Origin of the sequence: Corynebacterium sp. KPL1824 (genome assembly GCF_000478095.1) — a bacterium.
Classification (GTDB): Bacteria; Actinomycetota; Actinomycetes; order Mycobacteriales; family Mycobacteriaceae; genus Corynebacterium; species Corynebacterium accolens.
The window spans coordinates 534,090-591,760 of the sequence record NZ_KI515750.1; the positions used below are offsets into that span (position 1 = coordinate 534,090).

The following is a 57,671-nucleotide window of genomic DNA, read 5'->3' on the forward strand; positions in this document are numbered from 1 at the left end:
CTCGAGGTCTCCACCGACAAGGTCGACACTGAAATTCCTTCCCCGGTTGCCGGCACCCTGGTAGAAATCCTCGCAGAAGAAGACGAAACCATCGAGGTCGGCGAAGCAATCGCCCGCGTCGGCGACGAAAACGCCGCACCATCCTCCGACGACTCTGACGACTCTGACGACTCTGACGACTCCGACTCCGACTCCGACAAGTCCGAAGACAAGGAAGAAACCAAGTCCGAGGACAAGAAGGAAGACAAGTCCGAGCCTGCCAAGGAGGAGAAGAAGGAAGAGCCGAAGCAGGATTCTTCCCTGAACACCTCCGCCAAGGTCAACAACGGCGATAACGTTCCATACGTCACCCCGTTGGTGCGCAAGCTGGCTGATAAGCACGGCGTGGACCTCAACTCCATTGAGGGCACCGGCGTAGGCGGACGCATCCGCAAGCAAGACGTCCTGGCCGCTGCTGGCGAGGGCGATGCGAAGGCATCGGCAGGCGACGATAAGAAGACTGCTGACTCCCCACGCGCACGCTGGTCCACCAAGTCCGTGGATCCGGAAAAGCAGGAGCTTATCGGCACCACCAAGAAGGTCAACCGTATCCGCGAAATCACCGCTACCAAGATGGTGGAAGCGCTGCAGATTTCCGCACAGCTTACCCACGTGCAGGAAGTCGACATGACTCCTATCTGGGATATGCGCAAGAAGAGCAAGCAGGCGTTCATTGATAAGTACGGCGCCAACCTGTCCTTCCTGCCGTTCATTGTGAAGGCCACCACGGAGGCTCTGGTTTCCCACCCGAACGTGAACGCCTCCTATGACCCAGAGACCAAGGAGATGACCTACCACGAGGATGTCAACGTCGCCATTGCCGTAGACACCCCGAAGGGTCTGCTCACCCCGGTCATCCACAAGGCACAGGACCTGTCCTTGCCGGAAATCGCGCAGCAGATTGCAGAGCTGGCTGATAAGGCCCGCAATAACAAGCTGAAGCCGAATGACCTGACCGGTGCGACCTTCACCGTGACCAATATCGGTTCCGAGGGCGCCCTGCTCGATACCCCGATCCTGGTTCCGCCACAGGCCGGAATCCTGGGTACCGCGGCTATCCAGAAGCGCGCCGTCGTGGTCAACGAGAACGGCCAGGACGCCATCGCCATCCGCCAGATGTGCTTCCTGCCATTCACCTACGACCACCAGGTCATCGATGGTGCAGACGCTGGTCGCTTCATCACCACCATCAAGGACCGCCTGGAGACTGCAGACTTCGAGGCTGACCTCGATATCTAAAAGCAGTTAACTAACTGGCATACCTCCCACTCCTTCAACGCGAAGGGGGCGGGAGGTTTTGTCATGCCTGGGGTACTCCGCGGGGGTGTAGCGGGAGAACTTCCGGCACAAATATCAGAGGAGTTTTATCCCGGCACTACAGGACATATTTCACTAAGTGGGAGGTAAGCGGGCTACAACACATTTTCATCGGTGAGTTACTGCATAAAAGTTTGTCAAGGGCGCTGTTTTTACCGGTTATTAAACATATACTTAGGGGCGGTTAAGACCATTGCACCCGATGAAGGAGACCTCACAGATGGATTACATCTCCCGCCACCTAGGGCCGGATTCTGCCGAGCAGTCCGCCATGCTCGGGACGGTGGGCTACGACAGCGTGCAAGCGCTTGTCGATGCCGCCATTCCACCCAAGATCCGCGCTAAGGAACTTCCCCACCTGCCAGAAGCGCTCTCTGAAGACGGGACACAGGCCGCTTTGCGGGAGTTCGCCAATCAAAACACGGTGCTGAAGCCCTTCTATGGCCAGGGCTACTCGGATACCCTGACCCCGGCCGTCATCCGCCGCGGCCTGCTTGAGGATGCCGGCTGGTATACCGCGTACACCCCGTACCAGCCCGAGATTTCCCAGGGCCGCTTGGAGGCCTTGCTCAACTTCCAGACCATGATCGAGTCTTTGACGGGGCTGCCCATCGCGAATGCTTCCTTGTTGGATGAGGCTTCCGCCACCGCCGAGGCGGTCGGCTTGATGTCGCGCGCGGTAAAGAAGGGCCGCCGCGTCGTGCTGGACTCCCGCCTCCACCCGCAGGTGCTTACCGTTGCCGCTGAGCGCGCCCGCGCCATTGACCTCGAGGTAGAGATCGTGGACGTGCGCGAGGGCTTGGTGGGTGAAGACCTCATCGGTGCCGTCATCGCCTACACCGGCACCGAAGGTGAAATTTTCGATCCCTCTGCCCTGATTGAAGAGCTGCACACCCGCGGCGCGTTGGCCTCCGTGGTCACTGACCCACTGTCCCTGCTGCTTCTGGAAGGCCCCGGCAACTTGGGTGCCGATATCGTCTTGGGCTCGTCCCAGCGCTTTGGCGTTCCCCTCTTCTTCGGCGGCCCGCACGCTGCCTACATGGCGGTAACGGATAAGCTCAAGCGCCAGATGCCGGGCCGCATCGTCGGCGTCTCCAAGGATGCCGATGGCCGCCCGGCCTACCGCTTGGCGCTGCAGACCCGCGAGCAGCACATCCGCCGCGAGCGCGCGACCTCCAATATCTGTACCGCTCAGGCCCTTTTGGCCAATGTGGCCTCGATGTACGCCGTCTACCACGGGCCGAAGGGCCTGAAGGACATCGCCGAGCGTGTGCACGGCTTGGCCTCCTCCTTCGCTCAGTCCATCGTGGATGCCGGACTGGAGATTACGACACGGGACTTCTTCGATACCGTCACCGTCGCCGGTGTCGACGCGCAGAAGATTAAGGCCGACCTGCAGGATGCGGGCTACTTGGTGCGCGCAATTGGCACCGACAAGGTATCCGTATCCTTCGGTGAATCCGCTACGGCCCGCGATGTCGCGCACCTAGCAGAGGCCTTTGGCGCCAGCCCGGCTGAGGCGAACTTTGAGCTGCCGGAGAACCTGCAGCGCGCCGAGGAGCCGCTGGAGCACGAGATTTTCCACTCCATTCATTCTGAGACCCAGATGCTGCGCTACCTGCGCAAGCTCGCGGACAAGGACTTGGCGCTGGACCGCTCCATGATTCCGCTGGGTTCGTGCACCATGAAGCTCAACCCCACCGCGGCCATGGAGCCCATTTCCTGGCCAGAATTCGCCGGCATCCACCCGTATGCCCCGGAAGAGACCACGACGGGCTGGCGCGCATTGGTGGAAGAGATCGAAGGCTGGCTCGCCGAGCTTACCGGCTATGCCAAGGTCTCCATCCAGCCCAACGCCGGCTCCCAGGGCGAGTTGGCGGGCTTGCTGGCCATCCGCCGCTACCACGTGGCCAATGGCGATAATGAGCGCGATGTTGTGCTCATCCCGGCCTCCGCACACGGCACCAACGCCGCCTCTGCCACCCTGGCAAACCTGCGCGTCGCCGTGGTCAAGACCGCCGAGGACGGCTCCATTGACGTCGCGGACTTGGAAGAAAAGATCGAAAAGCACGGCAACCACATCGCCGGCATCATGGTCACCTACCCCTCCACCCACGGCGTCTTCGACCCCGAGGTACGCGATGTCTGCGATAAGGTGCATGCGGTCGGCGGCCAGGTCTACATCGATGGCGCCAACATGAACGCGCTGACCGGCTGGGCTCGCCCAGGCGATTTCGGCGGCGATGTCTCCCACCTCAACCTGCACAAGACCTTCACCATTCCCCACGGTGGCGGCGGCCCGGGCGTTGGCCCGGTAGCGGTGGCAGAGCACCTCATCCCGTTCCTGCCCAGCGATGCCGCATCTCCTGAGCTGGACGCCACCGCGGAAACCCCTGTTGGCCAGGGCGTTCCCATTACCGGCAGCAAGTACGGCTCCGCCGGCGTCCTGCCCATTTCGTGGGCTTACCTGGCCATGACCGGCGCCGAGGGCCTTGCCGCCGCATCCGGCCACGCCGTATTGGGCGCAAACTACCTGGCGGCCTCGCTCAACGAGTACTTCCCTGTGCTCTACACCGGTAACGAGGGCTTGGTGGCGCACGAGTGCATCATCGATTTGCGCGAGCTTACCGATGCCTCCGGGGTCACCGCCGCCGATGTGGCCAAGCGCCTCATCGACTTCGGCTTCCACGCCCCCACCCTGGCCTTCCCCGTGGCCGGCACCTTGATGATTGAGCCCACCGAGTCTGAAGACAAGGGCGAGCTGGATCGCTTCATCGAAGCCATGCGCACCATCCGTGCCGAAATCCAGGAGATCATCGACGGTGAGGTGGCCTACGAGGACTCCGTTATCCACCACGCACCGTTTACGGCTGAGTCGGTGGCTACCGATAACTGGGAGTACTCCTTCGGCCGCGACAAGGCCGCGTGGCCGGTCAAATCCCTATTGCATAGCTACAAGTATTTCCCACCGGTTCGCCGCCTCGATGAGGCTTACGGCGACCGCAACCTGGTGTGCAGCTGCCCGCCGCCAGAAGCATTCGAGATCGACGATTCCGAGGAGTAACAATGTCCGAACTTCTAACCTCCCCGCTCAATGCCAAGCATGAGGAACTCGGCGCTACCTTCACGGCCTTTGGGCCGTGGAATATGCCGCTGAAGTACAACAGCGAGCTGGAAGAACACCGCGCCGTTCGTACCAGCGCCGGCCTGTTTGATCTCTCCCACATGGGAGAAATCTGGGTCAATGGACCCGACGCCGGCAAGTTCTTGTCCTACTCCTTCATCTCGAACCTGGATTCGCTGAAGGTGGGCAAGGCCAAGTACTCCATGATCACCGCTGAAGACGGCGGCATCATCGATGACCTGATTTCCTATCGCTTCGAGGAAGAAAAGTTCCTCGTTGTGCCCAATGCTGGCAATGCCGATACCGTCTGGGACGAGCTCAATAAGCGCTCCGAGGGTTTTGACGTTGAGCTCAAGAACGAGTCCCGCGACGTCGCCATGATCGCCGTGCAGGGCCCCAAAGCCGCGGAGATCCTCGTCCCGCTGGTAGAGGACAATAAGCAAGAGGCCGTCTACGAGCTGGGCTACTACGCCGCCACGATGGGCAAGGTGGCGCGCACCTTCGCCATCATCGCGCGCACCGGTTATACCGGTGAGGATGGCTTCGAGCTCATCGTTTATAACTCCGATGCCCCGCAGTTGTGGGATGAATTGCTCAAGGCGGGCGCGGAATATGACATCAAGCCGTGTGGCCTAGCCGCGCGCGACTCGCTGCGCCTGGAGGCCGGCATGCCGCTCTACGGCAACGAGCTCTCCCGCGATATCACCCCGGTAGAGGCGGGCATGTCGCGCGCCTTTGCCAAGAAGGAAGCGGACTTCGTCGGTGCAGAGGTCATCCGCAAGCGCGCCGAGGAAGGCCCTCAGGTCGTTATCTCCGGGCTCACCTCGGATCAGCGCCGCGCCGCGCGCGCCGGCGCCGAGGTTTTCCTCAATGACACCAAGGTCGGCACCGTCACCTCTGGCCAGCCCTCCCCCACGCTCGGCCACCCAGTGGCCATTGCGCTGCTCGATACCAGCGCGGAGCTCGAACCGGGCACCGCGGTCGAAGTAGAAATCCGCGGCAAGCGTTATCCTTTTGAGGTAACCGCGTTGCCGTTCTACAAGCGCGATAAGTAAGCCACCCGCATACCCTAAATATTCAGCCCGAAAGGACTCCATATCATGTCTAACCTGCCCCAAGACTTTTCCTACTCCGAAGACCACGAATGGGTAAACGCCGCCAAGGACGCCGTGGAAGGCAAGACCGTTCGCATCGGTATCACCTCCGTGGCCGCAGACCGCCTGGGTGAGGTCGTCTTCGCAGAGCTGCCTGAGGTTGGCGATACCGTCACCGCCGGCGATTCCTGTGGCGAGGTCGAATCCACCAAGTCCGTATCTGACCTGTTCTCCCCGGTCACCGGCACCGTGAAGGCCGTCAACGATGCCGTGCACGATGACTACGCCGTCATCAACAACGACCCCTTCGGTGAGGGCTGGCTCTTCGAGGTCGAGGTGGATGAAGCAGGCGAGCTGATGGAGGCTGACGAATACGCCTCCGCGAACGGCCTCGACTAAAAGGCGGTTCGTTCGACCCACTCGAACATAAAATAAGGCGGGAGGATGCCATGGCATTCTCCCGCTTTGCTTTTCCCTACCAAAGAAGACGACACTAGAGAGTATGACTGCACCACGCGATCCTTTCTTTCCCGCTGAACGCTCCATTCGCGCCTCGGACAACCCCCTTGAAATACGCCACTTGGGCCGCATGGATTACCAAGAGGCATGGGATTATCAGGCGGAGGTGGCAGCGGCGCGCGCGCAGGGCACGCAAGACGATGTGGTCTTAGTGGTCGAACACCCCAATATTTACACCGCGGGCAAGCGCACCCAGCCTGAGGATATGCCGGATAACGGTTTGCCGGTTATCACCGTGGACCGCGGCGGGCGCATTACCTGGCATGGCGAGGGGCAGTTGGTGCTCTACCCCATCATCAAGCTGGCGGAGCCTGTCGATGTTGTCGATTATGTCCGCCGCCTCGAGGAGGCCACCATCCAGGCGGTGCGCGAGCTGGGCGTGACTACCGCAGGCCGCATCGACGGCCGCTCTGGGGTGTGGGTTCCCTCTACCACCCAGGCTAAAGATCCATCCGCCTCGCAGCGCGATCGCAAGATTGCGGCGCTGGGAATCCGCATTACCCGCGGGGTGACCATGCACGGCCTCGCACTTAACTGCAGCAATACGCTGGAGTATTACGATCACATCGTGGCCTGTGGCATCGATGATGCAGATATCACCACGCTGTCGCTAGAACTCGGCCGCGAGGTCACGATGGAGGAAGCCGCTAAACCGCTTTTGCGGGCGCTTGATGATGCCCTCTCGGGCCGCCTCACCGTCGCCGACCACAGTTTCGGTTCCGCGCCCGATCCCACGAAGCTTGCGAATGAGAAGGCGCGGGAGCGGCGTCGGCAAGCGCAGGCTTAAGCCCCGTGGCCCTAGTTTGGGGCTAGCGTGGAATAGTTGTGCGCCCGCGCGCCTTGAACCTAGAAGAGCTATTAGCCATCACCATCTTTAATCGATAAAGTGAGTATTTGTGACTGTAAAGCCTGAAGGACGCAAGATGCTCCGCATTGAGAAGAAAAATGCGGAGTCGCCCATCGAACAAAAGCCGCGGTGGATCCGCAACCAGGTACGCACCGGACCGGGCTACGAGGACATGAAGTCCCGCGTGGCCGGCGCTTCCCTGCACACCGTCTGCCAAGAAGCCGGTTGTCCGAATATCCACGAATGCTGGGAATCCCGCGAGGCAACCTTCCTCATCGGCGGCGATAAGTGCACCCGCCGTTGCGACTTCTGCGATATCGCTACCGGCAAGCCGGAGCCGCTTGACCGCGACGAGCCGCGCCGCGTGGCCGAAAACATCCAGGAAATGGACCTTAACTACACCACCATTACCGGTGTGACCCGTGATGACCTCCCAGATGAGGGCGCGTGGCTATATGCGGAGATCGTGCGCAAGATCCACGAGCTCAACCCGCACACCGGCGTGGAGAACCTCACCCCGGATTTCTCTGGCAAGCCGGACCTGCTGGAAGAGGTCTTCGAGGCTCAGCCGGAGGTCTTCGCCCACAACCTGGAGACCGTACCGCGCATCTTCAAGCGCATCCGCCCGGCCTTCCGCTACGAGCGCTCCCTCGATGTTATCCGCCAGGCCCACGACTACGGTCTTATTACCAAGTCCAACCTGATTTTGGGCATGGGCGAAACCGAGGAAGAGGTCGAGGAAGCATTGCGCGACCTGCGCGAAGCTGGCTGTGACATCATCACCATCACCCAGTACCTGCGCCCCGGCCCGCGCTTCCACCCCATCGAGCGCTGGGTGCGCCCGGAGGAATTCGTGGCCCACTCCAAGCTGGCCAAGGAGCTGGGCTTCGGCGGCGTCATGTCCGGCCCGCTGGTTCGCTCCTCCTACCGCGCCGGCCGCCTGTACGTGCAGGCCATGGAAAAGCGCGGCCTGGAATTGCCGGAAAACCTCCAGCACCTGAAGGAAACGTCCCAGGGCGCTACCGCCCAGGAGGCATCCACTTTGCTGGATAAGTACGGCCCTTCCAAGGAAACCCCGGTGACCACCCGCATGGCCAAGACTCCGGCCAATGCTAATTCGGTCGCGGCAACCGTGCGCTAAACCGCGGAATATTCTTACTCGGCCCTCGCCATCTGCGGGGGCCGTTTAACATTTATGTCACCTGACCTTTAAAGTAGGAACCATGGCGAAAGATGACAAAGCAGCCCTGAAAGCTGCCAAGAAGCAAGAACGCGCGGCCAAGCGCCAAAAGCGTAAGCAAACCTGGTCACAGTTGTGGCAGGCATTCAATTTGCAGCGCAAGCAGGATAAGGCGCTCATCCCTATCATGCTGGCCGCCTTCCTCGGCGTCGGCCTATTATTCTTCCTCATTGGCACGCTCTTTAATGGCCAGTGGTTCATGCTGATTATCGGCTTGGGTTTGGGCGCGCTTTTGGCGATGTTCCTGTTTACCCGCCGCTTGGAACGCGATATGTACAAGCGCGTCGAAGACCAGCCCGGCGCCGCCGGTTGGGCCTTGGAGCAGCAGCTGCGCAATACCGTCGGCATCGTGTGGTCCGTAAAGTCTGGCATCGCCGCCACCCGCCAGCAGGACCTTATCCACCGGGTCATCGGCAATGCGGGCGTCATCTTCGTGTGCGAGGGCAATAAGAACCGCCTTCGCCCCACCCTTAACCAGCTGAAAAAGCGCGTGGACAAGATTGCCGGCGGCGTACCGATCTATGAGGTCTACGTCGGCACCGGCGAGGACGAGGTGCCGGTATCCAAGCTGCGCAACCACCTCATGAAGCTGCCGCGCAACTACAATAAGAACGCCACCTACGACAATATCCGCCGCATTGAGGCCATGGACTCCATGCCGGGAACGATGCCTGGCATGCCCAAGGGCCCAATGCCGCAGCAGGCGCAGAACATGTCCGGCATGAACCGCCGCATGCGCCGCGCGCAACAGCGCAAGGGCAAGGGCTAAACACTGCTTTAGCCACACGCCTTGGCCGGGCTTTCAGCTCTCGCCTTGTTTCACAACGCAAACAGTCCCTGCAAACACCCGATTGGGAAAGGTTGCAGGGACTGTCGTGGTTTTCGTGGCTACACGGTGCGCGGGACTTATCCCCGCGCAACGCTAAGAGTTGATAACGATGGTGCCCGTCGCCCGGTCGTGCATGCCGCGCCCGTCCGCATCCACCATGGCGGCTGGGAAGATGACGCCGGTCAGCAGCGTGCGCACTGCCGCGCGCCAGAGCCCCACCTGCGCGCCCGGCACGTCCAGGCGAGCCACGCCCATACCGAGGATGAGCATGCCTGGGGTGCGTGCGAACAGCCAGCCACATACGATGCCCATTAATGCCCAGAGCGCATAGCCCAAAAAGGACACGCCGCCAAGCTGCGTGGTGACCATGTGGATGACGTTAGCCAGCAGCATGCAAATGATCCAGTCAATGGCCACAGCGCCTGCGCGGCGGCCTACCGACGCCATGGATCCGGGTCCGGATTCCGGCAGGCCCAGGTTTTCACCGGGCCACCGTCCGGGGGTTCCTGCATCGTCATATTCGCCCGGAATATTGGGCCCATCGAGCCACGTGCGCTTGTCTGCCATGCTCACCAATTTAGTTGCCCCTCACTCAGAAGTGAAACGAGGCTATTGGCCATGCCGGCCGGATAAAACTAGTAGGCTATAGGCAGATAATTCATCGGCCAACAAACAGGAGGCAATCTTGTCTTTCGAGACAGTGCAGGACATCGTCCAATATATTCAGGATGAGGACGTAAAGTTCGTGGATGTCCGCTTTACGGACGTCCCCGGCACCGAGCACCACTTTTCCATCCCTGCCAGCGAATTTACTGAAGAAGATGCCGAAAATGGCTTGGCCTTTGATGGTTCTTCCATTCGTGGGTTTACCACCATTGAGGAATCCGATATGACGCTGCTGCCGGATCCGGCCACCGCGCATATCGATCCCTTCCGTTCGGCGAAGACCCTGAATATCAAGTTCTTCGTCCACGATCCCTTTACCTTTGAGCCTTTTACCCGTGACTCGCGCAATATTGCCCGCAAGGCCGAGGAATACTTGCAGTCCACCGGCATCGCCGATACCTGTAACTTTGGCGCCGAGGCCGAGTTCTACCTCTTCGATTCCGTGCGCTATGGCACCGATATGCAGCACGGCTTCTTTGAGGTGGACTCCGATGAAGGCTGGTGGAACCGCGATAACGAGACCAACTTGGACGGCACTCCCAATACCGGTTACAAGACCCGCGTGAAGGGCGGCTACTTCCCTACCCCGCCGTACGATAAGCACAGCGAGGTCCGCGATGACATCGTGGCCAACCTGCAAGAGGTCGGCTTCCAGATCGAGCGCTTCCACCACGAGGTGGGCGCGGCCCAAAACGAGATCAACTACCGCTTCAACTCGCTGCTGCACGCCGGCGATGACATCCAGACCTTCAAGTACGTGGTCAAGCGCACCGCCCAGGAGTGGGGCAAGACCGCGACCTTCATGCCTAAGCCGCTGGCCGGCGATAATGGTTCCGGCATGCACGCCCACATGTCCCTGTGGAAGGACGGCGAGCCCCTCTTCCACGATGAGGCTGGCTACGCAGGGCTTTCCGATATCGCCCGCTACTTCATCGGCGGCATCCTCCACCACGCCGGCGCCGTGCTCGCCTTTACCAACCCAACGCTGAACTCCTACCACCGCTTGGTTCCTGGCTTCGAGGCGCCGATCAACCTGGTGTACTCCCAGCGCAACCGTTCGGCTGCGATCCGCATCCCGATTACCGGTTCCAACCCGAAGGCTAAGCGCATCGAGTTCCGCGCCCCGGACCCGTCCAGCAACCCATATCTGGCCTTTGCCGCCATGATGATGGCCGGTGTGGATGGCGTGAAGAACCGCATCGAGCCGCACGCCCCGGTGGATAAAGACCTCTACGAGCTGCCTCCAGCAGAGGCCGAGTCCATCCCGCAGGCACCAACCTCCCTGGAGGCCTCCCTAGAGGCTCTGAAGGAAGACATGGACTTCCTGACCGAGGGCGATGTCTTTACCGAGGATCTCCTCGAGACTTACATCAACTACAAGTACGAAAACGAGATCAACCCCGCGCGCCTGCGTCCTACCCCGCAGGAGTTCGAGCTCTACTTCGACTGCTAAATCGTCGCTGCTAGTTCTCAGCTAGCTCCGGATAGAAGGCAGCCACCTAAGCAATAGTTAGGTGGCTGCCTTCTTCTCATGCTTACGGCGCTACCGCTGGGCTTGCCCGAGAGCCTCGTCATAGTCGTAGCCCACTTTGAGGCCGGCCGCTCTCTGCTGCACGCATGAGGGTTTTCACCAGGCAAAAAGCGGCTCGGTCTTAGTATGCGGCTTCGGATGAAATTAGAATCTGGGTAGTGACTGATACTTTCCGCCAACTTCCCCCTCCTGGTCCTGCATGGGCCGGCAGCCTCATGGGCACCTCCATCGTCTCGCGCATGTTGGTCGAAGAAGACATGCTCGTTGCCGCTGGTGTATTTGCAGCACTTGCGTGCGCCATCTTCGTCGTGCTGACTGCCGGTTACGCCCGCTACCGCAGTCCGCGATTTGAGCGGACCACCATGGCGGAATGGTCCATGTTTTTCATCGGCGTCCTCGCGCTGGGAGCGGCACTATCCGGGTTGACGGGCATTGGAGTATTCCGCCTCGTCGGTTTTTGGATCGGCGGCCCCGTCACCGTTATCACGTGGGGCATTCAGCTCACCCGCTTCGATGGAGAGCCGCGCTTTACCTGGGGTCTCCCCTTGGTAGGGCCGATGATTTCGGCATCGGTAGCCGGGTGGCTGGCCCGCGATTACGGGCAGATTTACCACATCATGGGCACCGCGCTCTTCGTCATGTCCTTGCTGACGGCAGTCCCAGTATTTGTCTACGTCTACTGGGCGGCGTGGCACGGCAAAGTGGATTTTAGCGATGGAAAATCCGCCACCGCGTGGGTGCCACTGGGCGTGGTTGGGCAATCTACCACCGCAATGCAGATCCTCTACCCCGGCAGTGTCTCCGTGTACTACGGGCTTATCGCGCTCGCCATCGCCATCCCGTTATCGCTGTATGCGATGGTGAACTTTTATCCGCAAGCAGCCCGCTGGGTTCCCTATTCCCCTGCGTGGTGGGCGTGCACCTTTCCGCCTGGCACCGTGAGCATGGGCGGGCACCAGACCGCATTGGTCAATGGCTCAGAATGGCTTGATGTTGTCGCGCTGAGCATTCCCCTGCTCCTTATCGCTCACTGGTGCCTGTGCTCAGCGCGCTTCTTAGGCTGGCTCTGGGAGGGCCGCACACGCAAAGAACTGACTCACTAGGTGATGTCTTCCCTCGTCTATCATCGGGCCATGAGCTCTTCGCCTATTACGTTCATCGCCTGGGATGCTGCGGACCTTGCCGGGGTGCGGGAGGTGCTCGCCGGCTTGCGGCGCGACGGGGTCTTTTTATTCCGAGCAAGCCTAGCGCTTGAAACCTCCTGGCTTGGCGATGGCGCCCAGGATTTCTATGGCACCGCCTGGGAATGGGGGCCAGACGATAGCGAGCTATTTTTTGAGCTCGCGCGGCGGGGAAAGCTACTGATGACTATCGATGCCACGGTCATATGCTGCGGGTCCGAGGAAGACGTGGTGGAGGCCTGGGAGTGTATCGCCCAAGAGTTGGTCGTGGCGAATAGCGCGGAGGAGCTACGATACTTGCTTATTGGCACGCAGGAGACGCGCTAGAGCCCGGGCTGCTCGCTGCGCTTCATCCAGCCCATGCGGGGAGAAAAACCTTGCGGGTGCTTGAGGTGCGCCACGGCATCCGCGATCATCAGGCGATGGCGCCGCGACACGCTATCCGGGAGGTGGGCCACCGAGAACCACTGCGCTTCGGTATTTTCTTCATCGCTGATGACGGGCTCGGCGCCGTCGGCGACAGATAGGCGCAGCGCGGTGCTCATGAACATGCATTCATCGCCATTGGGATAGGTCACCGGACCGGATTGGCCAACACCGAGGAGTGCTTCCACCTTGGCATCGAGGCCTACCTCTTCCTTGACCTCACGCAAGGCGGTGGTCGTGATCTCCTCGCCCGGCTCACAGATACCTTCAACCGGGGTCCACACGGCATTATCGGCGCGCTTGACTAGCAGTACGGACGGCACCTCCCATAGGGCCGCACCGGTGGGGACATCGCGGAGAATGATGGCGCTGCACGCCGGGACGAAGATCTGATCGTGTCCGATGGATTCGCGCAGCTTCACAATATAATCAGGCGTTGGCATACCACCTAGCGTAGCCAATCTTGGCTGGTCTTATGCCACGGGGCCGAGGACCTTCAGCGCCAGTTCCTGGATATCCGGTGCGGTGGTAAAGGCCACGTCGATGTTTTGTTGCGTGTCTTCACAGCTATGCCCCTCGTCCAAGGGCTCGGTGATTCCAGAAACCAGCCCCACAATGGTCTGCCGGCCATCCACATCGCCGTAAACGGGCCCGCCGGAATCCCCGACCGCGCTGCACATCTCCGCCAAGGCAGCGTTGGAATCGTGTTCTAGGCCCTGGTAGTTGAGCTGCGTGGAATCCACGGCGTTTTTTACGTTCCCACAGGTCACGATGGTGGAACTGCCCAGCTTGCATACCGCATCCGGCAACTTGTTCAGCTGCGTGGCTACGGTGGTGGCTACCTCGCCTGGGGTGAAGTACTGCGCATCGCGGTACAGCTCGATAAAGGCAACGTCTAAGTGATTGGTCTCCTCGGCAAAGAAGTCCGAATAGATCACCTCGCCTACCGGATCGGCTGGGTATACAAAATCGCCCTCTTGGGTTCCGGCCCAGACCTTATCGCCAGGTTTGCCGCAATGGGAGGCTGTCACGGCGATGGTGCGGCCATCGGCAAGCGCGAAGGACCACGCCGCGGTGCAGGACTGGAAGTTAAAGTACTCGCCCGGCTGCGGGTCACTCGTGGTTAAGTTCAGCGCGGCGCCTGGGGGCACCGGCACCACCGCGGGCTCATAAAACTCGTTCGGCGGCGCCGGCGGTGGCGTGTCAGTGGATTGCGCAACCACCCCATCCTGCTGCTGGGTGGCATCGGTGCTACACGATGCCACCGTAAAGAGCCCTACTGCTGCCAGCAGGCTACTGGCTATTCGTACCCGCGTCACCTGCAGAGTCCTTGTCCTGTTCTTCCTTATCCGCCTCTGCTTGTGCTTTTAAGTCGCGGATGAATTTTTCCGGATCGAATTCGGTATAGTGCTCCGGCCCGGCGAAGTTTTCTAATGCCATGTGGTTGCTACACCTCCGTGTTCTTGATGCTCGAGGTAATAAAGTCCTTGACCGCTGCGGCATCGTTGGGCAGATCCGCCACGTGGCGCTCCGCATCTAGGATGTCAGCGAAACGCTCCGGTGGCTGCGGCGCGCTCCCGATGGCCTCGGTAATGGTTTCGCTGAATTTTACCGGCAGTGCCGTTTCCAGGCAGATAATGGGCGTCGTCACGCCCTCTTTTTGGGCCGCACGCGCCACTTTGATGCCATCGGCCGTATGTGGATCCGCCAGGTAACCATAGCGTTCGTTCACATCCTTGATGGTGGCGAGGCGGTCATCGTGGGTAGAGGAACCGGACAAGAAACCGTAGTCTTCACGCGCGGCCGTGATGAGCTCTTCTTCAAGGTTAAACCCGCCTTCTTTGACCTTGGTACCAAAGAGATCTGCAACGCGGGCGGCATCGCGTCCTAAAAGATCGAAAGCGAAGCGCTCGAAATTGGAGGCGCGGGAAATATCCATAGACGGCGATGAAGTGGCCATGGTTTCCGCGGCCGGACGCGGGCGGTAGTTGCCCGTGCGGAAGAACTCATCCAATACGTCATTCTCATTCGTCGCCACGATGAGGCGATCAATGGGAAGACCCATGCTGCGTGCGATATGCCCGGCGCAAATATCGCCGAAGTTACCGGTAGGAACGCTAAAGGATACCTTCTGCTCGTTAGTATCGGTGACCTTGATCCAGCAGGAAATATAGTAAACCACCTGGGCTAACAGGCGGGCCCAGTTAATGGAGTTAACCGCACCAATGCGGTAGTTGGCTTTAAACTCCGCATCGCTGGAGACGGCCTTCACCACGTCCTGGCAATCATCAAAGACACCGTCGAGGGCGATATTGAAGATATTCGGATCATCCAAGCCGAACATCTGCGCCTGTTGGAAGGCGGTCATGCGCCCGGCCGGGGTCAGCATGAAAACGCGGATGCCGTCGCGCCCGCGCATGGCGTACTCAGCAGAAGAGCCAGTATCGCCAGAGGTAGCGCCCAAAATATTCAGCGTCTCCCCGCGGCGGGCAAGCTCGTATTCAAAAAGCTCGCCCAAAAGCTGCATGGCCATATCTTTAAATGCAGCGGTGGGGCCCTCGGACAGGTGGCCGATAAAGAGGGCATCGCCAAGCTCAGTGACCGGCACGATCTCTGGGGAGGCAAACTTCGGGTTGGTATATGCCCGGGCTGCGATTTTATCCAGATCCTCGTCTGGAATATCATCGATAAACAGCTTGATGACCTCGGCCGCAAGGGCGGCATAGCCGTTGGTTTTCACCACATCGCGCCACGCATCCAACGTGGCGGAATCTAGTTGCGGGTAGGTTTCAGGCAGGTAAAGGCCGCCATCGGGCGCGAGCCCTCCTAAAAGGATATCCGTAAAGGATGCGGGCTGGCCGGTGGTATCACGGGTCGAAATATACTTCACAAGATGAATCCTAGTAGTTAACGCGTAAGGTATCAGCCATGTCGCAGCCAAATCCCAGAGAAGTTATCACAACCCAGGCGTTAATGATTTGGATCGCGGCAATGGCGGTCTACCTCGTAGCCATTACCGGGCGGTCTTCCTTCGGCGTCGCCGGCCTTGATGCCATCGAGCGCTTCGACGTCGATGCCGGGCGCATCGCGGTATTTACCTCCGTGCAATTAGGCGTGTATGCCATCGCGCAGATCCCCACCGGCATGCTGATCGATAAATTTGGCCCCCGCATCCTGCTCGTGGTGGGCGCGGTCATTATGGGCGTTGGCCAGGTCATACTCGGCTTTACCAGCAATTACGGGGTAGCTATCTTCGCACGCGTGCTCATCGGCGCCGGCGATGCCACGGGCTTCTTATCGGTGATGCGCATCCTGCCCTACTGGTTCCCGCTGCACCGCACACCGATGTTTACCCAGGTGACCTCCTCCATTGGCCAGATGGGCCAATTCATTTCCGCCGTCCCCTTCCTCTGGTTGCTAGGAACTGCGGGATGGACGGCAGCGTTCGTGACCTTGGGTGCAGTGGGCATCCTCGTCGCGATTGCCGCCGCCGTCGCGGTCGCTGACTCTCCGGAGAAGCTCGGGGTTATCCCTTTGGAGAAGGAACCGCCCAATTCCCAAGGCAGCAGCATCGGTGCCCGCTTAAAGGCGGTCTTTACCTCGCCCATCGCCTGGCAGGCATACTTTATTCACTACAGCGGCATGTTGCCGCTGATTGTCTTTGTCATGCTGTGGGGCATGCCCATGATGACCCAAGGCATGGAGCTGTCCAAGGGCAAGGCCAGCCTTGTGCTCACCCTCTTGGCCGTATTTTTGGTTCTGGTCGGGCCCTTACACGGCCGGATTTCCTCCCGAGCGCAGAATATCCGCCCATGGGTCGCGCTCGGGTTCGTGTGCCTGCACGTGCTGACCTGGGTACTATTCTTCGCCTTCGGCACCGGCGGGGGCCTTGCGGCCATCACTGCGGTCTCCTTTATCCTGGCGCTGTGCACGCCGACGTCGAATTATGGCTTCGACATCATTCGCGAGAACATGGACCGCTCTGTCGTCGCCACCGCTACCGGCTTGGGCAATATGGGCGGGTTTACCTCCGGCATGTTGGGTGCGCAATTATTCGGCATGGTCTTGGACCACTCTGCCGATGCCCCCAAATACTCTATGCCCGATTTCACCTCCGCCTCACTCGCCGTCCTCGCCGTATGGCTGTGCGGCATGGCTGGTGTCGTCATCACCCACATCCTGCGCCGGCGCGGCGGCTACGCGGGGCCATCCGTGCGGATCGTGGAAGTAACCTAGCGGTCTATTCGGGCCTTTCGGCCTCGTCCACCGTGGTGTCGGCCGCCTCTGCATCCTCCGCCTCTGCATCTTCTGCGTCTGGGTCCAAGATAAAGTTGATGGTCCCCTCAGGGTCCTCGAGGAACTCCCTAGTGGCGGCCACGGCTTCGGCCTCATCAAAGGAAATGCGCTGGAAGCCGGTGTCATTTAATTCCACGATATCGGCATTGGGGCAGCCTAATAGGATGGGTGAATGCGTGGCGATAAATACCTGCGCACCGCGGTCAACGGCTTGGGCGATTTCCGCTATCAATGCCAATTGCCGGACCACGGATAAGCCCGATTCTGGTTCATCCAGAATATAGACCCCAGCGCCGTCTACTCGCTCATAGAGCACGTCGAAGACGGACTCGCCGTGCGAGCGGGCCTGCACATCCACCTGGATGGGCAGGGTGGAACGCCCGCCGGTTTCCTCGGGTGATTGTTCGCGCGATAGCAGGTATTCGTGGGTTTCCGCGCGCAAGAAATAGGCGCGCTGGATGAGCTCCGTGCACTCACAAGCCACCGGGCTTACTGGCAAGATTGCTTCCGGATCCCCCATCCGGCCGCCCTTGGGAGAGCACCCAAGATCCGTTGCCATGGCGGCCAAGAGGCTGGATTTTCCTATGCCGTTATCGCCGACGAAAATCGTCACCGGGCGGGTAAAGGAAAAGCGCCTTAAATCCGCTAGGTAATCGAAGGCAGGCAGGCTGCGGCGATAATCCCGCGGCATGGATTTCAGGCGAATGGCATCAACCAACATGCCTGGAACTTTAGCAGCAGCAGCGGTGCACAGTTGGGGTATGCACGCTATCTCTTCGCTAGTGCTGTTGCTACCTCGAGTGCGGACTTGAGGTGCAGGATTAATGGATCCCCGGTTGCGGCTTGGGCAATGGTCTCTGCTGGAACCGTATTTACCGCAAAGGCTATCGCCAATCCCCCGCTAATAGGAAATACTATGGCTGCAGCCACCGCCAAGGTTGTAGATAATCTATTGCTTATTGTCATCGTCTCCTCCAGTCCCTCGGTAACGCACACCTTTATTCGTTACCGTTTCGTTATGGGATAACTCTAGGGAGACGAGCTGTTAAGGCCATGCCGTCAGTCTGCCGGTTTCCTGAAACTTCTTGGGGACCATTCGCAGGCATTCCAGTGCCCATGGCACTGGCCTAATTCGCTGGGGCGCTTTCGGCCACGATGCCATCGCTGGCAGGGATGACAATCCCCTTTTCGAAGGCACCGATGATGGCCTTTTCATCGTCTTCATCCAACTCACCAGAGGCCACGGCGCTCTTTAACTCGCGCTCGAGATACTGCCGGACATCAGACTTTCCGGATTTATTCTGGGTAATATCGCGCGGCACCGATTCCAGGGGAATGCCCAATGCCTTCGCCAGCGACATCACCCGATTGGCCTCCGAAGACGCATCGCCTCCTACTGCACCATTAACCTGGGCGGGCGCTTCTTCCTGCACCACTCCCCCAGCTACGGCATCGCCCACGGTCATCGTCCCTTTAGGCGGCTGATGGCGGCTGGTTGCCCACGTGCCAACGACGACGGCGATAATTGCCGCCACGGCGATACAACCCCAAAGGTAGATGAGCTTTCTGCGGTGGGCTTCCGGTGATTTAGCCATGTTAATCCGAACTTCCCCCGAAGAATCCGTATCCATTACCGCGCGAGGAATTGCCAGGGCCGCGTTCATTCAAGATATCGATGAGCGAGCGGATCGTGGCCTCCCCAATGCCGTCGCCGCGCCCGCGCGAGCGGGAGTCCGCACCGCCCTCGCGTTCGAAGTCGTCTGCGCGCTGCGGCGCATCGACGTTCTGACCGGCGCGGGACGCGCCCGTCTGCGGGGCCGATACCGCGATGGTCAAGGTGGAGCCATCTAATTTTAGGACGTCATCATCGCGGACCCCTGCCGCGCGAGCGGCGGAAAGCAAGGCGGCCAATTCTCCCACGGTGGCGGAGTCCACATCGAGCTGCAGCTGAAATGACATACCAAAGATCCTTTCTCTAACTTGTTCCTACTTTAGAGTCCGATACTTCAAAAGTTAAGGGAATGAGCGCTGTATAGACCAAGTTATGCAGCAACTTTAAGAATGCTCGAAGGATTCCTCCTCTCCCCAGAAGACTTCATCGACCACCTTGCGCGCGTGCCGGGTCAATTTCAGGTACGTATCCAAGAAATCCTGGTTATTCTCCGGCGTCCAACCGGCCGCACCGGCCACCTGTGCCAGTTGTGGGCCGGGCCCAGGCAATTGATCCACCCGCTTGCCGCGCACCAGCACCAATGCGTTGCGGGCATCCGTTGCCATCAACCACGCATCTCGCAGGTCGCTGGTTTGCGCGGCGCTTAAGACGCCGCTTTCTTCCAGCGCATCGAGCACCGGCAGGGTCCCTGGTTGGCGCAGCTCTGGATGCTCGTGCCCGTGCATCATAATCAGCAGCTGCACCGTCCACTCAATATCGGTCAGCGCCCCGCGCCCCAGCTTCGTGTGGGTGGTGCGATCAGCTCCCCGCGGCAGGCGCTCATTATCCACGCGAGCCTTCATGCGCCGGATGGCGCGAATGGTGGATTGGCTCGCGCCGCTATCCGGGTAGCGGTATTCATCGATCATCTCCATAAAGCGCTCGCCCACTTCCTCGTCCCCGGCGATGAAGGCCGCGCGCAGCAGCGCCTGCATTTCCCAGGCCTCGCCCCACTCGCGATAATAGCGCTTGTAGGAGGCAATGCTGCGCACCACAGCACCCGAACGCCCCTCTGGGCGCAGGCCCAAGTCAACGTCCAAGGGCGGATCCCCAGAGGGCTTGGCAAGGCGGCGGCGCAGCTTATCGACGATCCCGATGGCCCACCGGATGGCCTCGCCTTCATCGTCTGCTGCGTCAGGCTCTGCCACGAAAAGGACATCCGCATCGGAGCCGAACCCAAGCTCACGGCCGCCGAGCCGGCCCATGCCAATCACCGCAATGCGCGCCGGCGGTTCCGCATCCTCGTGGTCGTTCCGCCATGCCCGCACCTCCGCGCGGAGGGCGGCTTCCAGAACCGCATTCCAGATAGTCGGCAGCTCTTGGCACACCTGCTCAACGGGGATGATCCCTAAGAGATCGCCACTAGCGATGCGCGCCAGCTCCACCCTGCGCAGCGAGCGCGCGACCGCCACCGCCTTATCCGGTTGCGCATGGCGCTTGCTGGAATTGACCAGCGCCTTCGACACCTGCTCCGGCTTGGTTTCGAGCAGCTTGGGGCCGGTCGCGCCATCGGAAAGCTGCTTTACCGAATCCGGGGCGCTGATGATAAGGTCCGCGGTAAATGGCGAGGTTCCTAGGATATGCATTAAGCGCTGGCCGACGATCCCCTCATCTCTCAAAATCCGCAGGAACCACGACTTATCGCGGGCGGCCTCAGATAGCTTGCGGTAATTGAGCAACCCCATATCTGGGTCCGCGGTGTCTGCCAGCCATTCCATCAAGGTGGGCAGCAAGATGGCTTGAATGCGTGCCTTGCGCGACGTACCGGAGGCCAGGGAGGTCAGGTGCTCGAAGGCGCGCACCGGCGAGCTATAGCCCAATGCCGCAAGCTGTAGCTTGGCCGCCTCGGGCGAAAGTTTGAGCTCATCGGCGGACATGGTCACCACGGAATTGAGCAGTGGGCGATAAAACAGGCGCGAGTGCAGCTCAGAAATGCGCATCCTGATGCGGCGCAAATGCGCGAGCATGCCCTGCACCGCAGACTTTGTGCCCTGCGGGGAGAATCCCGAAATCACCGCGAGCCAGTTCAGGCCCGCTTCATCATCGTCTGCCGGCAGGGTGTGCGTGCGGCGGAAGCGCTCCAATTGCAGGCGGTGTTCTAAAAGGCGTAAGAATTCATAGGCCTCGATGAGCTGCGTGCCGTCTTCGCGGCCCACGTAGCCTGCGGAGATAAGCGCGTCGAGGGCATCCACCGTCGACAAAGCGCGCAGGGACTCATCGGAGCGACCGTGCACCAATTGCAGCAATTGCACCGCGAATTCAATATCGCGCAGCCCGCCGACGCCCAGCTTGAGCTCGCGGTGTTTGAGCTCATCCGGCACATTATCCAATACGCGCCGGCGCATGGCTTGGACGTCTTCCACAAAGGAATCGCGCTGCGAGGCCGTCCACACCATCGGCCGAATCTGTTCCAGATAGTCCTGCCCCAGCGGCAGGTAGCCGGTCATCGCCCGCGCCTTGAGCAGGGCCTGGAATTCCCAGGTTTCTGCCCACCGGCGGTAATAAGTCACGTGCGAATCCAACGTGCGCACCAGCGCCCCAGACTTACCCTCCGGCCGCAGGTTCGCATCGACATCAAAAAATGTCGTGGAACCAATCCGGTTAAACTCCGCAGCTAGCCTGGTGGCTTTGGGCGTTGCCTCGCTGCCGACGAAGATAACGTCCACATCGGAAATGTAATTGAGCTCGCCGGCACCGCACTTGCCCATCGCCATGACGGTAAGCTGCGCATCGAGCGGATCGTCGCCGTAGATCTTGCGCACCGCAACGGCAAGGGAGGCGGTAAGGGCGGCATCGGCAAGCGCAGTCGTCAGCGTGGTAACCTGCCGGAAGCTTACCTCCGGCTGCGGGCGGGATTGCCCCTTGCGGGAGTGGAAGGTACCCGCCACATCGTGCGCGGCAAGCCGCATCATCAGCGTGCGGTACTGGGTCCGCATCTCCTTTTTATGCTCGCCCTCGCTCGCGCGGTACGTACCCGGCGCGCTGAGATCGTCCCTTGCTGGATCGGGAGCATCGAGCTCTGCGGCAAACGTTGCCGGCTGCGCCCCCACCGTTTCAAGCAGGCTAGTCAGCATCTCTTCTGGCTCCGGGAGGGGCTTTTTCAGCTCCTCCCACAGCTCCGGGTGGGCGGCGAGGTGATCCCCGAACGCCGTCGACGCACCCAAGAGCGCGAGAAGGCGCACCCGCACTTGCTCATTGCTGCGGATTTCCGCATCGAGCTCCGGGGCCTGCTCGTAAATGCGCACGAGGTTATTAAGCGCCAAATCTGGATCACCGACCGCAGCCAGCGTCCATAAAAGGTCAACGGACTCCGGGTTATTCCATCCCAGTTGTTCTAAGTCTTGTGCGGCATGGGACCGGCTAAGGCCCAGCGACGCCGGCGAAGGCACCGTAGCAGGACGCATTATTCTCCTAGAAGTTCAGGTTGTTGCGCAGCTCGACTGTCGTAATTTGGCGCTGGTAATCGCGCCATTCTTCCCATTTGGCGCGCAAGAAGAACTCGAAGACGTGCTCGCCCAAGACCTCTGCCATAAATTCGGACTTTTCGAACTCGCGCAGGGCCTGATCCATGCTGGAGGGCAGATCCTTATACCCCATGGCGCGGCGTTCGCGGTGGGTGAGCTGGTGGACATCGTCTTCTGCGGGATCGTCTAATTCGTAGCCCTCCCGGATGCCCCGCAGCCCTGCGGCGAGGATGACCGCATAACCCAAGTATGGGTTCATGGAAGCATCGATGGACCGGATTTCCACCCGGCGCGATTCCTCCTTGGTCAGGCGATACGTTGGTACGCGCACCAGGGCGGAGCGGTTCTGCACGCCCCAGGTGGCCGAACCCGGTGCTTCATTGCCAAACATCAGCCTCTTATAGGAGTTGGGCCACTGATTGATAATGGGGCTCATCTCCGTGGAGTGCTCCAAAATTCCGGCGATGAACTGCTTCGCGGTGCGCGAGAGCGAAAATTCATCGTCCGGATCGTGGAAGGCATTGGACTGGCCTTCAAAAAGGCTAAAGTGCGTGTGCATTCCGGAGCCCGGGAGATCCTCAAAGGGCTTGGGCATAAACGTTGCCCGCACATTGGAATCCGTGGCCACCTGCTTAATCACCCGCCGGAAGGTCATAATATTATCCGCCATGGTCAGCACGTCGGCATGGCGGAGATCGATTTCCTGCTGGCCCGGCGCGGTTTCGTGGTGGCTAAATTCGGTGGCGATGCCGAGCGATTCCAATGCCAACATAGCGCGGCGGCGAAAGAGCGGCGCGGTATCGTGCGTCGCCTGATCGAAGTACCCGCCATTATCGGTGGGGACCAGGTCTGTCAGTTCCTTGCTGTGTTCCAGCAGGTAGAACTCGATTTCTGGCGAGGCCATGCAGGTAAATCCATCATTGGCGGCCTCGGTGACCTGGCGGCGCAGGATATGGCGCGGATCTACCACGGAGGGCTGGCCGTCTGGCTGCGCAATATCGCAGAACATACGCGCCGTTTGTAGGTCCGGCTCGTTGCCATCAAAGGGCAGGATTTGGAAGGTGGAGGGATCCGGCAGCGCAATGGTGTCCGATTCCGAGATGCGGGAAAATCCCTCTACCGAAGAGCCATCAAAGCCAATCCCCTCCTCAAAGGCGGATTCGAGTTCGGAGGGGCTCATCACTACGGATTTGAGGGCGCCCATGATATCTGTAAACCACAAGCGAATAAAGCGGATATCGCGTTCCTCAACGGTGCGTAAGACGAATTCGTGTTGGCTATTCATGCCCTAAACCTTACCGGCTCACCGCTAGGCAGTGTGCAGTTCATTAGTCAATTTCCACATGGTCAGATTCGCAGGTCGACAGAGTATTCAGGGGGTAACGATCGGGGGTTAATGCAGCAGGTACGGCTTCGTACACGTGCTTTGCTAGTGGGGCAAGCGAACACCTGTACAACCTTTCTAAAGGAAGAAACTAGTATGACCTCCCACGTTGATGAACTTTCTGCCAGCGTTATCGATGCCATAGTTACTGCCGCCCAATACGGGTGGTCCCCGGACGATTTACGCCACGTCCTGGGCGCTTATTCCTATCCCCTCATCTACCGCGCTAGCCCGCACGTACCTGCCCGCATCACCTCACCCGCGCTGCGCAAAGCGTGGCTGCAATTAGAAGCACCGCAAGAAAATTTCATTCCCCGCGATAAGCTGCGCGCCATCATGAAAGAGCTGGTGCACCTGCCGCGTTTACGCGATACCGAGCTTCTGGCCGGCGGCGAGCTCAGCCAAGCCGATGGTTCTAGCGACAAGCAGGATAAAATCCGCCACAAGGTCTTGGGGCTATTGCGCAAGGCCGAGTCCACGTCCTTTGCAGAAGAGGCAGAGGTGCTTATTTCTAAGGCCCAGTCGCTGCAGCAGAAATACCGCATCGAAGATCTCTTAACCGTGGACCAGCCCAGCCTCATTTCCCACCGCGTGCACGTTCACCCGCCATATATCAAACACCAGGTCACCTTGTTAGGCACCATCGCCAATGCCAATGGGTGCACCACCCTCCTCATCCACGAAAAGGGCCTTGCCTGCATCATCGGCGCGCCCGAAGACGCCGCCCACTGCGCCGACCTTTTCTCCTCCCTGAACCGCCAATGCGATTGGTACATGCGCAATAGCGAAGGGGCCGAGTTTGCACGCGCAACACAGACCACCGCGTCCTATCGCCGGAGCTTCCGGCTTTCCTATGCCGCCCGGATCGGGGAGCTGCTGGAGCTGGCCAACGAAGACGGCATCGAAGAAAAACTCGATGAATCTCCCTATTGCAGCCACCACGCTGAGCTCATCGCCACCCAGACGCTACCTGCACTGCAGGCCCGCACCGATCATGCCGAGGAAACCCGCGACCGCCTATTTCCCAACCTGACCACATCCTCGCTATCTATGAATAGCCTGCATGGCATCACTGATGGCATCACGGCTGCGGATAAGTCTCACTTGGGTGGGCCTGCCACTGGCATCGATTCTTAATACCGGCGGCCCCCTCACCCCGCGGCTTCTTCTGCCCGCTTTCAGCCCATGGTGCCGGCTGCGCATTTCTACCTGTGCACACAGCAAACGCTGCGAAATTTTTCAGGCGGTCGCTGCGCGTCACGGGTAGGATCACAGGTGAAATTAATTGTTGTAAAAGCTTAAGGGTATGTGAATGTCAGCACAGACTTTCCTAGAAGTAGAAGCGAAATTCGCCGTAGCAGAATCGACTCAACTACCTGAACTCACTCGACTCGAATCCGTTGACCATATTGCAGAAACGCGCCACCACGCTCTGTCCGCCATTTATTACGACACGGAAGATTTGCGCCTAACGCACGCCAAAATCACCTTGCGCCGCCGCACCGGCGGCAATGACGATGGCTGGCACATCAAAATCCCAAGCGAGGGTGGCCGGACCGAGATCCATGCCGAACTGGGAGAACCAGTAGACGGCAAATACGAGGTGCCCCAAGAGCTTGTAAAGCAAGTGCGCTCTATCGTTCGCCACAACGAGTTAAACCCCATTGCGCAGGTGGATAATAACCGCACCGAGATGCTGCTCGCAGACGAGCACAATAATCCGGTCGCGGAATTCTGCGATGACCACGTCACCGCCTTTTCCTTCCTGCCCGGCGGGCAGCAGCAATCCTGGCGAGAATGGGAGGTGGAGCTTGCCGGTGAGCTTCCAGGCACCGAAGAAGGAAGCCACTTCATTCGCCGCGCCACTTCCCTTCTCATCGGCGCTGGGGCGCGCGTTTCTTCGTCCCCGTCTAAGTTGAAGTCAGCCCTGGGAGATTCCTACAACAATGCTCCCCTACCGCCCGCGCTCATTACCCCAGACGTTGATGAGGATTCCCCAGCAGCCGCAGTGATTACAGCGCTGCAGGCCAACCGGGACAAGCTCATTGATTACGATCCGCGCGTTCGCCGCGATGAGTGGGACTCGGTGCACCAGATGCGCGTGGCCACCCGCGAGCTGCGCAGCCACCTGCAGACTTTTCACGGCATTGTCGTCGGCCCACAGATTGAGAAGATCGAAGCCGATCTCAAAGAGCTCGCCAGCATTTTGGGCGTAGCCCGCGATGCAGAGGTTGTGGAAGAGCGCTGGCAAGAGCTCTTGGAGTCCGAGGACTCCGATACCTTGGATGCCGCCACCCGCGAACACATCTCCCGCGATATGGGAACGGCCTACCGGCGGGCGCACCGCAGGGTCATCGCCGCGCTAAATTCTGAGGAATACCTCGAATTGCTCGAGTCCCTTGACCGCCTATTGGCAGATCCCCCTACTGCCGGTTCTCAATCCGCAGAAGATGCCGACGGTGATGACGATTCCGCTGCCGTGGACGCTGACGGGGATGCATCTGAGGATGCAGCCGAAGATTCTGCCGAAGAATCTGCGGAAACGCACCCCGCAGAGCAAGAATCGGACGCTGAAAAGAAGACGGAAGAACCGTCTAACACTGGCGATACGGGGGCCGAGGACGTCGATGCCGTTATGGCACGCCACTTGGAAAAGGCCTACAAAAAGTTGGTCAAGCGCCATAAGAAGGCAGTAGACAACTGGGATAACGCGGAGCTTTCGCTGCACGAGCGCGAGGATTATTTCCACGATATGCGCAAGGCGGCCAAGAAACTGCGTTACGCAGCAGAGGCAGCCGGTTCCGCAACGAAGCTAAAGACCAAGCGTCTGTACAAGGCCTGCAAAAAGATGCAATCGGTCTTGGGGGATTTCCAAGACTCGGTTACCTCGCGGGATAAATTGCTCGAGCTATCCCAGAACGCGCACCGCCGCGGGGAAGATACCTTTAGTTACGGCCTGCTGTACCAGCGCGAACGCGCCATCGGCCTGGCCGCCTTGGATGATTACAACGAGTCTTTCAAGGACATCAAGGCCGCATTTAAGCCGCTGCGCAAGAAGCTGAAGAAGTAGCGGCGGCCGTGGCACCAGTTGTGGCGCGTTAGGCCGCATTGGTAGCTGCCAGGTGATGGTTGGGAATTAAACTAGTCCCAGCCATCATCTTCTTTATCTGCGGCATCGGCGGCTTTGGTGCGAGCGCGCGCGATTTCTATGGCGTGCTCGGCCTCCTCGCGGGTGTCATAGGGGCCCATGCGGTTTTCCCAGCCGGACACTTTACCTTTGCTGACTTCCTTGGTGGAAGGGTCGTAATACCACTTCTCATCTGCTGTAGTCGCCACGATAGTCCCTTTCGTCTATATACTTTGGACAGCACGTGTGCGCCGCCCGCCTGTGGTTGGTGCCCACACTACCCATGCATGAAAACACGCGCCCGCTAGAATATGAGGGCAGTATTTCTTTTCATGCCTCCCTTGCGCCGTCAAGCAGAGCAAGGGAGCCGCTTTATCGGCTACTTTGTCCATGGCGCTAGCCCGCGCCACGTAGCCGCGTGATTTTTATCCGCCGAATTGGAAAAGGAGCTTTTGCCTTCATGCCACTGTGGTCGACGCCTAAGTCCCCTATCGCTGAGCGCGTTGCACAACAACACGCCTCTATCGTGGGAACGGAGCCCACCCATGTCGCCAGCGCGCCCGCGACCTGGCCACTTATTGGTGAGCATATCGATCATTATGGGGGCATCGTCGCCGCAAGCTTGTCGGATCTCCGCGCAGCAGCGGCCGTCAGTTCGCGCACGGATGGCATCGTTTCGGTCCATTACGTGCCGGCCAGTGGGGAGGCTGTACACGATTCCATTGGCCTCCAGGAGGTGGCGGCGCTCGCTGCGGCGCAACAACCCACGACGGACTCAGAGGGGCAACCGGTCATCCCGCCCGCACCAGAAGGTGGGCTGGCCGCGCGCATCGGCGGCATCGTGCACACCATGGTCAACCGCCAGTTACTGTCCAGGGAGACGGCCGGGGCGGATATCACCATCGTGAGCGATATCCCCAACGATATCGGCTTAGGCGCCGCATCGGCGGCGGATGTTGCCGTAGCGCTTGCCTTAATGGGCCCAACCGATAACCTCGACGCACCCTTGCGCGTGCGCGTTGCGGATGTCTGCACCCAGGCGGTGACCACCTTTGCCCATAAGCCCGCCCTTCGCGCGCGCCACACCGCCGCGCTGCGCAGCAGTGGCGACGGTGTGTGCATCATCGACTATGCCGATGGCTCGGTCACCCACGCGCCCCACGTCGTGGACCAAGACGTGGTGGCCTTCGCCGTGGCGGTGCCCGGGAACACTGCGGAAGAACAGTCACAGGCAATTGACGCCATCCGCCAGCGCCAGCAGTTTATCGATGATGCTTGCCATTCCTTCGGCACAGAGTCGCTGCGCTTATTGCCCGATGCTCAACAACGCGTGGTGGAGTGGCTCAAGGCGGTGCACAAGGTCTACGGCGAGGAGGGCCGCCCCAGCATCAATGCGGCTACTGAGTGGATGGCATTTTATGAGGAAGAGACCTCCCGCGTGGAGCACTTCGTGCGCTACCTGCGCTCGCACCGCCGCAACGAGCTTTTCCCCATTGTCTTGCAGTCGCAGGCCTCGTTAACCAATATTTATGGTTTCGATTCCGCAGAAAAGCTCGCGGAGCTGGTCACGGTCCGCGGCGCGGTGGCCGCGCGCTCGGCGCATGCGGGGCTATCTAGCGCTGTTATTGCCTATGTCCCCAGCAACCGCGCGGAAAACTTCGCGGCAGATCTGGCAGATGATGGCTTCCTGCTGGTGAAGCTGGCCGCTGGCGAGCCCGCCAAGGTAGAAGATTAAGGGCGAATGAGCCGGCCTATAAGCCGGATTCTGTCTAACCGCAGCGCCCCATTAAGCGGAACGCCGCGCGGCGAACATCCATCTAGACCAACCGTTGCCAGTTGGTTCCAGCAGCTACCTTCAGGCTCGGGCGAGCAGCCTTAAAACGCCTGATCGGGCCCTGCAACGTGGCAGGGCCGTGATGCCTTGCTCCCGGTGGGGTTTACCCAGCCACCGCCATCACTGACGATGCTGGTGCGCTCTTAACGCACCGTTTCACCCTTACCTTGTGTCCCCAACTTGAGCCGAAACGCAAGTGGAGGCACAAGGCGGTCTACTTTCTGTTGCACTTGCCCGCGGGTCACCCCGGGTTGCCGTTAGCAACCACCGTGCTCTGTGGAGTCCGGACTTTCCTCGACTTTCACTTGCGCCCACCAGCTGTCAGCACAGTTTGTCAGCCGCGATCGCCCGGCCGGCTCATTCACCCGCTCCATCTTCGTCGATAGCCGCGCACCTGTGCAAATCTGCTGGAACACTCTGCAAGGCGCTTAGTCGTAACGGATGACTTTTCGTCCATCGATGCTGCCGTCGTGCAGCTGTTTGAACACGTCGTTGACATCGTGAATGCTGCATTCGGTGACATCTGGTTTCACCTTGCCGCGCGCATAAAAATCAATGGCCTCGGCCAGGTCTTGACGCGTGCCGACGAGCGAGCCACGAATTGTCAGCCCCTTCAGCACGATGTCGAAGATGGACGCCGGAAATTCCCCTGATGGCAGGCCATTGAACACGATGGTTCCGCCGCGTTTAGCCATCTCGATGGCTTGCCCGAAAGCATCCGGGTGCACCGCAGTCACCAGCACTCCGTGGCTGCCACCGTCAGTAAAGTCCTGCACCGCCTGTACCGGGTCAACTTCGCTGGCGTTCACGGTAAATTCTGCGCCGTGGCGCTTGGCCAGCTCCAGCTTGGAATCGGAAATATCAACGGCGATAACCCGCATGCCCATCGCGTCGGCGTATTGCACCGCCAGGTGCCCCAGGCCGCCGATACCGGAGATGACGACATATTGACCGGGCTTGGTCTCGGTCATTTTCAGACCTTTGTATACGGTCACGCCTGCACATAGGATCGGTGCGACTTCTACCGGGTCGCTACCTTCCGGGATGCGTGCGCAGTAGCGTGTGTCAACGAGCATATATTCGCCGAAGCTTCCGTCGACGGTATAGCCGCCGTACTCTGCTTTCACGCAGCGGGTTTCCCAGCCAGTTAAGCAGGATTCACATTCGCCGCACGTCGACCAGAGCCAGGCGTTGCCGACAAGGTCGCCTTCGTTCACGAACTGTTCACCCGGCCCAAGCTTGACGACGCGCCCTACTCCCTCGTGTCCGGGGATAAACGGTGGTTCTGGTTTTACGGGCCAGTCACCTTCTGCAGCGTGCAGGTCGGTGTGACAAATCCCGGATGCCTCGAGTTTCACGAGTGCTTGGTGCTCGCCGGGTTCTGGGAGTTTTTCTGCACGGACGGTGACATTAGGGCCGAATTCTTCCACGACTGCTGCCGTGAATTCCTTCGGTGTTGTGTGGACTGTGCGGTTCTGGTTGGTGTAGTCATTGCTTCTCCTCCTCTGGTTGGTGAGCTCAAGCAATGAGCTCTGGTTAATGAGCAAACTGCCGAATTTCAGTATAGAAACAAAATAATAAAATGTGAAGCAAGTCACTTATTGGGTATTGTTTTCATTTCGCTGCGCACCTGTCCTGCCATCAAGAGTGGCTGCACCTAACGCCCTCGGCGGCTTATAAGGCTCACCAACGAGGGGTTAGTACAAGCCGAACACGGTGCACACGGTGGAGGCAGTAAGCGAAAGAAAGGCAGCGGCAAAAACTGTAGCCGCTGCTTATCGAGTTCCCGGTACTAGCTGCGTAAAAACTAAGCTCACATCACCGTCAGCGCAGGTGCGCGGTTTCGTTCACGCTGAGTACCGCCGATGCCACCGGCGAGTTCTCGTCATAAAACTTGACGACGCCAATGCTGGCAAGATCCAAAAACAGGTGGCTAAACGTCGCTGGCCCAGCATTCAACGCCTGGCGGGTCAACGATTTAATCGGATTAACGTGACTGACCACAGCGATCGTTTTACCGGGGTGCTTGGCGACGAGTTCTTTTCGGAATTCCCGTACGCGGCGGTGCACCTGTGCGAGTGATTCCCCAGCTGGCGGTGCTAGCGACGCATCGGTAATCCAGGGATCGTGCAGCGCGGCATCGTCATCCTGGGCCTGTTGGAAGGTCAGCCCCTCCCAGTCGCCAAAATCTGCCTCGATCAACGCGTCGTGCGTTTCTACCTGGGCACCGGTTTTTTCCGCGATCTTTTTCGCCGTCACCTGGCAGCGCTGCAGTGGCGAGGACACCACCAGATCAATCTCGCCGCGTTCGGTCACGGCGGCAGCCGAAGCTTCTGCTTGCTGCATGCCGGTCTCGGTCAGCTCAATATCGCTGTGCCCGCAGTACCGGTGCTCAGCGGAGTAGGTCGTTTGCCCGTGCCGCACCAGAATCAACGTGGTCGGCTGGCAGGTCGCGCCCGTCCACGAGGCATGCGAGCCGGTGCTAATTTTCGCAGCGCCAGCATCCGAAAAAGTATCGGACACGGCCTGTTCATCAGCGCCAGCGGCAGTATCACCAGTGTCAGAATCATCGCCAGAATCATCGCCGCGGTCCACCACACCCGGCGCGTGGCCGGCGGCAGCAGCATCCATAGCCTCATTCGACAGTGCATCGGCTACTTTGTTGTCGTTTCGCCGCACCCAGCTCAGGTTCACCCTTCCGAGCTGCTGCATGAGCTTCTGCGCCTGTACACCCAGCTGCTTCATGTCTGGGTGTTTGATCTTCCAGCGGCCGTTCATCTGCTCGACGACCAGCCGGGAGTCCATATAAAAGTCGACGTCATCCGCGCCCAGCTCGACTGCAGCTTCCAGCCCGCGCAACAGCCCGTGATATTCGGCGACGTTGTTGCTGGCTTTCTTGCCGACGACATAGACGATTTCGCGCAACACCGTCTCACCATCGGCGGCGTAGACGACGGTGCCAGAACCTGCGATTCCGGGATTTCCGCGCGAGCCGCCATCGGCGTAGATGATGACCTTCATGATGCCAGGCGCACCAGGTAGGAACCACAGTCGCTGCATTGCGGCAGTTCATCGGCAGGCGCATTGCGCACGGCGTTTTTATCGGCGGGCGGCAAGACGATAAAGCAGCCACCGCAGGCCCGGTTGGCCTTAAACTGCGCGGCGCCGACGCCGTTTTCTTGCCGCTGCGCGTCGTATTCCTCGAGGACATCGGAGGGCAGCTGTTCGCGCAAATCCGCGATGCGCACGGCGGGGTCGGGCTGGTTTTCCGCGGCCTCCTGCGCCGCGTCGGCGGCGCGGCGCAGCATGTCCAGCTTGCGCTCGGAATCCGAGACGCGCGCGCCGTGGACGTCCAAGTTGGAGCGCAGCGCGTGGATCTCGTTGTGGGCTTCTTGTAGCTCACTCATTAGATCCGCGATGCGGGACTTGGTGGCGTAGAGATCGTGCTCGATGTCCTTGCGCTTTTCGGTATCCAATTCGGCACCGAGCTGGCCCTTGTCATCGCGTTCGCGCCGGCGCAGCTTGCGCTCATCGGCCTGGATGCGCAGGATTTCATTTTCCATGTCATCGACTGCCATCTGCGCGGAACCGGAGGCATCGAGCAAGCGCTTGTGTTCCTGCTGCGCCTTGTCGTATTCGACCTTTTCTGGCAGCTCTTTTTCCCCGCCAATGCCTTGCGAGCGTTCCAGGTTGGCCAATTCCAGCAGTACCGGCTGTAGTTCTTGCGATAGTTTCACTTATGACTCCTTTGGGTGCGCGGAGATAGTCCACGGATCAGTACGCAGGCTAATAATTTCCGTATCTAGTTCTAATGCTGCTTCTACGATATCGCTTGCTTGCGCCGTCCAGGGAAATTCGCTGGCCCAGTGGGCTGTATCGATGACGGCCGGTCCCCCGGCGCGCAAATGTTCGTCCACCGGGTGATGGCGCAGATCAGAGGTAACATAGACATCGACGCCCAGCTTCGCCGCAGCTGTAAGGAAAGAATCCCCGGCGCCGGATGAGACCGCCACGGTGCGCACGGTCTGCTCTGGGTCGCCCGCGGCCCGGATGCCCCAAGCGGTCTCCGGCAGGGCATTGGCCACCTGCTGCGTAAACTCCCGCAGCGTCATCTCGCGGGGCAGCTCGCCCACGCGGCCCAGGCCCAGCGCGGTATCAAGGTCGCCGCTTCCGGCCGTTTCCACGATGTCATAGGCGGGCACCTCATACGGGTGTGCCTCGTGCAGCGCTACAATCAGCGTGGACCGCAACGAGGCGGGAGCCACGAACTCCACCCGTACCTCGTCGCCGCGGTGCAGCTTGCCGATGTCCCCTTCTACCGGGTCCGCGCCCTCCTCCGGCTGGAATTGGCCTGCGCCCGCGATATCGAAGGAGCAGTGCGAATAGGCGCCGATGTGGCCCGCGCCGGCATCGAAAAGCGCCTGCTTGACCTGCTCCGCACTGCCAGTAGGAATATGCACTCCCCACTTATCGATGGTCTCTGGGGCCTCCGGCACGATGGGCCGGCCCGGAGTAATGCCCACGAGCTCCGCGAGCTTATCGTTAACCCCTGGCCGGGCCTTATCGGCGTTGGTGTGGGCGGCAAAAAGCGCCACGCCATTTTTAATTAGGGTGTGTACGACCTTGCCCTTGGGCGTATCGGCCGCCACGGATTCCACGCCGCGCAGTAGCAGCGGGTGGTGGACTACCAACATATCCGCGCCGAGCTCAACCGCGCGGTCCGCAACCTCTTGGGTGCAGTCCAAAGCAAAGGCGACGTTGCGCACCTCGTCTGCGGGATCGCCGCAAATAAGGCCTACGGCATCCCACTTTTCGGCCAAACGGGGCGGATAGGCCTGGTCCAAAACGCGGCGCACATCGCCCACTCGCACAGCAGACATGGGGATACTCCTTTATGCTCGATTCTTGTAAATTACGCTAGTGCTATATCCTGTCTCCCGCACTACAGTACTATCTGCGCAAAGGGTTTTCGCATGACTGAATCTTCTTCTCACTCGGGTCTCTACCTCGTCTTTGTGTGTACCGGCAATATTTGCCGCTCGCCCATGGCTGAAATCATCGTGCGCGATGAAATGGAAGATGACATGCTCGATCTCCTCGCCACCGTGGATTCCTGCGGGCTCGGCGGCTGGCACGTGGGGCAAGGCGCGGATGAGCGGGCCGTGGCAGAACTGCGCCGCGCCGGACACGATGGGGCATCCCACCGCGCATCCAAATTGGGCGAAGAGCACATGGACGCCGATCTCTTCATCGCGATGGATTCCGGGCACTATGATTCGCTCATCGATCTGGGCATCGACTCTGACAAGGTCCGCCTGATGCGCAGCTTCGATCCCAATTCCCCGGAGGGCGCCGAGGTCGCAGACCCCTACTACGGCACCGAAGAAGACTTCGAAACCGCGCGCAAGAATATCGAAGCCGCCGTCCCCGGCCTGCTGGATTGGATTCGCGAAAACCACGACTAGACTTGGGGGCATGCTAAAGACGTTCCTCAAGCCTGGCTGGGTGCTCATGCTGCTTTTCGTAGTGGCATTTTCCTACCTGGCCTTTAGTGTCCTTGCCCCATGGCAGTTGGGAAAGGACGATGACATTGTGGAGCGCAATGAAAACATCACCCACGCCTACGAGGCCGATCCGCAGCCGATTGACCAGGTCGTAGACGATGATGGGGCCATCTCTGGCGATGAATGGTCCCGCACCACTCTGAAGGGCCACTACCTGCCCGAGGATGAGGTGCTACTCCGCCTGCGCCCCGCCGGTTCCGGCCCGTCCTATCAATCCTTGGTTCCTTTCCGCACCGATGCGGGCCTGACCATGCTGATTAACCGCGGTTGGGTCAGCGCCGAGGAGGGCAATGCGGTGCCGGATATTCCGCCCGCCCCCTCCGAGGAGGTAACGATTACCGGCATGGTGCGCTCGAATGAGGCCGAGCACAAAACCGCCCCCATCACGCAGGAGGGCTACCAGCAGGTCTATTCCATCCACACCGAGCAGGTGGGCTCGCTTATCGGTGCTGACTTAGGCCAAGACTATATCCAGCTCTCCGAGGACCAGCCGGGCGTCCTCAACGCCATGCCCATCCCGCAGCTCGACCGCGGCAACCACCTTTCTTACGGCTACCAGTGGATTGCCTTTGGCATCATGGCCCCGCTGGGATTGGGCTACTTTATTTGGTCCGAGATTCGCGAGCGCCGCCGCCTGCGCGAAGAAGAAGCCGCCATGCAGGCCCTCGACGCCGACGCGGAATCGCTTCCCAGTGCCCCCATGTCCAGCTCCACTACCAACCGCGAACTTGACACCGATGCCGCTGCCGAGCCTGAGCCACGCGATCCCGCCGGATCTGCGGACTCTGCGCAACAACGCGCACAGGATTCGCGTTCTACGTCGGACACCCATTCCGCTGCGCTGCGCAACCGCTCCCGCTACGGCGATTCCAAGCCGGACCACTATGCCAAGCTGAAAAAGCGCCGCCGCGAGCGCTACTGACCATATTCGTTGGCCAGTTCAGGGCCCCTCGCCTAGGGCCCACTTTTGTCACAAGCGACAGCCTTCTTCGCTTTGAGGCAACACGAGAAGAAAAGTTCGAATTGATGCAGCCAGTCGTCCACATCGCCGATGATTCGGACGGAGCTGAATAACTTGTCTCCGGCACGGCGAATCCTGCCGCATGTCGCGCACGGATCCTCTTTATGCCTCTACTCGAAAACCCAAAAAATCGAATAAATGGACCAGACACCACTGCACATGTCCGCCATAGCTGTCAAAATCGAGTCATGTCTGTTGAAGCTAGGGCCCTCTCACTGAGACGGTTAATGCACAATTCTGCGGCGGTACGACTGCTTGCGGCTGATAACGCGCCGGTAATTTTGGCGCTGATTGCAGAGTACTTCCCCCGCGGTACCCGAGCACGGCCAGCAGCGGAGGTATACAAGTTGATGGTCACTGATTTTGAGATTATTGCCAACGATTTTGCTATGCCCCGTACACCCCAGAGTTACTGCACGGACTGGGTAAAAGCAGGATGGTTGGTGAGAAAGTCAGGTAAAAGTTCACACGGCGAGACGTTGGAACCAAGCGAAGACGCGCTTTCTGCTCTAGAGGCCATCGAGCGGTGGGAGTCACCGGTATCTGCAGTCACAGCATCGCGGGTGGAATCCATTAGCTCGGCCCTGCAACGGTTAGCAAGGGACACGAATAAAGATATCGCCAGTCGCGTTGCCAGTCTTGAGGCTGAGCGCAGCCGCATTGACCAAGAAATTGAAAAGGCACGTTTAGGACAATTCGAATCCTTAACCTCAGCAGAAACAGAAGAACGTGTACAAGACGTGCTTAATATGGCAATGGCGGTACCGAGCGATTTCGCCCGAGTGCGCCACGAACTTGAAGCCCTCAATCATCAACTACGCCGGCAGCTTTTAGAGCCAGAGGGATACCGCGGCGATGTGCTCGAAGAGATCTTTACCGGAGTGGACCATATTGCTGAATCTGAGGCTGGACGCAGTTTCCGCGGATTCTATTCCCTCCTTATGGATAGGGAACGCAGTGCATGGTTGGATCAGTGGATAAAAGAAGTTCTAGAAAGCGATGCCGGGCAGGAGCTAGCGCCAGAAAAGCGCCAACACCTGCGAAATCTTTTCCGCGATATGGAAGACACGAGTTTCGATGTCAACCAGACGATGACCGGCTTGGCGCGTAGCTTGCGCAACTACGTTTCCTCAGAGCAATTCGCAGAAGACAGGCGCATGATTGAGCTCCTGAGAGAAGCACGCGGCATGGCCATTGATGCCGCGCAGATCTCTGAGCTCAAGGCCTTTCACCGAATGGAAACGCCGCTGCAGCGCATCGGTATGTCCATCCATTCCGTTTCGCGCATTCGCTTAGCCAACCCAGGCCGAGAGGTAGTAGAGGAATCACCAGAGGCATTCCAGCCAGGCGAGGAAAACGCAGAAGCATTACTCGAGCTCGTGCGCGAATCAGAGATTGATTTTGAAGAGTTGCACGAAATGATTCGAAAGGCCGTCGATAAGGCGGGACCGTCCACCATTGGCCAAGTATTGCAGGCCTACCCTGCCACGCAGGGCCTGGCTAGTGTAGTGGGTTTGGTGCACATTGCGGATCAGGAGAGTGTCTAATGGTTTGTGTGTGGGAACCCAACCCGCATAAGGAGATGGACCAGAGTGACTGTTATGGCGAGACGAGATCCGGCTGATAAGGCCAAGATTGATGCGATTGAACAGAAGCTTCTTGCTAACCCAGAAATCGCGAAACTGATTGATGACCTAGGCACGGGTTGCGTCCCTTAGTGTGGTGTAACGCTTGCTGATGGTGAGCCCCGGAAATAGTGGGGCGGTCACCGTCAGTTAACCTTTCGACTCAACTACCACATCTCACCGAAAGGCATATGACGATGACCGCTGCACCACATTCTATCGACCCGGCAACCTACTTGGATGATCTGCTCGCTCAAGCCTCCCCTGACTTGATGCGCCAGATGCTGCAAGGGTTTATCAACCAAATCCTCTCCGCCCAGGCCGACACCGTCTGCGGCGCCGAATACGGCGTTGCCTCCACCGAACGCGTCAACCACCGCAATGGGTACCGCCACCGCGACCTTGACACCCGTGTCGGCACGATCGATGTCGCAGTACCGAAACTGCGCCACGGCGCATTCTTCCCGGACTGGTTGTTAGAACGCCGCACGCGGGGCAGAACGGGCTTTATCGACCGTCATTGCAACCTGCTACCTCAAAGGGGTTTCCACCCGCAGAATGAACGACCTGGTAGCCACGTTGGGTATTGCCAACATGTCGAAATCCCAAGTTTCACGCATGTCAGAAGAACTCGACGAGATGGTCGCCGATTTCAAAAACCGTCCGCTCGATCCCGGCGGCTACGCCTACCTGTCCTGCGACGCGCTGACAATCAAAGTGCGCGAAGGCGGCCGTGTGGTCAAATGCTCAGTGCTGCTTGCCACTGGGGTCAACGCTGACGGGTATCGCGAGATGCTTGGCATGCATGTCGCCACCACGGAATCCAACGCGTCGTGGAAAGGCTTCTTCCACGACCTAAAAGCCCGCGGACTTACCGGCGTATTCCTTATCACCAGTGATGCCCACGAAGGCATCCAGCACGCCATTTCCGAAGTGCTACCTGATGCGTCGTGGCAGCGCTGCCGCACCCATTTTGCGAAGAACCTTTACGAGAAGGTCCCGAAGACACAGTGGCCTATGGTCTCTGCAATGTTCCAGACCATCTTTCAACAACCAGATGCCCAATCCACCTGGTCCCAAGCCCGTGAGGTAGTCGATCTACTAGAGCCGAAGTTCCCGCAAGTTGCGACCTATCTGGAGGAATCACTCGATGAAGTATTAGCGTTTACCGCAGCCCCGAAGTCGGTGTGGTCGAAGGTCTGGTCGAATAACCCCACAGAACGGTTAAACCGGGAGATCCGCCGGCGCACCGATGTTGTGGGCATCTTCTGGAACCGTGAATCCATCATCCGGCTTGTCGGTGCGGTCCTAGCCGAGCAACACGACGATTGGATCCAACAAAAACGCTACATGTCACTCACCGCACTCGAACACACCAGACACCTCATGCACCGCACAGGAGACGCCAATGGTGACCACAACCAGCTAACCGCCTGACCTCAAACACAGAACTGAATACCGAGCCGAAAGCACAAACGGCTACACCACTACACGGGACTTGACCCTCGACGCTGCGGGCTTCAGCATCCTCAACGCCGTGCGCGCCCACGTCCCCCACACCACATTTCTGCTCATGGATACTGCGACCGTAACTGCGTTTAGGCACCTCGCTGTCCCTGACCCGGGCGACGGTTCGGCCACCCTCACTCACCTCACCACCGAAGAGCAGGAGGCCTACCGTCTACTCTTCACCGAGGGCAGGCTACGCATTGAGCAAGAGCGAATCCCTTTCACACACGCGAGCGATGCTGTCCACCACAAGCTAAATTGAGCTAACGTCCAAAATTACGCCCGGAAAACCAAAAAGTTGGGCTACCACGTAATTGACCCCGAAACCGGTACACAAATTAGCTCTCAGCATTGTCTGGGCCTAATACAAATACTTAGGTAACATTCGAACATATACTTCAATCTTTCATTTGGAGACGCCTTTGCCAGATCGGATTCACCCTTCCCTATTACGTATTTTCCAACGCTCGACACCTGATGACACCATTGCCTTCGTCGACGAAAGCTACGTTGCGCCGGAGGAGGGCTTTTCAGAATCTTTCTACATCCTGGTCGGCACAGCCATCAAATTCGAACACCTTAATAGCGCTCGGAGTCTCCTCAGGGAGACTGCGCAGTCGAACTATTGGCATACAACTGAATCGATGCGTAGTTGTGACGGCCGCAAGAAAGTCGAAGAAATGCTCAAGCTATGCGATAACTTTGAGGATTTGCAATATATAGCCTGCCTTCGGCCACTGCAACGAAATCAGGATATTGAGCACGCTCGCCAAGATTGCCTCGAACAGCTCATTACGGCACTCACCAAGAACGAGCCTTCTCTGAAAGGCATAATTCTCGAAGCACGCCGCTCTCAGTCAGATAACGATAAAGACAGAAATACCCTCAAGCGCATGCGAAAGAAAAAGTTACTGCACCCGGGAATCAATTTGGCATGGGTTAGCCCTGCCGATGAAACTTGCCTTTGGATTCCGGACCTCGTCGCTTTTACATACAGGCGCACTTTTACCCACGGAGGACAAAGCACATTTCTATACCACAAGTACTTGGGAGAGCATTGCAAAATTCTAAAGGTAACTCCGAAGCAACGATCTCCGAAGCCGAGCCGAAATTGACGATAAAATGACCCTCACCTGCCAGTAGCTTCGGTGAGGGTCGAGCGGCTGTACATGATGTAGGGCCGCTCCTGCTATGGATTATGCCCTACCAACCTCTTTAGAGTCAATAGGAGCTCTATAGACGCATCATGACGCAGTTGGTCAAGTCCGGTGGAGTGGTGTATCTGTCCTTTCTGAATCTGTGAATCGGGGGACAGTGTCAGGGTCGGTGTTGGGGTCCGGCTCGGGGTTGATGTTGGCTCATTAGGAGGCTGCCTCGATGGTGTCTTCGTCGTTGGTGTGGATGGTGTTGGTAGCTATCAGGCGTCGGGTGTGTTCCAAGCTTGCTAGTGACATATAGCGTTTCTGCTGAATCCAGTCGTCATGCTGTTCAGCTAGTATCGCGCCGACGAGGCGTATGATAGCTGCGCGGTTGGGAAAGATTCCTACAACGTCGGTACGCCGCCTGATTTCACGGTTCAAACGCTCCGTTGGATTATTGGACCATACCTTCGTCCATACAGCTTTGGGCGTGGTTGTAAACGCGAGAATCTCATCTAATGATTCTTCCAGGTAGTCAGCTGCGTCGGGGAAACGCTGCGTGCAGAAATCTACGACTTGGCGGGCTTGGTCCCAGGTAGCTTGCGCGTCGGTTTGCTGGAAGATGGAGTGAAACATTCCCGATAGTGTTGTCCACTGGCGTTTTGACACTTTTGACGACAAGTTCTTAGCAAAATGTGTCCGGCAGCGTTGCCAACCTGCAGTAGGCAGTACTTGACCAACAGCTGCTTGGATTCCTAGGTGCGCATCGCTGGTGACGAGATAGACTTCGCCAAGACCACGGGCTTTGAGGTCTTGGAAGAATCCGGTCCATGATTCCACGGATTCTGATGTTGCGACCTGCATGCCTAGTAGTTCACGGTAGCCGTCGTTGTTAACACCGGTAGCGATAAGCACACTGGTTTTAACGACCCGTCCGCCTTCGCGGACTTTCATGGTCAACGCGTCACAGGACAAGTAGTAATACGGTCCTGAATCCAGTGGGCGGGCTCTAAAGTCAGCGACCATCTCGTCAAGTTCTTTGGCCATGTCAGAAACTTGTGATTTCGACAGATTGTTAATACCCAGCGTGGCCACCAAATCATTCATGCGTCTAGTGGAGACCCCTTTGAGATAACACGTGGCTATCACGGTAGTCAGGGCTCTTTCGGTGCGTGTGCGCCTTTCTAAGAGCCAGTCGGGAAAGAATGCGCCGTGACGTAGCTTCGGGATAGCAACATCAATGCTGCCTACCCTGGTGTCTAAGGAGCGGTGACGGTAGCCATTGCGGGTATTAGTCCGTTGTGGAGATACCGTGGCGTAATCAGCGCCGCAGACCGTGTCAGCCTGAGCTGAAAGTATCTGGTTAATGAAGTCTGTCAGCATCTGGCGCATCAAGTCTGGGGAGGCTTGGGTGAGCAATTCTTCCAGATACGCAGTGGGATCGATATGATGGGGGTTAGCGGCCATCGCGGTTATATTCCTTTCGAGGATAGGTTGAAGTTGATTCGAAAGGTACCCGTGATGGTCGCCTTATTGTGCACCGGCACGAGGCTTACCACGGGTTACAGATACACCACACTAATGGACGCAACCACGCAGTTACATGCGCGCTGGCGGAGTTAGTCAACAAATCCCTGTTTACCCAGGCGGTCTAGATAGGAGTTCCAATCCTCAAAAACATCTCTCAAAGCATGAATCGGGTCGAAATCGATACCGCTGCAGTGCCTAAACTTTTGAAGGCTAAACGCTGCTGCACCGACCGCAATTGCAACCCGAATAACAATTTCAAAGGTTTCAACTGCATTCTTACGCCTATCTCTATCTTGGGATAATGCGAGTTCAATTTGTCTCACCACATTATGATGCACGGATCGATTGAACCGGCTGTACATTTCTCCGCCCTGGAAGCCGTCGAAATATTCTGCTACCAAATCTGTGTAGTTCAAGAGTTTCTGCGATTTCCCATCCCCCTGAGAAGCGAATGCCTGCTTCATCTTTAAATGATCTGCTGTCGCTTCGCTGTAGGGTGACTCATTATTCCTCCCACCCGAGTTTTTGTAACCGTTAACAACGACATTTACTGCACGTGCAGTCCTGATCCACGGATCTGCATCCTCATTCAAATACATCACCAATGCTGAGTTTTCTAAAGCCGACCTTGCAAGAATTGATGGCGTAAGCGGGTAGCGAATATCAGATTTCAGGAGAAGACCAATAGAATGCAGGATTCCACCTGCGGTTTGCAGCGAAGCCGCAGACAGGTCATCAGCTAGACGGGATATTTTCCATTTCTGTGCGCCGCGAATCTTCGGCTCAAATTCAATATCGAGAGAATCTGCCTCTTCTGTTGTAAGGAGCCTAGGAGAGCAAGCAATCTCGTAACGGTATGGGCGACGGCCTCACAATGGGCTCCAAGGCCCTTCAATGGAAAATATTGCTCGTACTCGGCAAATGAATCTTTCCTTGGCTTACCTCGCCTAAATACGTGCTCGACCTCTCTTCTCATGTATCTGTTTTAACAATTGGTGGAGTACACTTACCAAAGAGAAATAATCAGGGACTCAGCCTGCCTACAGGCCAACCCGTAGCCTGAGGAAACTCCACTAATGCACCCTTATTGATAAAAACGCGGATATTTATCAATAGGGGTGCGGGAGAGAACGCCCAATTTGTAAAATCGGCGATTTTTAACATTTAGGGTTTTCCGTTCAAGAGAGCGTGTCTTGCAGTTACCCTCGTTTGGTGGACACCCTATTAGTACGGATCTTGTGTCCGTAAGAGAGGATGTTCATTGTGAGTTCGTCAAGGAAGAAGTACACCCCGGAGTACCGGCAGGAGGCCGCCAGACTGGTCATCGAGTCTGGGCGCCCAATCGCTCATGTGGCTAAGGAAATTGGCGTATCGGCCACGATTTTAGGCAGGTGGGTCAAACTCGAGCGGGAACGCCAAGGCTCGGTAGATGGCCGCAGTGATGCCGATATACGAGCCGAAAATGCACGTTTACGTCGTGAGTTAGCTGAGGCCAAGATGGATAATGAGTTCTTGTCAAAAGCCACCGCCTTCTTCGCTTTGAGGCAACGTGATCGGAAAAATTTGAGCTAATGCAGCCAGAGCAAGGCGAACTACAGCATAAAAAGAATGAGCAGGTTATTAGAGGTTTCCCGTTCTGGCTACTATAAATGGCACAAGGCTCAAGCAGTACGGCTTCGCGGCGAAAATCAGCGTCAGCGTTTCTTAGACCGATTGGATGTTCTCATCCATGAGATCTGGGAGGAGTCCGACGAAGTCTATGGTGCTCCTCGTATTACTGCAGAACTGGCGGAGAAGGGCATCATGGTCAATCGTAAAACCGTGGCCAAGCGCATGCGGATGATGGGGATTGAGGGCATCTCACCCAGGGCGTTTGTTCCCGTAACGACGATTCAATCCAAGCGGAGGTCCACGCTTCCAGACCTGGTGAAACGCCTATTTGATCAAGGGCAGCTTAATCGAGTGTGGATGTCGGATATTACCTATCTACGCACGAGTGAGGGCTGGCTGTACCTATGCGTTATCCGCGATGGACACTCCCGCCGAGTCCTCGGCTGGTCCATGGATAGTGTGCAGGATTCTTACCTGGTTGAACGTGCACTGCGCATGGCTTACACCCTGCGTGGTGACGTACCCGATGGCCTGGTCTTCCACGCCGATCGTGGCACTCAGTTCACGAGTGAACAATTGTGGAATGTTTGCCAGCAACTAGGTAATGCTCAATCGGTCGGCCGTACTGGTGTCTGCTTTGACAATGCGATGGCCGAGTCGTTCTGGTCGACATTGAAGACCGAATTCTATGACCGGAGGAAATGGCGAACCCGTGACGAAGCCGGGAAGGCGGTGGCCCGCTGGATTGAGATTGTCTACAACCGGCGCCGTCGCCACTGGTCCATCGGGATGGTAAGCCCCGTCGATTTCGAAGCCCAGCTCGCTGATCAAAATGGTAATAAGAAAGCCGCTGCTTAACCCCTAAGCGGCTTAACTACGTGTCCACGATTTGCGGGCAACCCCACCTCGAAGTCTGCTTGGTTCTTACGAATTGTTTCCAGTACGTTCTTGTGCTGAATCCCAACGCCATCGGAAATAACCTCCGAGGTGGTGGCTAGGGTTCCGTCAGTGTTGGCATGAACCAATTGATTGTTCATTGTGGTAAACTCCTTATCGATTGATTGTCTTTGGCTCGGTGTTCTGGCACCGGGCCTTTTCTTATGCGACGACTTCGACCTTCGGTACGTACTTGATGCCTGAAAGCTCCGACCCTGCGGCCTTTAGGAGCTTGATTGCAGTGGTGAACTGCAATTCCTTTCCTCGACGGGCGCGTTGCACAGTCCCGGCGGAAAGATTCAGTTGTGCGGCAAACTTTTCGTCGGAGGTGACTCCGAAGCGCTTGCGTGCTTCATCAATGACCTCGGGGCGAAGAATGTAGTGGCCATCCATGCGTGGCTCCTTTCTATCCGAGTGGCGCATTGTGCGCTACATGAATCATTATGAACCACTTTGATTCGAGTTGTCAACAAGCAATTACAAACGTGTTAGTTTTTCCAGCTCACACGGCATGAATCGATTTGCGCCGTGTGTGTAAATGGCGCATAATGATTCACATGACAGAGCACAAGGATTGGTTCGCAAACCTCACCCAGAACGCGTCCGGGCGAGCGGCGGCAGAGCTTGCTGACATCGCCCCCGCAACGATGAACCGGCAACTCGCCCGCAACACCCTCAGCGCAGAGACCGTCATCGCTTTGGCCCGCGCCTACGGCCGTTCACCAGTACGTGCCCTCCTAGAAACCGGCTACCTACTTCCCGAAGAAACCGGCATACCCTCCCCTGACGAGTTACTTCAGTCCCTCAGCGACCAACAGGTAGTCGCAGATGTAGCACGCCGCATCGATAGCGAGCCAGCCCACTGGCTAGGAACCTTTGGTGAGGTCATCGAACGCGAGGGCACCCTACATCTCACCCCCGTGTCCGACGCGCATGCTTCACTTCACGATGACGATGATGACGGTATCCTCCGCGAGTTTGACTACTCCCCCGACGAATACGCCGCCGACTCATCACCCAACGAGCAAGAAGAACGCGAACGGCGAGGAGAAGATTTAATTGACTAAACAGCCGAAAACCCTCTCAACGAACCAGGGCGAATTTGTCATATACACCACCGAAGATGACAAAACCGAAATCCACCTCAAACTCGTCGAAGAAACCGTATGGATGACCCAAGCAGAAATGGCAGAGCTTTTCGACATCAGCAAGTCAGGAGTTAGCGAACACCTAAAATCCATCTTTAATTCCGATGAACTTCTCCGTAATGAGGTCGTTCGGAAATTCCGAAAGGAACGAGGTCACGGCACCCAAGGACGGCGTCTAGAACACTACAACCTAGACGCCATCATGGCGGTCGGCTTCCGGGTCCGCGGACCCCGCGGCGCGCAATTTCGTACATGGGCTACTGAAGTTCTCAAAGAGTACCTCATTAAAGGGTTTGCCATGAACGATGAAAAACTGAAAAACCCCCTCGGGGTCGATTACTTTGATGAGATACTCGCCCGCATCAGAGACATACGGTCCAGCGAAGCACGTCTCTACCTTGAATTACGAAACATCATCTCCCTAGCCGACGACTACGACGCAAAGTCAAAGCGCACAAACTTTCTATTCGCCACAATCCAAGACAAACTGCACTACGCCATCACAGGAAACACTGCCTCTGAAATCATTGCCACTCGTTGCGACCCCACCTCAAACAACCTCGGTCTCACCAGCTGGAAAGGGAAACAAGTACGCAAAAATGACATCACAACTGCCAAAAACTACTTAACTGATGATGAACTACGCCGCTTAAACTTTCTCGTCTCAGGCTTTCTCAATTACGCGGAAGACCAAGCAGAACGACGCAAAGTTATCCACATGTCAGACTGGATAAAGAAAGCCGACCAATTCATTGAGTTCAACGACTACGACCCACTTCAAGACCACGGGCGCATAAGCCGAGCTCAGGCCAACGCTGCTGCGGAAGAACGATACGAACTCTTCAACCAAAGTAGAAAGCAACTTGAGCACGCTCAAAACGAACAAGAATTATTAGCAGCGCTGAAAAAGGCCGACCGAATTCTCATAGATCAACGTCGACGTCTTCAGCCACGCAGAAGGAGTGAAGGCTCTGCTAAATAACGCGCTTGCTCTTATTCAGGCCGCTGAGGCCCGAGGCTACCGTATCCGGTGGCACAGGGGCGGGCCAAAAGCGGCATGGGTGCCAGGCCAGAACGCAATCACCGTGCAGATAGGCATGGATGACGTCACCACCCTATGCTCCCTAGCCCACGAACTAGGCCACGCGCACTACGGTGACCCACCCGGCCACCACGGCGCCCACGAAATCCGCGCAGACCGCTTCGCCGCCCGGCTACTCATCTCCCCCACCGAATACGCCACCGCTGAAGCAATCTACGGACCACACCCAGCCACCCTCGCCAACGAGCTAGGCGTCACGGTCAAAGTCCTCAAAACTTGGCAAACTCTCTACGAAAGGACAGCAGCATGAAAAAGCTACTCCCAATCCTCACAGCCACCACCCTCATCGTCACCGGATGTAGCAACGCTGATACGCAACAGGAAGAAACGAAAACTGTAAACGTCGCCGGCCAAGACTGGGACTGTCTAGCCGTTCCAGATGAAACGATGCAACGAATCATGGACGGAGACAAGCGAGGAGATGGCACCCACGCCACTGTGGACAAAGCAGTCATGGTCCAGGGCAAGGACAATAACTTCATTGTTGCGAACATTACCTGGGAAGGTGAAGATGAGCCGTTCGCCGCTGATTTCACGGCGCCTATAGACGGTAGTGGCCCGATTACTTCTGCTAGCCCCGGAACCGCCACATTATTCAACTGGCCGGAGACCCCCGGCGGGCCATACGACGGCACCAACGCCGCAAAGAAATGCCTAGGATAGACCCCCAAAAACGAACTCAAAGCCACCCAACACATCCTCAAAACTTGGGAAACTCTCTACGAAAGGCAAGCAGCCTAATGACCCTCCCCCTAAAAAGTGAATGCGATTTCCGATTCGCATACCGCGCAATGTTCCGATCTAACTAGGGGAAATACACAAACCCCCAGCTAACGCATGCGCGCGGACGCCGCCCTGAAACTGCGTGATATTATACGGATATGGAAACGCATAGAGGAAAGCTACCCAAACCAGACCCCAGAAAAATTGCAGCCCAAATCGCCGCAGATAAACGGTGGGGCAAAGAGATCGAACGCGCCACGCACCAAGGCATCATCAATATCGCAGACACCTCCCTCGACTGCTACGTATTAACAGATGGACGACGAATAATAAGCCAAACATCAATCATGTCGATCCTCGGAAGATCCCAATCCAGCGGTCGCCGCACACGCAACGACAATCGGCCTCCATTTCTGGAGGCAAATAACCTCCTGCCATACATCACACCGGAACTCAAAGAACAACTTCAACGAGTTCAATACAGAGTAGGCGACGAAAAACAAGAAAAAAGTGGATACAACGCCGAAATCCTCCCCCGCATCTGCAACGTATACATGGACGCAGAAGAAGATGGAGTTCTTACCCAAAACCAGAAACCAGCAGCTGAAGCGGCCCGAAAAGTCATTAAGGCTCTCGCTCTCGTTGGAATTACGGCACTTGTTGATGAGGCCACGGGCTACCAAGAAACGAGGGCAAAAGATGAACTGCAACGACTACTCGACGCCTATATTGCAGAAGAGTTCCGACCATGGGTGCGCCGCTTTCCTGAAGCATTCTTCCGCGAAATCTACCGCCTCCAAGGCTGGAAGTTTGTCCCAGGAAACCACCATCATCCACAGTACGTTGGGCACTTCATCAACAAATACATCTACGAGCACATGCCGGAAGGGGTCCTCGAGAGACTGCGCGACTTAAACCCCAAGAATGAACAGGGCAACCGCGCAAGAAAACATCACCAACATCTCACTGAGGACACCGGAGTTGCTCACCTAGAGCGTCAGGTAGCAAAGGTTATAACCATCATGGAGATTTCTGAGGATAAGGTTCAGTTCGATGCTCTGTTCAATAAAGCAATGAGCAGGAGCAAACCAGTTCAAGAAATGCTCGAATTTTGAAAAATCCGCCCCTGGCGCCTGTCGTATAGAAGTAGAGGGACCAAGGGCGGGGACCACAAAACCCAAACGGGCTTGGAAACGTCGCCCGGGGTGCTTTCTCAACCCTGGCTAACAAGGAGTAATCATAATGGCATCGATTAAGCCGTACAAGACAGCTAAGGGGCGGGCGTGGCGCGTGCAGTACCGCAGCCCTGACGGCAGGGATAGAACTAAGCAAGGTTTCCGCACGAAGAACGAAGCACAGGCCTGGGCGGACAAGAACGCCGTCCACATGAATGAACAGGACTGGATTGACCCCAACGCCGGGAAAGTCACTGTGGATGAACTTCACCCTGCATGGTGGGCAACTCTCGCTCCACGCAAACCCAACTATCGCCGCCAACTTAATTCCGCGTGGGAGCACCACGTTCGACACCACTGGGGGCATAGGAAAGTAAACAGCATCAAACCGTCCGAGGTGCAGGCGTGGGTGGGGTCGATAGAAAAACAGCGCCCTGGGCGCGAGTATGACACCACACCATCAGCGACCCTAATTTTAAACTGTCATGCGGTCCTCATGCAGATTCTTGAAGTCGCAGTCAACGACGGGCTGATACGTAAAAATCCCACCAAGGGGATAAAGTTGCCGAAGAAGCCCGGCCCGGTGAAGGTGTATCTCACTCAGGAGCAGCTTAATGCTTTGGTGCGTGAATGTGGGCCACGTGGTGACATTATCGCTGTGTTGGGTACGTGTGGCCTTCGGTGGGGTGAGTTGGCGAGGCTGCGGGTTCGGGATGTGAATGTTCTTCGGCGTCGTTTGACGGTGGCTCAGGCGATTGCTCGTGATGATTCTGGTGAATGGGTGCCGATGGAGCCTAAGTCATGGGAGCAGCGGACGGTGGTGGTTCCTGCGTCGATTATGCCGCTTATTGTGAAAGCTGTTGAGGGTAAGGGGTTGGATGAGTTTGTGTGGGAGCGCCCTTCTGGTGGGTGTTTGCGTCCGTTAGGGCATACGTCGTTCTTTGCTCATGCGGTGAAGAGGTGTGTTCAGAATGGGGTGATTTCGGACAGTCTCACTCTGCATGGTTTGCGGCATGTGGCTGCGGGGCTGATGGTGGCTTCTGGGGCGTCGGTGAAGGCGGGGCCTAAACGACAGGATGTGTTGGTGAAGTTATATGTTTAGCCGGTCTGGCGTGCTGGTATTAGGATTATTTCACTTATCCGGAGGGATAACGCAGCCTCGGACCTGAAATACCGCCGGGGGCATGCTGATGTGCTAGGCGCCGAGGTTCACGATGAATGGATGAGTAAGAATCATCCTCGATGCCCCGTCTGTAGCGGGGCGTGCACCAAACACGGAACGACGAGTACTGGGCGTCAACGCTGGCGATGCCGCACCTGCAAAGCCACCTTCACCCGCGCCAATGACGACGCAGTTCAAGCAAAATGGTTCCGCCTTTTTATCAGTTGGCTCACCTCAGGCCGCAGCCTGGCAGAGACCGCTAAAACCTGCGGTGTTTCAACGCGAACTCTGCAACGACGCTTCAAATCTTTCTGGCTCATCCAACCTCCCCGAAGCGTTGATAAGCAGCGAATATACGATCAAATCTTCATCGACGGCACTTACTTCAACACCAAGTGCCTAGTCGTAGTCGCCGATGCCAGCCATGTCATCAACTGGTTCTGGTGCACTAAGGAATCATCCTGGTCGTATATGCGCCTGCTAGACCCTCTGGCCCCACCACGACTTGTCACCTGTGACGGGCATTCAGGAGGGCTTAAAGCAGTAAGCCGCCTGTGGCCTGACACCGCCGTGCAGCGATGCATTGTCCACGTCAAACGCAACATTCAACGCGGCACCGGCCTTCACCCCACCTCCCCGATGGGTAAAGCACTGCGACGGCTTTCATTTGAGCTACTGGCAGTAAGCACTCTAGATGAAGCCGCTGAATGGACAGGCAAGCTACACCAGTTCGGCACCGTATTTAGAACTCAACTCAAAGCCCGTACCTACGTCAAAGACGTCCCCTTTGAGCAAATCCCGAAATCTAAACGCGGCAACAAAAAATGGTGGTACACCCACCATATCCACCGGGGTATTTACCTGGAGCTGAAGAAAATGAGCAGGAATGGTCACCTATTTTCCTATCTCATTCAAGCAGAACAAGGCCAGCGTCTAGAGCGCACGACAAACAGTTTGGAAGGTGGCGTGAACTCGCAAATCAAGAAACTGATGCACGACCACCGAGGACTGCGTGACGAGCAACAACGCCTCGCCTGCGACTGGTGGCTGTACCTACACACGCAACTGCCTGACGACCCCGTAGAGATCGCCAGGCAGCACAACTGGGGCCAGGACGCACTCGCCAAAGCACACACCCTAGCCAACCAGGAAACACAAGCCACCAGCGGCCATGAAGATGGCCGACCAGCAACTTTCGACAGCGCCATCGACACTGCCTACAACCACTCTATGGGAATACGTAAAGGCCACATACGCTAAACCCCTACCCCCACCAACACAAAATGTCGTTTAACTCGACACGCCGAAAAACAACACGTTTTGTCGTTTAACCCGAAGGCGGTGCAGAAGCAGTTAGGGCATAAGTCTGCCATGTTGACGTTGGATACGTATGCGGATTTGTTTGATGGTGACCTTGATGAGGTGGCGGGTCGTATGGATGAGGGGCTGCGCGGGTTGTCGTGGGGTGTGGCGTAGTTTTTCGGATGTCGTGGGTTTGTCGTGGAATTGAGTAAGACCCCTCTCCGATCTCTCGAAAAGGGGTCTGACCTGGTGCGGCCTGAGGGGATCGAACCCCCGACCTATTGGGTGTAAACCAATTGCTCTTCCAGCTGAGCTAAAGCCGCATGCGCCCTTGCGCTGTTATGTACAGTAGCGCAGGATTGTGAAGCTACACAAATCAGCTGGTGAAGGCTATTTTTTGGTGTAGCCGCGCTGTACAAGGCAGGAACCCTGCCACTCGCCAAAGCGCTCAGCTTTGGTCTGCACCAAGCCGGCTAGCTGCGCCGATTCGGAGATGAGACCAGGCTCGACGGTGCCCGGTTTTCCGGCACCCGGGGTCAGCAACCAGACGGAGCCATTGTCTGCAAGCGGTCGGCTGGCATCCACCAAACCGTCCACGAGGTCACCGTCTTCCTCGCGCCACCAGAGAAGGACTACATCGCACAGCTCATCATTTTCCTCTTCAAGGAAATCCTCACCGAGTACGGCTTCGATCGATTCAGAGATTGTAGTATCACAATCCTCGTCCCAACCAAGCTCTAGAGCGATTTGCCCTTCCTTGATTCCGAGCTTGACTGCAGCGTCAGCCACTATGCATTTCCTTCCTTATCCGGTGAATTCTTTCCCACGCCCAGCCCGTACTTGGCACGGAGGGCGTGTGTTATTACATGTAGTTTAACGTCCCAGGGCGTCTTTTACTTGCTATAGCACCCCTTTCCCCCAATTTGCAGGCCCTTTTCTGCTCACACCGGCGTCTGTTTTGTGGGACAACTAGCGCCGTTTAGGGGCCTACTACCCACATTTGCACGCTGGACGGGAGAAGCAAACCGCAGGTTATAGGGGGTGCATCGGAAAGCGCCGCGTTTTAGACAGCCTAGACTCCCACTCGCGATCTGGGAACGCGTATCGTAGGAGATAAACTCTGCAGACCCTTAATTAGGAGGTTTACATGGCCGAGAAGGACCCCGCCAAGGGCGATTCCAACTTCCCGCTTATCCGCGATGGTGTTGCATCGTACCTTCACGACAGCGACCCAGAAGAAACTCGCGAGTGGATGGATTCCCTCGATGGTCTGCTGGACCATTCTGACCAAGAACGCGCACGCTACCTGATGCTGCGCCTTCTGGAGCGCGCCACCGCCAAGCGCGTGGAGCTTCCCTCGCTGACGTCGACGGACTTCGTCAACACCATCCCCACCAACATGGAGCCGGAATTTCCTGGCGATGAAGAACTAGAAAAGCGCTACCGCCGCTGGATCCGCTGGAATGCTGCCATCATGGTGCACCGCGCGCAGCGCCCCGGCATTGGCGTCGGCGGCCACATCTCCACCTACGCGGGTGCCGCCCCGCTGTACGAGGTTGGACTCAACCACTTCTTCAAGGGCAAGGACGATCCTTCAGGCGGCGACCAGGTCTTCTTCCAAGGTCACGCCTCCCCGGGCATGTACGCCCGCGCATACATGGAAGGTCGCCTCTCTGAGGAAGACCTCGACGGCTTCCGCCAGGAAGTCTCCCTCGGTGAAGGCAAGGGTCTGCCCTCCTACCCGCACCCGCGCCTGATGCCATGGTTCTGGGAGTTCCCCACCGTGTCCATGGGCATTGGCCCGATGAACGCCATTTACCAGGCACGCTTTAATAAGTACCTGGAAACCCGCGGCATCAAGGACACCTCCAAGCAGCACGTGTGGGCTTTCTTGGGCGATGGCGAAATGGACGAGCCAGAATCCCGCGGCCTGCTGCAAACCGCTGCGCTGTACGAGCTGGATAACCTCACCTTCGTGATTAACTGCAACCTGCAGCGCCTCGACGGCCCAGTGCGCGGTAATACCCAGATCATCCAGGAGCTGGAGTCCTTCTTCCGCGGCGCCGGCTGGGACGTCATCAAGGTCATTTGGGGCCGCGGCTGGGACAAGCTGCTGGACAAGGACACCGAAGGTGCCCTCGTCAACGTCATGAACACCACCTCTGACGGTGACTACCAGACCTTCAAGGCTAATGACGGCGCTTATGTGCGCGAGCACTTCTTCGGCCGCGATGAGCGCACCGCAAAGCTGGTAGAAGACCTCTCCGATGACGAAATCTGGGCACTGCGCCGCGGCGGCCACGACTACCGCAAGGTCTACGCTGCGTATGCCCGCGCCCTAGAGAACAAGGGCTCCGGCAAGCCGACCGTCATCTTGGCCCACACCATTAAGGGCTACGGCTTGGGCCACAACTTCGAGGGCCGCAACGCTACCCACCAGATGAAGAAGCTGACGCTGGAGGATCTCAAGAACTTCCGCGATAAGCAGGAAATCCCCTTCTCCGATGAAGAGCTGGAAAAGGATCCCTACCTGCCGCCGTACTACCACCCGGGCAAGGACTCCCCGGAGATCAAGTACATGCTGGAGCGCCGTAAAGAACTCGGCGGCTTCCTGCCTGAGCGTCGCACGGACTTCACCCCATTGGAAGCACCTTCCTTGGACAAGCTGCGCTCCGTGCGCAAGGGCTCTGGCAAGCAGGAAGTGGCTACCACCATGGCCTTGGTGCGCACCTTCAAGGAGGTCATGCGCAATAAGGAACTGGGCAAGCGCATCGTGCCCATCATCCCGGATGAGGCTCGTACCTTCGGCATGGACTCCTGGTTCCCCACCATGAAGATCTGGAACCCGCGCGGCCAGAACTACGTGCCGGTGGACCACGACCTGATGTTGTCCTACCGCGAGGCCACCGATGGCCAAATCATGCACGAGGGCATTTCTGAGGCCGGTGCGGCAGCATCCTTTACCGCCGCCGCTACCTCGTATGCCACCCAGGGCGAGGCCATGATCCCGCTGTACATCTTCTACTCGATGTTCGGCTTCCAGCGCACTGGCGATGCCTTCTGGGCCGCCGGCGACCAGATGGGCCGCGGCTTCATCATCGGTGCTACCGCAGGCCGCACCACCCTGACCGGTGAGGGCCTGCAGCACATGGATGGCCACTCCCCTGTCTTGGCAGCCACCAACCCTGCGGTCATTTCTTATGACCCAGCCTTCGGCTTCGAGGTTGCACACCTGGTAGCCCGCGGCATCGAGCGCATGTACGGCGAGGACAACGAGCCGGTCATGTACTACCTCACCGTGTACAACGAGCCGGTCCACCAGCCGGCCGAGCCGGAGAACTTGGACGTGGAGGGCCTGCACAAGGGCATCTACCACTTCAATACCGCCGAGAACGGTTCCACCCCGGCCAATATCCTGGCCTCGGGCGTCGGCGTGCACGAGGCTCTTCGCGCACAGGAGATGCTGGCTGAGGACTACGATGTCAAGGCATCGCTGTTCTCCGTGACCTCCTGGAATGAGCTGGCCCGCGACGGCGCTCGCCGCAATAAGGAAGCGCTGCGTAAGGGCGAGGAGTCTTCCGAGGCATTCGCTACCTCCCAGCTCAAGGACTTCGAGGGTCCATTCGTGGGCGTCTCGGACTTCACCACCGAGCTGCAGGAGCAGATCCGCCCCTACGTCCCAGGTACCTACATCACCTTGGGCGCAGACGGCTTCGGCTTCTCCGATACGCGCGAGGGTGCCCGCCGCTTCTTCAACAACGACGCAGAATCCATCGTCGTCGCCGTGCTCGATGGCCTTGCCCGCGACGGCAAGATTGAGCGCTCCGTTGTGGAAAAGGCAGCCTCCGAGCTGAAGTTGGATGACCCAACTGCTCCTAATAGCGGCGAGTAATATCGCCCGCACCTCCACAACGGAGATGTAACTCAGGCGCTTCCGGCTTAGTGCTGGGAGCGCCTGAATTGTTTTCGGGCCAATCCACCCCTAACCAGTACCGCGTGCGCCTATTTCTTCTATGCCACGCGCCAATCGCTACTACACTGGGCACTATGGCAAATGACCTCAGTGCCCAATTGCAGGCAAAGTTTCAGGGTTCTGACCCAGATAAGGACCACGACCCGGATCGGGATACGCTGGGCGAGCTCATCGCCCTCATCATCAAAGTCACCGGAACCGAGGCCGAACTTGGCAGGGACAGCGCGCTTTCCGATGTCGGCGTGGAGTCCCTCGAGCTTATAGAGCTCACCGTGCGTGTAGAAGAGCTCTTTAAGGTGCGGCTTACTGAGGAAACAATGCTTAACTGCGAGACCATCGGCGATATCGCTGACTATTTGGAGGACCACCAATGATTTCTTACCTATCCGATATGGACGGCGTACTCATCAAGGAAGGGGAAATGATCCCCGGCGCCGATAAATTTATTCAGGCGCTAAAAGATAATGACATTGAGTACATGGTGCTGACCAATAACTCCATGTCCACCCCGCGCGACTTGGCGGCGCGGCTGCGCAATACCGGCCTGGATATTCCGGCCGAGCGCATCTGGACCTCCGCCACGGCTACGGCAAACTTCCTGGCCACCCAAGCCAGCTCCAGCAAGGCCTACGTCGTGGGAGAATCCGGCCTGACCACCGCCCTGCACGAGGCTGGCTGGATCCTCACAAATGATGACGCCGATTTCGTGGTCCTTGGTGAAACCCGCACCTATTCCTTTGAGGCGATTACCACCGCCATCAACCTCATCCGCAATGGCGCCCGCTTCATCGCCACCAACCCTGACGTTACGGGTCCCGCTCCCGAGGGCGTGCTTCCTGCAACCGGCGCGGTGGCCGCATTGATCACCGCCGCTACCCACCGCGAGCCCTACTATGTGGGAAAGCCCAACCCGGTCATGATGCGTTCGGCGCTTAACCACATCGGCGCACACTCTGAAAACACCGTCATGATCGGTGACCGCATGGATACCGATGTCAAGGCGGGCCTCGAGGCCGGCATGCGCTCCATTTTGGTGCGCTCCGGCATTTCCGATGACCGCGAAATCTCCCGCTATCCTTACCGCCCGACCGCCGTGTTTAAGTCGGTTGCAGATATTCCCGATAAGATCATGGATCCCTTCGCCGAGGAGGTATCCTAAACGGTTCCCCGCCGCGCGACCTAGCTCGTGCGGCTCGGCTTACTTGGCCGCGCTCGAGCCGATTCGCTCGAGCGCCTTAGCTAAAGCGCACCGTGGCGCTAAAACCATAGCGCTGCGCAAGGTAGCACACCGCGCTTTCGAGCGCGGCAAGCTCCGCTTCGGTTCCGGTGAGCACCTGGTGGCAGCCGATACCGACGCCAGAATCCATTCCCAGGCCCGTAGCCTCACCGCGCACGAGCGCCTCCATAGAGATCTCATCGCGGTACCACCGAGTGCACCACTGGGCGGTCAGCGGGTCATCGCCTGGGACGATGAACTCCGATTCGGTGCGAATGCACCGATCCATGGCATGCTCTACTTCTGGGCGCAACGCACGCGGCATCCCAGAAATTTTCAGCACACCAGTGACCACGATGGCCGCACCATTGCGGCTGGGCCACGTGTAGTTGGAGGCCGGTTGATCAACCGGCACTGTATTGACGCAAGTATTCATAGCCGATATCTCCCTCGACAAATCACCACTGCGATGCACACGCGTAGCGTACGGCGCAGTGCAAGACGAGCTTCGTCTTCCCCAACGAACTGTCTTTTGCGTCTGCACCCAATTTTCCTGCGCCACACCACCCTCTACAACCCTCAACTTTCACTTCAACCCCCGAGTTCTAAACCTCAACCCAAAGTCCAGACTGTGACTAAAGTGGCCAAAGAAATTGGAGTTACAACAGTGAAATTTGTGAGGTTTTCGCGCTTGAACTGTTTCCCTGAAGTAACTTCTTGACAAGAGTCAGACGCAGGGCAGCTACCAGTAGGAACAGTAACCTACAGTGCTCACACTCCACACCCGCAAAAGAAAACCGCGTCTCGCCCCCTAGAGGCAAAGAGCTCCGAAAAATCCTGCTCGAAAAGACCCCTGCGGGGGTAATCGGTCGCCATACTCCCCACACGCCCCTCCCTCTAGGAGAAGATCAGCATCCGTGGACAGATGGTTTATATAAATTTAATTTAGGGTAAGGAATAGTTTGACACGATCCCAGAGCCATGCTTATACTGAAATAAATTCAAACAATCCGGTTTGAACCCATCCCCAAAAAGAAAGGTACAACCATGTCTGGTCTGTCTTCTTTGTCCAACCTCGGTTTCAACCTCCTGTCCCTCGTTGACGGCATCTTCTCCCAGTTCCTGATGTTCTTCGAGGGCCTCTCCGGTCAGACCCTGTTCTAAATAGAACAGCTTAAGCTCCCCACTCCATTGGAATGGGGAGCTTTTCTCGTTTTCCCGTTAAAGGGATTTTGCGATGGACGCCTTATAGCGCCTGCCAGATCTTCGAATTGGTTTCATTCCACAGCGGTTTAGCCCAATCGCCAAACTCTCGGTCCGTCAATGCGACCATGGCGTAGTCGCCGGCCAGCCAGAGGTAGGTACCGGACATGCCGAAGTGCCCGGTGGCATCGGCAGGCAGGGCACCCATCCAGTGGTCTTTCTCGCCGCGGATCTCAAAGCCAAGGCCCCAGGTGCAATCCTTAAAGCTTCCGTAGCCTGGCACGATGCCGCGCAAGCCACCGAAATGAACGCGGCGCATATCGGCCACGGTGTTGGGGTGCAGGAGCTGCGGGTCCTGGACCTCGGCCGAAAATGCCGCGAGATCCTGCACGGTAGAAACCAGCCCGTGCCCTGCCGAACCCTCTAAGCGCGTGGAGGACATGCCAAGCGGCTCGCACACGCCTTCGCGCAGGTACTCCGCAAACTCGATGCCGGTGGCCTTTTCAACAATCTCTGCGGCCCATTCATAACCGGCAGAGGAATAGATGCGCCGCTCGCCTACCGGCTTTTGTTGCTCGCGCGAATCGAATTTCACACCTGAAGCGTGCGCGAGCAAGTGCTCTAGCGTCGCGCCTTCGGGACCAGCAGGTTGCTCTAGTTCTACCGCGCCTTCTTCAACCGCCAACATAATGGCGTAGGCGGAGACTAGCTTGGTTACTGATGCCACCGGAAACTCCCGGGAAACATCTCCTATTTCATCGAGAACATCGCCGCGTTTCAATAACGCGGCGGCGACATTGTCTACGGGCCACTGGCATAAAAGTTCTAACTCGCTCATGCCCACTAGCCTACTGGGACCAAGCATGGGCATGGCTGCGGTGGGAGAAGAAGGAAGTAGTTTTTAAAAAATTAGCGGGTGACTGTTAACGATCCATGCCTGCACGATCGATATAAAAAGTGAAAGACCCTTTTTCAAGGATATTTCGCACCTTACCTATCACTCGCGTTCTCTACTTCCCCCTTCTCTCTCCCTACAACTGCCGCGGACTATTTACTGGTCCGCGGCAGTCTTGTAATCAATGTAGCCGCGCTCGCCGCCGACG

Annotated in this window: 52 protein-coding genes, 1 tRNA gene, 1 other RNA gene and 2 pseudogenes (1 of these 56 only partly in view); 32 read left to right on the plus strand and 24 right to left on the minus strand. The window is 57.9% G+C overall.

Annotation, left to right across the window (positions count from 1 at the left end; genetic code table 11):
• The 7 genes from sucB to HMPREF1267_RS08845 form a co-directional block, all read left to right on the plus strand.
• A partial coding sequence (gene sucB, locus HMPREF1267_RS08815; RefSeq protein ID WP_023029010.1) for a 2-oxoglutarate dehydrogenase, E2 component, dihydrolipoamide succinyltransferase occupies positions 1-1,278 on the plus strand: 1,278 nt, incomplete at its 5' end.
• Between the two features lie 298 nt (positions 1,279-1,576).
• Positions 1,577-4,420, plus strand: coding sequence for an aminomethyl-transferring glycine dehydrogenase (gene gcvP / locus HMPREF1267_RS08820; protein ID WP_023029011.1), 2,844 nt, complete (start codon positions 1,577-1,579; stop codon positions 4,418-4,420).
• 2 nt (positions 4,421-4,422) lie between these two features.
• Positions 4,423-5,535 (plus strand): glycine cleavage system aminomethyltransferase GcvT, encoded by a 1,113-nt coding sequence (gcvT, locus tag HMPREF1267_RS08825; RefSeq protein ID WP_023029012.1) that lies wholly within the window; start codon positions 4,423-4,425, stop codon positions 5,533-5,535.
• 45 nt (positions 5,536-5,580) lie between these two features.
• Positions 5,581-5,973 (plus strand): glycine cleavage system protein GcvH, encoded by a 393-nt coding sequence (gcvH, locus tag HMPREF1267_RS08830; protein ID WP_005278306.1) that lies wholly within the window; start codon positions 5,581-5,583, stop codon positions 5,971-5,973.
• Between the two features lie 103 nt (positions 5,974-6,076).
• A complete protein-coding gene (gene lipB, locus HMPREF1267_RS08835; RefSeq protein WP_023029013.1) occupies positions 6,077-6,880 on the plus strand; it encodes a lipoyl(octanoyl) transferase LipB in 804 nt (267 codons plus the stop codon).
• Positions 6,881-7,016: 136 nt separating this feature from the next.
• Complete coding sequence (gene lipA, locus HMPREF1267_RS08840; RefSeq protein WP_023029014.1) at positions 7,017-8,081, plus strand: lipoyl synthase; 1,065 nt, start codon at positions 7,017-7,019, stop codon at positions 8,079-8,081.
• 82 nt (positions 8,082-8,163) lie between these two features.
• Complete coding sequence (locus HMPREF1267_RS08845) at positions 8,164-8,949, plus strand: DUF4191 domain-containing protein (RefSeq protein ID WP_023029015.1); 786 nt, start codon at positions 8,164-8,166, stop codon at positions 8,947-8,949.
• A gap of 153 nt (positions 8,950-9,102) precedes the next feature.
• Here HMPREF1267_RS08845 and HMPREF1267_RS08850 read toward each other — a convergent pair whose 3' ends face one another.
• Complete coding sequence (locus tag HMPREF1267_RS08850; protein ID WP_005278294.1) at positions 9,103-9,576, minus strand: RDD family protein; 474 nt, start codon at positions 9,574-9,576, stop codon at positions 9,103-9,105.
• Between the two features lie 118 nt (positions 9,577-9,694).
• Between HMPREF1267_RS08850 and glnA the strand changes: the two genes are divergently transcribed.
• The 3 genes from glnA (at position 9,695) to HMPREF1267_RS08865 (ending at position 12,714) form a co-directional block, all read left to right on the plus strand.
• The gene (glnA, locus tag HMPREF1267_RS08855; protein ID WP_023029016.1) at positions 9,695-11,128 is read left to right on the plus strand and encodes a type I glutamate--ammonia ligase; all 1,434 of its coding nucleotides are present in this window, start codon (positions 9,695-9,697) and stop codon (positions 11,126-11,128) included.
• A gap of 236 nt (positions 11,129-11,364) precedes the next feature.
• Entirely contained in the window at positions 11,365-12,309 is a 945-nt protein-coding gene (locus HMPREF1267_RS08860) for a TDT family transporter (protein ID WP_084539238.1), read from the plus strand.
• A 30-nt stretch (positions 12,310-12,339) separates the two neighbouring features.
• A complete protein-coding gene (locus HMPREF1267_RS08865) occupies positions 12,340-12,714 on the plus strand; it encodes a hypothetical protein (protein ID WP_023029018.1) in 375 nt (124 codons plus the stop codon).
• Here HMPREF1267_RS08865 and HMPREF1267_RS08870 read toward each other — a convergent pair.
• The 4 genes from HMPREF1267_RS08870 to thrC are packed head-to-tail and all read right to left on the minus strand — an operon-like array spanning position 12,711 to position 15,703.
• Complete coding sequence (locus HMPREF1267_RS08870) at positions 12,711-13,256, minus strand: NUDIX domain-containing protein (protein WP_005278283.1); 546 nt, start codon at positions 13,254-13,256, stop codon at positions 12,711-12,713. The genes HMPREF1267_RS08865 and HMPREF1267_RS08870 overlap by 4 nt on opposite strands.
• 30 nt (positions 13,257-13,286) lie before the next feature.
• The gene (locus HMPREF1267_RS08875; RefSeq protein ID WP_023029019.1) at positions 13,287-14,132 is read right to left on the minus strand and encodes a trypsin-like serine protease; all 846 of its coding nucleotides are present in this window, start codon (positions 14,130-14,132) and stop codon (positions 13,287-13,289) included.
• The gene (locus HMPREF1267_RS13175; protein ID WP_023017197.1) at positions 14,107-14,253 is read right to left on the minus strand and encodes a hypothetical protein; all 147 of its coding nucleotides are present in this window, start codon (positions 14,251-14,253) and stop codon (positions 14,107-14,109) included. The genes HMPREF1267_RS08875 and HMPREF1267_RS13175 overlap by 26 nt, the downstream gene beginning before the upstream one ends.
• A gap of 7 nt (positions 14,254-14,260) precedes the next feature.
• Positions 14,261-15,703: a threonine synthase gene (gene thrC / locus HMPREF1267_RS08880; RefSeq protein WP_023029020.1), complete on the minus strand. Its 1,443-nt coding sequence runs from the start codon at positions 15,701-15,703 to the stop codon at positions 14,261-14,263.
• A gap of 38 nt (positions 15,704-15,741) precedes the next feature.
• Here thrC and HMPREF1267_RS08885 point away from each other — a divergent pair, with 38 nt between their 5' ends.
• A complete protein-coding gene (locus HMPREF1267_RS08885) occupies positions 15,742-17,049 on the plus strand; it encodes a nitrate/nitrite transporter (protein ID WP_034667176.1) in 1,308 nt (435 codons plus the stop codon).
• A 4-nt stretch (positions 17,050-17,053) separates the two neighbouring features.
• Here HMPREF1267_RS08885 and HMPREF1267_RS08890 read toward each other — a convergent pair whose 3' ends face one another.
• The 5 genes from HMPREF1267_RS08890 to HMPREF1267_RS08910 all read right to left on the minus strand — a co-directional run bounded on the left by HMPREF1267_RS08890 (position 17,054) and on the right by HMPREF1267_RS08910 (position 23,569).
• A complete protein-coding gene (locus tag HMPREF1267_RS08890; protein WP_005284000.1) occupies positions 17,054-17,830 on the minus strand; it encodes an AAA family ATPase in 777 nt (258 codons plus the stop codon).
• A 406-nt stretch (positions 17,831-18,236) separates the two neighbouring features.
• On the minus strand, positions 18,237-18,704 hold the full coding sequence (locus HMPREF1267_RS08895; protein WP_005278242.1) for a hypothetical protein: 468 nt from the start codon (positions 18,702-18,704) through the stop codon (positions 18,237-18,239).
• A gap of 1 nt (position 18,705) precedes the next feature.
• Positions 18,706-19,068 (minus strand): hypothetical protein, encoded by a 363-nt coding sequence (locus tag HMPREF1267_RS08900; RefSeq protein WP_023029023.1) that lies wholly within the window; start codon positions 19,066-19,068, stop codon positions 18,706-18,708.
• Between the two features lie 96 nt (positions 19,069-19,164).
• Positions 19,165-22,224, minus strand: a complete 3,060-nt coding sequence (locus tag HMPREF1267_RS08905) for a bifunctional [glutamine synthetase] adenylyltransferase/[glutamine synthetase]-adenylyl-L-tyrosine phosphorylase (protein WP_023029024.1) — start codon at positions 22,222-22,224, stop codon at positions 19,165-19,167.
• Positions 22,225-22,231: 7 nt separating this feature from the next.
• A complete protein-coding gene (locus HMPREF1267_RS08910) occupies positions 22,232-23,569 on the minus strand; it encodes a glutamine synthetase family protein (RefSeq protein WP_023029025.1) in 1,338 nt (445 codons plus the stop codon).
• Positions 23,570-23,764: 195 nt separating this feature from the next.
• Here HMPREF1267_RS08910 and HMPREF1267_RS08915 point away from each other — a divergent pair, with 195 nt between their 5' ends.
• Positions 23,765-24,805, plus strand: a complete 1,041-nt coding sequence (locus HMPREF1267_RS08915; RefSeq protein WP_023029026.1) for a DUF2786 domain-containing protein — start codon at positions 23,765-23,767, stop codon at positions 24,803-24,805.
• A gap of 175 nt (positions 24,806-24,980) precedes the next feature.
• Positions 24,981-26,738, plus strand: coding sequence for a CYTH and CHAD domain-containing protein (locus tag HMPREF1267_RS08920; protein WP_023029027.1), 1,758 nt, complete (start codon positions 24,981-24,983; stop codon positions 26,736-26,738).
• Between the two features lie 71 nt (positions 26,739-26,809).
• On the opposite strand, the gene HMPREF1267_RS08925 is transcribed toward HMPREF1267_RS08920, so the two are convergent.
• Positions 26,810-27,004 (minus strand): hypothetical protein, encoded by a 195-nt coding sequence (locus HMPREF1267_RS08925; RefSeq protein WP_023023202.1) that lies wholly within the window; start codon positions 27,002-27,004, stop codon positions 26,810-26,812.
• A gap of 251 nt (positions 27,005-27,255) precedes the next feature.
• On the opposite strand from HMPREF1267_RS08925, the gene HMPREF1267_RS08930 reads away from it, so the two are divergent.
• The gene (locus HMPREF1267_RS08930; protein WP_023029028.1) at positions 27,256-28,530 is read left to right on the plus strand and encodes a galactokinase family protein; all 1,275 of its coding nucleotides are present in this window, start codon (positions 27,256-27,258) and stop codon (positions 28,528-28,530) included.
• A gap of 3 nt (positions 28,531-28,533) precedes the next feature.
• Here HMPREF1267_RS08930 and rnpB read toward each other — a convergent pair.
• The 5 genes from rnpB to HMPREF1267_RS08950 all read right to left on the minus strand — a co-directional run bounded on the left by rnpB (position 28,534) and on the right by HMPREF1267_RS08950 (position 33,509).
• Positions 28,534-28,989, minus strand: an RNA gene (rnpB, locus tag HMPREF1267_RS12410) — RNase P RNA component class A.
• A gap of 68 nt (positions 28,990-29,057) precedes the next feature.
• Complete coding sequence (gene adhP / locus HMPREF1267_RS08935; RefSeq protein ID WP_034667179.1) at positions 29,058-30,059, minus strand: alcohol dehydrogenase AdhP; 1,002 nt, start codon at positions 30,057-30,059, stop codon at positions 29,058-29,060.
• Between the two features lie 394 nt (positions 30,060-30,453).
• On the minus strand, positions 30,454-31,650 hold the full coding sequence (locus tag HMPREF1267_RS08940) for a bifunctional RNase H/acid phosphatase (protein WP_023029030.1): 1,197 nt from the start codon (positions 31,648-31,650) through the stop codon (positions 30,454-30,456).
• On the minus strand, positions 31,647-32,366 hold the full coding sequence (locus tag HMPREF1267_RS08945) for a zinc ribbon domain-containing protein (RefSeq protein ID WP_005278217.1): 720 nt from the start codon (positions 32,364-32,366) through the stop codon (positions 31,647-31,649). The genes HMPREF1267_RS08940 and HMPREF1267_RS08945 overlap by 4 nt, the downstream gene beginning before the upstream one ends.
• A complete protein-coding gene (locus HMPREF1267_RS08950) occupies positions 32,367-33,509 on the minus strand; it encodes a Nif3-like dinuclear metal center hexameric protein (protein ID WP_023029031.1) in 1,143 nt (380 codons plus the stop codon).
• A gap of 93 nt (positions 33,510-33,602) precedes the next feature.
• Here HMPREF1267_RS08950 and HMPREF1267_RS08955 point away from each other — a divergent pair, with 93 nt between their 5' ends.
• The 6 genes and pseudogenes from HMPREF1267_RS08955 to HMPREF1267_RS08985 all read left to right on the plus strand — a co-directional run bounded on the left by HMPREF1267_RS08955 (position 33,603) and on the right by HMPREF1267_RS08985 (position 39,463).
• Positions 33,603-34,094 (plus strand): low molecular weight protein-tyrosine-phosphatase, encoded by a 492-nt coding sequence (locus HMPREF1267_RS08955; protein WP_023029032.1) that lies wholly within the window; start codon positions 33,603-33,605, stop codon positions 34,092-34,094.
• Between the two features lie 10 nt (positions 34,095-34,104).
• Entirely contained in the window at positions 34,105-35,115 is a 1,011-nt protein-coding gene (locus HMPREF1267_RS08960; RefSeq protein ID WP_023029033.1) for an SURF1 family protein, read from the plus strand.
• Between the two features lie 326 nt (positions 35,116-35,441).
• Positions 35,442-36,761 (plus strand): DUF3375 domain-containing protein, encoded by a 1,320-nt coding sequence (locus tag HMPREF1267_RS08965; RefSeq protein ID WP_023029034.1) that lies wholly within the window; start codon positions 35,442-35,444, stop codon positions 36,759-36,761.
• A gap of 275 nt (positions 36,762-37,036) precedes the next feature.
• Positions 37,037-38,276: pseudogene (locus HMPREF1267_RS08975) on the plus strand (IS256 family transposase).
• A 61-nt stretch (positions 38,277-38,337) separates the two neighbouring features.
• Positions 38,338-38,610: a Wadjet anti-phage system protein JetD domain-containing protein gene (locus HMPREF1267_RS08980; protein ID WP_023029037.1), complete on the plus strand. Its 273-nt coding sequence runs from the start codon at positions 38,338-38,340 to the stop codon at positions 38,608-38,610.
• A gap of 160 nt (positions 38,611-38,770) precedes the next feature.
• On the plus strand, positions 38,771-39,463 hold the full coding sequence (locus tag HMPREF1267_RS08985; RefSeq protein WP_023029038.1) for a hypothetical protein: 693 nt from the start codon (positions 38,771-38,773) through the stop codon (positions 39,461-39,463).
• A 246-nt stretch (positions 39,464-39,709) separates the two neighbouring features.
• Here the strand turns inward: HMPREF1267_RS08985 and HMPREF1267_RS08990 are convergent, their stop codons facing one another.
• Positions 39,710-40,954, minus strand: coding sequence for an IS256 family transposase (locus HMPREF1267_RS08990; protein WP_023028115.1), 1,245 nt, complete (start codon positions 40,952-40,954; stop codon positions 39,710-39,712).
• A gap of 152 nt (positions 40,955-41,106) precedes the next feature.
• A complete protein-coding gene (locus HMPREF1267_RS08995; RefSeq protein WP_156906120.1) occupies positions 41,107-41,619 on the minus strand; it encodes a hypothetical protein in 513 nt (170 codons plus the stop codon).
• A gap of 652 nt (positions 41,620-42,271) precedes the next feature.
• Between HMPREF1267_RS08995 and HMPREF1267_RS09005 the strand changes: the two are divergent.
• Positions 42,272-43,486 (plus strand): annotated as a pseudogene (locus HMPREF1267_RS09005) (IS3 family transposase).
• A 240-nt stretch (positions 43,487-43,726) separates the two neighbouring features.
• Here the strand turns inward: HMPREF1267_RS09005 and HMPREF1267_RS09015 are convergent.
• Positions 43,727-43,957, minus strand: coding sequence for a hypothetical protein (locus tag HMPREF1267_RS09015; RefSeq protein WP_023029043.1), 231 nt, complete (start codon positions 43,955-43,957; stop codon positions 43,727-43,729).
• Between the two features lie 164 nt (positions 43,958-44,121).
• Between HMPREF1267_RS09015 and HMPREF1267_RS12360 the strand changes: the two genes are divergently transcribed.
• The 8 genes from HMPREF1267_RS12360 (at position 44,122) to HMPREF1267_RS13390 (ending at position 50,350) form a co-directional block, all read left to right on the plus strand.
• On the plus strand, positions 44,122-44,631 hold the full coding sequence (locus HMPREF1267_RS12360) for a hypothetical protein (protein WP_156906121.1): 510 nt from the start codon (positions 44,122-44,124) through the stop codon (positions 44,629-44,631).
• A complete protein-coding gene (gene rhuM / locus HMPREF1267_RS09025) occupies positions 44,624-45,694 on the plus strand; it encodes a RhuM family protein (RefSeq protein ID WP_023029045.1) in 1,071 nt (356 codons plus the stop codon). Before HMPREF1267_RS12360 ends, rhuM begins: the two co-directional genes overlap by 8 nt.
• A 79-nt stretch (positions 45,695-45,773) precedes the next feature.
• On the plus strand, positions 45,774-46,064 hold the full coding sequence (locus HMPREF1267_RS09030) for an ImmA/IrrE family metallo-endopeptidase (protein WP_232215131.1): 291 nt from the start codon (positions 45,774-45,776) through the stop codon (positions 46,062-46,064).
• Entirely contained in the window at positions 46,061-46,477 is a 417-nt protein-coding gene (locus tag HMPREF1267_RS09035; RefSeq protein ID WP_023029047.1) for a hypothetical protein, read from the plus strand. Before HMPREF1267_RS09030 ends, HMPREF1267_RS09035 begins: the two co-directional genes overlap by 4 nt.
• A 218-nt stretch (positions 46,478-46,695) precedes the next feature.
• Positions 46,696-47,652, plus strand: coding sequence for a P63C domain-containing protein (locus tag HMPREF1267_RS09040; RefSeq protein ID WP_084539242.1), 957 nt, complete (start codon positions 46,696-46,698; stop codon positions 47,650-47,652).
• A 127-nt stretch (positions 47,653-47,779) separates the two neighbouring features.
• A complete protein-coding gene (locus HMPREF1267_RS09045; protein WP_023029049.1) occupies positions 47,780-48,814 on the plus strand; it encodes a tyrosine-type recombinase/integrase in 1,035 nt (344 codons plus the stop codon).
• A 120-nt stretch (positions 48,815-48,934) separates the two neighbouring features.
• Positions 48,935-50,134 carry an IS1249 family transposase gene (locus HMPREF1267_RS12790; protein WP_034667184.1) on the plus strand — a complete coding sequence of 400 codons (1,200 nt, stop codon included), beginning with the start codon at positions 48,935-48,937 and terminating at the stop codon, positions 50,132-50,134.
• An 81-nt stretch (positions 50,135-50,215) separates the two neighbouring features.
• On the plus strand, positions 50,216-50,350 hold the full coding sequence (locus HMPREF1267_RS13390) for a hypothetical protein (protein WP_367317535.1): 135 nt from the start codon (positions 50,216-50,218) through the stop codon (positions 50,348-50,350).
• Positions 50,351-50,423: 73 nt separating this feature from the next.
• On the opposite strand, the gene HMPREF1267_RS09060 is transcribed toward HMPREF1267_RS13390, so the two are convergent.
• Both HMPREF1267_RS09060 and HMPREF1267_RS09065 read right to left on the minus strand, forming a co-directional pair.
• Positions 50,424-50,499, minus strand: a tRNA-Val gene (locus HMPREF1267_RS09060).
• Between the two features lie 67 nt (positions 50,500-50,566).
• Complete coding sequence (locus HMPREF1267_RS09065; RefSeq protein WP_023029051.1) at positions 50,567-50,965, minus strand: DUF3052 domain-containing protein; 399 nt, start codon at positions 50,963-50,965, stop codon at positions 50,567-50,569.
• Between the two features lie 358 nt (positions 50,966-51,323).
• On the opposite strand from HMPREF1267_RS09065, the gene aceE reads away from it, so the two are divergent.
• The 3 genes from aceE to HMPREF1267_RS09080 all read left to right on the plus strand — a co-directional run bounded on the left by aceE (position 51,324) and on the right by HMPREF1267_RS09080 (position 55,308).
• Complete coding sequence (gene aceE / locus HMPREF1267_RS09070) at positions 51,324-54,068, plus strand: pyruvate dehydrogenase (acetyl-transferring), homodimeric type (protein WP_023029052.1); 2,745 nt, start codon at positions 51,324-51,326, stop codon at positions 54,066-54,068.
• A 155-nt stretch (positions 54,069-54,223) separates the two neighbouring features.
• A complete protein-coding gene (locus tag HMPREF1267_RS09075; RefSeq protein WP_034667367.1) occupies positions 54,224-54,523 on the plus strand; it encodes an acyl carrier protein in 300 nt (99 codons plus the stop codon).
• A complete protein-coding gene (locus HMPREF1267_RS09080; RefSeq protein ID WP_023017178.1) occupies positions 54,520-55,308 on the plus strand; it encodes an HAD-IIA family hydrolase in 789 nt (262 codons plus the stop codon). Before HMPREF1267_RS09075 ends, HMPREF1267_RS09080 begins: the two co-directional genes overlap by 4 nt.
• Before the next feature lie 76 nt (positions 55,309-55,384).
• Here HMPREF1267_RS09080 and HMPREF1267_RS09085 read toward each other — a convergent pair whose 3' ends face one another.
• From HMPREF1267_RS09085 to HMPREF1267_RS09095, 3 genes are all read right to left on the minus strand, one after another.
• The gene (locus HMPREF1267_RS09085) at positions 55,385-55,801 is read right to left on the minus strand and encodes a hypothetical protein (protein WP_023029054.1); all 417 of its coding nucleotides are present in this window, start codon (positions 55,799-55,801) and stop codon (positions 55,385-55,387) included.
• A gap of 810 nt (positions 55,802-56,611) precedes the next feature.
• Positions 56,612-57,406 carry a serine hydrolase gene (locus HMPREF1267_RS09090; RefSeq protein WP_034667188.1) on the minus strand — a complete coding sequence of 265 codons (795 nt, stop codon included), beginning with the start codon at positions 57,404-57,406 and terminating at the stop codon, positions 56,612-56,614.
• A gap of 213 nt (positions 57,407-57,619) precedes the next feature.
• Positions 57,620-57,671 carry the 3' end of an alkene reductase gene (locus HMPREF1267_RS09095; protein ID WP_023029057.1) on the minus strand. 1,040 nt of this gene lie beyond the right edge of the window, so the window shows 52 of its 1,092 coding nt (coding positions 1,041-1,092); its start codon lies beyond the right edge, outside the window; the stop codon is at positions 57,620-57,622.

Bases quoted from the DNA above. Each gene is read 5' to 3' on its own strand.
- HMPREF1267_RS08895 (WP_005278242.1), bottom strand. From the start codon at position 18,704: ATGGCTAAATCACCGGAAGCCCACCGCAGAAAGCTCATCTACCTTTGG.
- lipA (WP_023029014.1), top strand. From the start codon at position 7,017: ATGCTCCGCATTGAGAAGAAAAATGCGGAGTCGCCCATCGAACAAAAG.
- HMPREF1267_RS08955 (WP_023029032.1), top strand. From the start codon at position 33,603: ATGACTGAATCTTCTTCTCACTCGGGTCTCTACCTCGTCTTTGTGTGT.
- HMPREF1267_RS09040 (WP_084539242.1), top strand. From the start codon at position 46,696: ATGGAAACGCATAGAGGAAAGCTACCCAAACCAGACCCCAGAAAAATT.
- lipB (WP_023029013.1), top strand. From the start codon at position 6,077: ATGACTGCACCACGCGATCCTTTCTTTCCCGCTGAACGCTCCATTCGC.
- HMPREF1267_RS08850 (WP_005278294.1), bottom strand. From the start codon at position 9,576: ATGGCAGACAAGCGCACGTGGCTCGATGGGCCCAATATTCCGGGCGAA.
- HMPREF1267_RS09035 (WP_023029047.1), top strand. From the start codon at position 46,061: ATGAAAAAGCTACTCCCAATCCTCACAGCCACCACCCTCATCGTCACC.
- HMPREF1267_RS08890 (WP_005284000.1), bottom strand. From the start codon at position 17,830: ATGTTGGTTGATGCCATTCGCCTGAAATCCATGCCGCGGGATTATCGC.
- HMPREF1267_RS12790 (WP_034667184.1), top strand. From the start codon at position 48,935: ATGAGTAAGAATCATCCTCGATGCCCCGTCTGTAGCGGGGCGTGCACC.
- HMPREF1267_RS09075 (WP_034667367.1), top strand. From the start codon at position 54,224: ATGGCAAATGACCTCAGTGCCCAATTGCAGGCAAAGTTTCAGGGTTCT.
- HMPREF1267_RS08870 (WP_005278283.1), bottom strand. From the start codon at position 13,256: ATGCCAACGCCTGATTATATTGTGAAGCTGCGCGAATCCATCGGACAC.
- HMPREF1267_RS08910 (WP_023029025.1), bottom strand. From the start codon at position 23,569: ATGAATAGCCAACACGAATTCGTCTTACGCACCGTTGAGGAACGCGAT.
- HMPREF1267_RS08900 (WP_023029023.1), bottom strand. From the start codon at position 19,068: ATGTCATTTCAGCTGCAGCTCGATGTGGACTCCGCCACCGTGGGAGAA.
- HMPREF1267_RS08950 (WP_023029031.1), bottom strand. From the start codon at position 33,509: ATGTCTGCTGTGCGAGTGGGCGATGTGCGCCGCGTTTTGGACCAGGCC.
- HMPREF1267_RS09015 (WP_023029043.1), bottom strand. From the start codon at position 43,957: ATGGATGGCCACTACATTCTTCGCCCCGAGGTCATTGATGAAGCACGC.
- HMPREF1267_RS08905 (WP_023029024.1), bottom strand. From the start codon at position 22,224: ATGCGTCCTGCTACGGTGCCTTCGCCGGCGTCGCTGGGCCTTAGCCGG.
- HMPREF1267_RS08920 (WP_023029027.1), top strand. From the start codon at position 24,981: ATGTCAGCACAGACTTTCCTAGAAGTAGAAGCGAAATTCGCCGTAGCA.
- HMPREF1267_RS12360 (WP_156906121.1), top strand. From the start codon at position 44,122: ATGACAGAGCACAAGGATTGGTTCGCAAACCTCACCCAGAACGCGTCC.
- aceE (WP_023029052.1), top strand. From the start codon at position 51,324: ATGGCCGAGAAGGACCCCGCCAAGGGCGATTCCAACTTCCCGCTTATC.
- HMPREF1267_RS08930 (WP_023029028.1), top strand. From the start codon at position 27,256: ATGCCACTGTGGTCGACGCCTAAGTCCCCTATCGCTGAGCGCGTTGCA.
- HMPREF1267_RS08940 (WP_023029030.1), bottom strand. From the start codon at position 31,650: ATGAAGGTCATCATCTACGCCGATGGCGGCTCGCGCGGAAATCCCGGA.
- HMPREF1267_RS09090 (WP_034667188.1), bottom strand. From the start codon at position 57,406: ATGAGCGAGTTAGAACTTTTATGCCAGTGGCCCGTAGACAATGTCGCC.
- HMPREF1267_RS09085 (WP_023029054.1), bottom strand. From the start codon at position 55,801: ATGAATACTTGCGTCAATACAGTGCCGGTTGATCAACCGGCCTCCAAC.
- HMPREF1267_RS08885 (WP_034667176.1), top strand. From the start codon at position 15,742: ATGTCGCAGCCAAATCCCAGAGAAGTTATCACAACCCAGGCGTTAATG.
- gcvT (WP_023029012.1), top strand. From the start codon at position 4,423: ATGTCCGAACTTCTAACCTCCCCGCTCAATGCCAAGCATGAGGAACTC.
- gcvH (WP_005278306.1), top strand. From the start codon at position 5,581: ATGTCTAACCTGCCCCAAGACTTTTCCTACTCCGAAGACCACGAATGG.
- HMPREF1267_RS08845 (WP_023029015.1), top strand. From the start codon at position 8,164: ATGGCGAAAGATGACAAAGCAGCCCTGAAAGCTGCCAAGAAGCAAGAA.
- HMPREF1267_RS08865 (WP_023029018.1), top strand. From the start codon at position 12,340: ATGAGCTCTTCGCCTATTACGTTCATCGCCTGGGATGCTGCGGACCTT.
- HMPREF1267_RS08960 (WP_023029033.1), top strand. From the start codon at position 34,105: ATGCTAAAGACGTTCCTCAAGCCTGGCTGGGTGCTCATGCTGCTTTTC.
- HMPREF1267_RS08965 (WP_023029034.1), top strand. From the start codon at position 35,442: ATGCACAATTCTGCGGCGGTACGACTGCTTGCGGCTGATAACGCGCCG.
- HMPREF1267_RS09045 (WP_023029049.1), top strand. From the start codon at position 47,780: ATGGCATCGATTAAGCCGTACAAGACAGCTAAGGGGCGGGCGTGGCGC.
- HMPREF1267_RS08915 (WP_023029026.1), top strand. From the start codon at position 23,765: ATGACCTCCCACGTTGATGAACTTTCTGCCAGCGTTATCGATGCCATA.
- gcvP (WP_023029011.1), top strand. From the start codon at position 1,577: ATGGATTACATCTCCCGCCACCTAGGGCCGGATTCTGCCGAGCAGTCC.
- HMPREF1267_RS09080 (WP_023017178.1), top strand. From the start codon at position 54,520: ATGATTTCTTACCTATCCGATATGGACGGCGTACTCATCAAGGAAGGG.
- HMPREF1267_RS13175 (WP_023017197.1), bottom strand. From the start codon at position 14,253: ATGGCATTAGAAAACTTCGCCGGGCCGGAGCACTATACCGAATTCGAT.
- HMPREF1267_RS08990 (WP_023028115.1), bottom strand. From the start codon at position 40,954: ATGGCCGCTAACCCCCATCATATCGATCCCACTGCGTATCTGGAAGAA.